Origin of the sequence: Spongiactinospora sp. TRM90649 (genome assembly GCF_029382225.1) — a bacterium.
Classification (GTDB): Bacteria; Actinomycetota; Actinomycetes; order Streptosporangiales; family Streptosporangiaceae; genus Spongiactinospora.
The window spans coordinates 56290-104254 of the sequence record NZ_JARLTC010000038.1 but is presented as its reverse complement, the minus strand read 5'-3'; the positions used below and the strand labels follow the sequence as shown (position 1 = coordinate 104254).

39 protein-coding genes and 1 pseudogene (1 of these 40 cut by a window edge) are annotated in these 47965 nt (G+C 72.2%); 25 read left to right on the top strand and 15 right to left on the bottom strand.

Annotated elements, in window-relative coordinates; genetic code table 11:
- Nucleotides 1-668, bottom strand: a pseudogene (locus P3X83_RS35690) (hypothetical protein); the annotation flags it as partial.
- Nucleotides 669-851: 183 nt separating this feature from the next.
- Nucleotides 852-1535 (bottom strand): YbhB/YbcL family Raf kinase inhibitor-like protein, encoded by a 684-nt coding sequence (locus tag P3X83_RS35685; protein WP_277309766.1) that lies wholly within the window; start codon nucleotides 1533-1535, stop codon nucleotides 852-854.
- Nucleotides 1536-1539: 4 nt separating this feature from the next.
- Here P3X83_RS35685 and P3X83_RS35680 point away from each other — a divergent pair, with 4 nt between their 5' ends.
- Entirely contained in the window at nucleotides 1540-4782 is a 3243-nt protein-coding gene (locus P3X83_RS35680) for a BTAD domain-containing putative transcriptional regulator (protein WP_277309765.1), read from the top strand.
- 7 nt (nucleotides 4783-4789) lie between these two features.
- Here P3X83_RS35680 and P3X83_RS35675 read toward each other — a convergent pair whose 3' ends face one another.
- Both P3X83_RS35675 and P3X83_RS35670 read right to left on the bottom strand, forming a co-directional pair.
- Complete coding sequence (locus P3X83_RS35675) at nucleotides 4790-5587, bottom strand: ABC transporter permease (protein WP_277309774.1); 798 nt, start codon at nucleotides 5585-5587, stop codon at nucleotides 4790-4792.
- Between the two features lie 62 nt (nucleotides 5588-5649).
- On the bottom strand, nucleotides 5650-6618 hold the full coding sequence (locus tag P3X83_RS35670; RefSeq protein WP_277309764.1) for an ATP-binding cassette domain-containing protein: 969 nt from the start codon (nucleotides 6616-6618) through the stop codon (nucleotides 5650-5652).
- 189 nt (nucleotides 6619-6807) lie between these two features.
- Here P3X83_RS35670 and P3X83_RS35665 point away from each other — a divergent pair, with 189 nt between their 5' ends.
- Together P3X83_RS35665 and P3X83_RS35660 are read left to right on the top strand one after the other, a co-directional pair.
- A complete protein-coding gene (locus P3X83_RS35665; protein ID WP_277309763.1) occupies nucleotides 6808-7323 on the top strand; it encodes a PH domain-containing protein in 516 nt (171 codons plus the stop codon).
- Nucleotides 7320-8966 (top strand): PH domain-containing protein, encoded by a 1647-nt coding sequence (locus P3X83_RS35660; RefSeq protein WP_277309762.1) that lies wholly within the window; start codon nucleotides 7320-7322, stop codon nucleotides 8964-8966. The genes P3X83_RS35665 and P3X83_RS35660 overlap by 4 nt, the downstream gene beginning before the upstream one ends.
- Before the next feature lie 23 nt (nucleotides 8967-8989).
- On the opposite strand, the gene sepH is transcribed toward P3X83_RS35660, so the two are convergent.
- The 3 genes from sepH to P3X83_RS35645 all read right to left on the bottom strand — a co-directional run bounded on the left by sepH (nucleotide 8990) and on the right by P3X83_RS35645 (nucleotide 14116).
- The gene (gene sepH / locus P3X83_RS35655) at nucleotides 8990-11062 is read right to left on the bottom strand and encodes a septation protein SepH (RefSeq protein WP_277309761.1); all 2073 of its coding nucleotides are present in this window, start codon (nucleotides 11060-11062) and stop codon (nucleotides 8990-8992) included.
- 507 nt (nucleotides 11063-11569) lie between these two features.
- Nucleotides 11570-12889 carry a D-arabinono-1,4-lactone oxidase gene (locus P3X83_RS35650; protein WP_346742777.1) on the bottom strand — a complete coding sequence of 440 codons (1320 nt, stop codon included), beginning with the start codon at nucleotides 12887-12889 and terminating at the stop codon, nucleotides 11570-11572.
- Between the two features lie 33 nt (nucleotides 12890-12922).
- Nucleotides 12923-14116, bottom strand: a complete 1194-nt coding sequence (locus tag P3X83_RS35645) for an MFS transporter (protein WP_277309760.1) — start codon at nucleotides 14114-14116, stop codon at nucleotides 12923-12925.
- A 169-nt stretch (nucleotides 14117-14285) separates the two neighbouring features.
- Between P3X83_RS35645 and P3X83_RS35640 the strand changes: the two genes are divergently transcribed.
- Nucleotides 14286-15530, top strand: a complete 1245-nt coding sequence (locus P3X83_RS35640) for a lytic transglycosylase domain-containing protein (protein WP_277309759.1) — start codon at nucleotides 14286-14288, stop codon at nucleotides 15528-15530.
- 1 nt (nucleotide 15531) lies between these two features.
- Here the strand turns inward: P3X83_RS35640 and P3X83_RS35635 are convergent, their stop codons facing one another.
- Nucleotides 15532-16512 carry a ferrochelatase gene (locus P3X83_RS35635; RefSeq protein WP_277309757.1) on the bottom strand — a complete coding sequence of 327 codons (981 nt, stop codon included), beginning with the start codon at nucleotides 16510-16512 and terminating at the stop codon, nucleotides 15532-15534.
- A 74-nt stretch (nucleotides 16513-16586) separates the two neighbouring features.
- Here P3X83_RS35635 and P3X83_RS35630 point away from each other — a divergent pair, with 74 nt between their 5' ends.
- A complete protein-coding gene (locus P3X83_RS35630; RefSeq protein WP_277309756.1) occupies nucleotides 16587-18605 on the top strand; it encodes a S9 family peptidase in 2019 nt (672 codons plus the stop codon).
- 11 nt (nucleotides 18606-18616) lie between these two features.
- Nucleotides 18617-19423, top strand: a complete 807-nt coding sequence (locus P3X83_RS35625; protein ID WP_277309772.1) for an inositol monophosphatase family protein — start codon at nucleotides 18617-18619, stop codon at nucleotides 19421-19423.
- Between the two features lie 83 nt (nucleotides 19424-19506).
- Here the strand turns inward: P3X83_RS35625 and P3X83_RS35620 are convergent, their stop codons facing one another.
- Nucleotides 19507-19671 carry a hypothetical protein gene (locus tag P3X83_RS35620; protein ID WP_277309755.1) on the bottom strand — a complete coding sequence of 55 codons (165 nt, stop codon included), beginning with the start codon at nucleotides 19669-19671 and terminating at the stop codon, nucleotides 19507-19509.
- 266 nt (nucleotides 19672-19937) lie between these two features.
- Between P3X83_RS35620 and P3X83_RS35615 the strand changes: the two genes are divergently transcribed.
- From P3X83_RS35615 to P3X83_RS35595, 5 genes are all read left to right on the top strand, one after another.
- On the top strand, nucleotides 19938-20591 hold the full coding sequence (locus P3X83_RS35615) for a response regulator transcription factor (RefSeq protein ID WP_277309754.1): 654 nt from the start codon (nucleotides 19938-19940) through the stop codon (nucleotides 20589-20591).
- Nucleotides 20588-22048 carry a HAMP domain-containing sensor histidine kinase gene (locus P3X83_RS35610; protein WP_277309753.1) on the top strand — a complete coding sequence of 487 codons (1461 nt, stop codon included), beginning with the start codon at nucleotides 20588-20590 and terminating at the stop codon, nucleotides 22046-22048. Before P3X83_RS35615 ends, P3X83_RS35610 begins: the two co-directional genes overlap by 4 nt.
- Before the next feature lie 346 nt (nucleotides 22049-22394).
- Nucleotides 22395-22694 carry a DUF4193 domain-containing protein gene (locus tag P3X83_RS35605; protein ID WP_277309771.1) on the top strand — a complete coding sequence of 100 codons (300 nt, stop codon included), beginning with the start codon at nucleotides 22395-22397 and terminating at the stop codon, nucleotides 22692-22694.
- A 34-nt stretch (nucleotides 22695-22728) separates the two neighbouring features.
- The gene (locus P3X83_RS35600; RefSeq protein WP_277309752.1) at nucleotides 22729-23712 is read left to right on the top strand and encodes a hypothetical protein; all 984 of its coding nucleotides are present in this window, start codon (nucleotides 22729-22731) and stop codon (nucleotides 23710-23712) included.
- 178 nt (nucleotides 23713-23890) lie between these two features.
- Entirely contained in the window at nucleotides 23891-25267 is a 1377-nt protein-coding gene (locus tag P3X83_RS35595; RefSeq protein ID WP_277309751.1) for a trehalose-6-phosphate synthase, read from the top strand.
- A gap of 154 nt (nucleotides 25268-25421) precedes the next feature.
- Here the strand turns inward: P3X83_RS35595 and P3X83_RS35590 are convergent, their stop codons facing one another.
- On the bottom strand, nucleotides 25422-25736 hold the full coding sequence (locus P3X83_RS35590; RefSeq protein WP_277309750.1) for a DUF4235 domain-containing protein: 315 nt from the start codon (nucleotides 25734-25736) through the stop codon (nucleotides 25422-25424).
- A gap of 73 nt (nucleotides 25737-25809) precedes the next feature.
- Here P3X83_RS35590 and valS point away from each other — a divergent pair, with 73 nt between their 5' ends.
- The 6 genes from valS (at nucleotide 25810) to P3X83_RS35560 (ending at nucleotide 32478) form a co-directional block, all read left to right on the top strand.
- Nucleotides 25810-28338, top strand: a complete 2529-nt coding sequence (valS, locus tag P3X83_RS35585; RefSeq protein WP_277309749.1) for a valine--tRNA ligase — start codon at nucleotides 25810-25812, stop codon at nucleotides 28336-28338.
- A gap of 426 nt (nucleotides 28339-28764) precedes the next feature.
- A complete protein-coding gene (locus P3X83_RS35580; RefSeq protein ID WP_277309748.1) occupies nucleotides 28765-30015 on the top strand; it encodes an AI-2E family transporter in 1251 nt (416 codons plus the stop codon).
- Nucleotides 30016-30146: 131 nt separating this feature from the next.
- Nucleotides 30147-30581, top strand: a complete 435-nt coding sequence (dut, locus tag P3X83_RS35575; RefSeq protein ID WP_277309747.1) for a dUTP diphosphatase — start codon at nucleotides 30147-30149, stop codon at nucleotides 30579-30581.
- Nucleotides 30582-30607: 26 nt separating this feature from the next.
- Complete coding sequence (locus P3X83_RS35570) at nucleotides 30608-31285, top strand: DUF3710 domain-containing protein (protein WP_277309746.1); 678 nt, start codon at nucleotides 30608-30610, stop codon at nucleotides 31283-31285.
- 77 nt (nucleotides 31286-31362) lie between these two features.
- Nucleotides 31363-31755, top strand: coding sequence for an OB-fold nucleic acid binding domain-containing protein (locus P3X83_RS35565; RefSeq protein WP_277309745.1), 393 nt, complete (start codon nucleotides 31363-31365; stop codon nucleotides 31753-31755).
- A gap of 21 nt (nucleotides 31756-31776) precedes the next feature.
- Nucleotides 31777-32478 carry a DUF3159 domain-containing protein gene (locus P3X83_RS35560; protein ID WP_277309770.1) on the top strand — a complete coding sequence of 234 codons (702 nt, stop codon included), beginning with the start codon at nucleotides 31777-31779 and terminating at the stop codon, nucleotides 32476-32478.
- Between the two features lie 25 nt (nucleotides 32479-32503).
- On the opposite strand, the gene P3X83_RS35555 is transcribed toward P3X83_RS35560, so the two are convergent.
- Entirely contained in the window at nucleotides 32504-33163 is a 660-nt protein-coding gene (locus P3X83_RS35555) for a TrkA family potassium uptake protein (protein WP_277309744.1), read from the bottom strand.
- Nucleotides 33163-33828 (bottom strand): TrkA family potassium uptake protein, encoded by a 666-nt coding sequence (locus P3X83_RS35550; RefSeq protein WP_277309743.1) that lies wholly within the window; start codon nucleotides 33826-33828, stop codon nucleotides 33163-33165. The genes P3X83_RS35555 and P3X83_RS35550 overlap by 1 nt, the downstream gene beginning before the upstream one ends.
- A 135-nt stretch (nucleotides 33829-33963) precedes the next feature.
- Here P3X83_RS35550 and P3X83_RS35545 point away from each other — a divergent pair, with 135 nt between their 5' ends.
- Nucleotides 33964-36000 carry an APC family permease gene (locus tag P3X83_RS35545; RefSeq protein ID WP_277309742.1) on the top strand — a complete coding sequence of 679 codons (2037 nt, stop codon included), beginning with the start codon at nucleotides 33964-33966 and terminating at the stop codon, nucleotides 35998-36000.
- A complete protein-coding gene (locus tag P3X83_RS35540; RefSeq protein ID WP_277309741.1) occupies nucleotides 35997-37259 on the top strand; it encodes a class I SAM-dependent RNA methyltransferase in 1263 nt (420 codons plus the stop codon). The genes P3X83_RS35545 and P3X83_RS35540 overlap by 4 nt, the downstream gene beginning before the upstream one ends.
- Here the strand turns inward: P3X83_RS35540 and P3X83_RS35535 are convergent.
- Nucleotides 37228-38268, bottom strand: coding sequence for a hypothetical protein (locus tag P3X83_RS35535; RefSeq protein ID WP_277309740.1), 1041 nt, complete (start codon nucleotides 38266-38268; stop codon nucleotides 37228-37230). The genes P3X83_RS35540 and P3X83_RS35535 overlap by 32 nt on opposite strands.
- 149 nt (nucleotides 38269-38417) lie before the next feature.
- Here P3X83_RS35535 and P3X83_RS35530 point away from each other — a divergent pair, with 149 nt between their 5' ends.
- The 4 genes from P3X83_RS35530 to P3X83_RS35515 all read left to right on the top strand — a co-directional run bounded on the left by P3X83_RS35530 (nucleotide 38418) and on the right by P3X83_RS35515 (nucleotide 44930).
- Nucleotides 38418-39338, top strand: coding sequence for an LLM class F420-dependent oxidoreductase (locus tag P3X83_RS35530; protein WP_277309739.1), 921 nt, complete (start codon nucleotides 38418-38420; stop codon nucleotides 39336-39338).
- A gap of 128 nt (nucleotides 39339-39466) precedes the next feature.
- Nucleotides 39467-40906, top strand: coding sequence for a 3' terminal RNA ribose 2'-O-methyltransferase Hen1 (locus tag P3X83_RS35525; protein ID WP_277309738.1), 1440 nt, complete (start codon nucleotides 39467-39469; stop codon nucleotides 40904-40906).
- The gene (locus tag P3X83_RS35520) at nucleotides 40903-43440 is read left to right on the top strand and encodes a polynucleotide kinase-phosphatase (protein ID WP_277309737.1); all 2538 of its coding nucleotides are present in this window, start codon (nucleotides 40903-40905) and stop codon (nucleotides 43438-43440) included. Before P3X83_RS35525 ends, P3X83_RS35520 begins: the two co-directional genes overlap by 4 nt.
- Nucleotides 43441-43523: 83 nt before the next feature.
- Nucleotides 43524-44930, top strand: coding sequence for a sugar porter family MFS transporter (locus P3X83_RS35515; protein WP_277309736.1), 1407 nt, complete (start codon nucleotides 43524-43526; stop codon nucleotides 44928-44930).
- On the opposite strand, the gene P3X83_RS35510 is transcribed toward P3X83_RS35515, so the two are convergent.
- Both P3X83_RS35510 and P3X83_RS35505 read right to left on the bottom strand, forming a co-directional pair.
- On the bottom strand, nucleotides 44843-45442 hold the full coding sequence (locus tag P3X83_RS35510; protein WP_277309735.1) for a DUF1707 domain-containing protein: 600 nt from the start codon (nucleotides 45440-45442) through the stop codon (nucleotides 44843-44845). The two genes, P3X83_RS35515 and P3X83_RS35510, sit on opposite strands and share 88 nt — an antisense overlap.
- Nucleotides 45443-45447: 5 nt before the next feature.
- Nucleotides 45448-46176 (bottom strand): PadR family transcriptional regulator, encoded by a 729-nt coding sequence (locus P3X83_RS35505; protein ID WP_277309734.1) that lies wholly within the window; start codon nucleotides 46174-46176, stop codon nucleotides 45448-45450.
- 349 nt (nucleotides 46177-46525) lie between these two features.
- Between P3X83_RS35505 and P3X83_RS35500 the strand changes: the two genes are divergently transcribed.
- Nucleotides 46526-47254 (top strand): metal-dependent hydrolase, encoded by a 729-nt coding sequence (locus tag P3X83_RS35500; protein ID WP_277309733.1) that lies wholly within the window; start codon nucleotides 46526-46528, stop codon nucleotides 47252-47254.
- Between the two features lie 169 nt (nucleotides 47255-47423).
- Nucleotides 47424-47965 carry the 5' portion of an aconitate hydratase AcnA gene (acnA, locus tag P3X83_RS35495; protein ID WP_277309732.1) on the top strand. 2197 nt of this gene lie beyond the right edge of the window, so 542 of the gene's 2739 nt are visible here — the first part of the coding sequence; its start codon is at nucleotides 47424-47426; its stop codon lies off the right edge, out of view.

Genomic DNA, 47965 nt, shown 5'->3' with positions numbered 1-47965 from the left:
GTACGGCGGGGCGGCCCGCCCGCGGGACGCGCGGGGCCGCGGCCGGGGGGCTGGTCGCCGCGTCCGCCCTCGGGGGCGCGGCCCGGACCCTGTCCCTCCGGCGGGGTGAACATCACGGTCTTCTGCTCTGCGGCGGGAGCGGGACGGCTCGGAGGCTCGACCAGGTCGGCGAGGCCGCCGCCGGTGCGCGACGCGGGCGGAGTGCGCCTGGTCGGCTCGTCGGCCCCGGGCCCCTCCTCGCGCGGCGCGGGAGCGCCTTCCTGGGAGAGGTCATCGCGCGGGGCGCCGCGCCTGGCCGCGATGGACCCGCCGAAACCGCCCTCGTCGTCGCGGACCTTGGACCAGTAGTCCTCGTCGTAGTCGTCGGCTCCGCCGAACTCGTCGACGCCGCGGCGGCCACGCGTGCCCGGCTGCCTCGGGGGGCGCTGGCGCTTCTCCTCGGGCTCGTCGATCGGGCTGAAGTCGGGCGTGAAGTAGTCGACCCTCGGTTCGCGGGTGGCGAAGTCGTCGGAGGACAGCTCGGGGCAGCTCTCCGCCTCATCGGCCATCTTCTTGCGCCGGTCCGCGGGCAGCGCGCTCTCCCGGCGGTTCATCGACCGCATGCCCAGTGCCACGACGACGAGCACGAGGAGCACGACGGCGACCAGGCTTGCTATGACCGCGATCATTGCACCACCCTCAAGGCCATGGCCTGCCTGCGGCGCCGGTGAGATCGCGCGGCCATAGACGCGATCTGCCTGACTTGATCACCAACGCTCGGCGAACGGATCTGATTGTGTCGGACCACTATGAGCGTTGTCACACCCTAAGTGAAGAATCGGTAACCATTACTACCTCCGGTGCTCGGCGGGTCACTCGATGTGGACGGCAGTCAGCCGACCACGAGCGATGGTCCGCTCCGCGATGCGTTGCAGCGCATCGGAGAGAGGGGCGTTCTCCTTGATCTCGACCTTGCGGTCGAGGGCGTAGACGGTGAAACGATAGTTGCCATCGGCGCGGCATGGGGGAGAGTAGCCAACCTTGCCGTTGGCCAGACGCAACTGACCCATTCCGGCGGGCAGGCTTTGCGCGATGTTGTCACCCAGCTCGGTGGTGCGCGGGTCGATGTTGTACAGGACCCAGTGCATCTCCCCGTCGAAGCCCGCGCCGTTGTTGTCCACGACCACGGCGACCGACTTGGTCTGCGGAGTGGGAACGCCCGACCACCGCAGCGGCGGGCTGCCCAGTGTTCCCTTGCAGGAGTATCCGGCGGGCAGCGGGGCACCTTCTTTGATACGCGAGCTGGACACGCTGATGGAATCGAGAGGTGCGCCTCCGCCGAGAATCCCGCAGCCCGAGGTGACGACGGCGAGCGCCGCGACAAGCACCGCCGACGCGGTGGCGCGGCGCGCGATCGTTGACGACCTCCGCTGCCCCATGCCCGATGATGCTACGCGGATCTCATAGGTGTCCTGACCGGATCGCGCGGTTCCGTGGTCACGCAGGGCACCGTAATCCGCCACAATCGTGGACATGGAGGGGGTGAGCTTGGACACACGTATGAGCTTCGCCGTCCTCGGTACGCTGGAGGTTCGCCTCGACGGCCGCCCGGTGGAGGTGGGCGGCCAGCGGTTGCGCACCCTTCTCGGACTTCTTCTCCTCGATCCGGGCAGAACCATCGGCCTCGACGCCCTCATCGACGGCGTCTGGGGCGATCGCCCTCCGGCGGGGGTCGGCAACGCGCTGCAGGCCCTGGTGTCCCGGCTGCGTTCCGCGCTGGGAGCCGGGGCCGGTCTGGTGACGGGCGACGGCTCCGGTTACCGCCTGGCCGTCGAGCCCGGCCGGGTCGACGCCCACCGGTTCGCCCGTCTGGCCGCCGAAGGGAGCGACGCGCTCGCCGCGGGGGCGTCCGCCGACGCCGCGCGGATCCTGCGCTCCGCGCTCGGCCTGTGGCGCGGCCCCGCCTACGCCGACCTCGCGGGCAACGACCTGGCCACCGCCGAGATCACCCGGCTGGAGGCGCTGCGCCTGACCGCCACGGAAGACCGGCTGGAGGCCGACCTGCGGCTCGGACGGCACGCCGAGGTCCTGGCCGAGACGCCCGCGCTGATCGCCGCCCACCCCCTGCGCGAACGGATGCACGGCCAGCGGATGCGCGCCCTGTACGGCCAGGGCCGCCAGGTCGAGGCCCTCGCCGCATACGAGGAGGCGCGCGCCGGGTTCGCCGACCGCCTCGGCGCCGATCCGTCGCCCGCGCTGTCCGGCCTGCACACCGCGATGCTGCGCGGCGAGTGGCGGGAGCCGCGGGAACAGGAGCCCGCCGCCGACGAACCGGCCCCCGCCGCCGCTCCCGGCGAGCGCCGGGGCAACCTGCGCGCCGCGCTGACCAGCTTCGTCGGGCGCGAGGCGGAGGTCGCCAAGACCGGCGGACTGCTCGCCGAACACCGGCTGGTCACCCTGATCGGCCCCGGCGGCGCGGGCAAGACCCGCCTGGCGATCGAGACGGCCAGGGCGGTGGGGGAGCGGATTCCCGGCGGCACGTGGCTGGCCGAGCTGGCGCCGGTCGCCGACCCGCGAGAGGTCCCGCAGGCCGTGCTCACCGCGCTCGGCGTCCGCGACCCCTTGTCCTCCACCGCGCACGGGGTGCGCCGCCCCGCCGACGACGCGGAGACCGACGCCACCGCGCGGCTCGTGCGGGCCGTCGGGAGACGCGAACTGCTGATCGTCCTGGACAACTGCGAGCACCTGATCGACGCGGCGGCGCGGCTGGCGGACCGGCTGGTGGCCGAGTGCCCCGGCCTGCGCGTGCTGGCGACCAGCCGCGAGCCGCTCGGCATCATCGGGGAGGCGCTCTGGCCGGTGGGGTCGCTGGCCCTGCCGTCGCGTGAGGGGTCCGCCGAGGAGATCCTGCGCGCGCCGGCCGTCCGGCTGTTCACCGACCGGGCGGCCACCGCGCGCCCCGGCTTCGACCCCGCCGCCGACACCGGTTCGATCGCGCGGATCTGCCGCGACCTGGACGGCCTGCCGCTGGCCATCGAGCTGGCCGCCGCCCGCCTGCGCTCGCTGTCCGCCGCCCAGATCGCCGACCGGCTCTCCGACCGGTTCCGGCTGCTGACCGGCGGCAGCCGTACCGCGCTGCCCCGCCACCAGACCCTCCGCGCCGTGGTCTCCTGGAGCTGGGACCTGCTCGACGACGCCGAGCGCACGCTCGCCGCGCGGCTTTCCGTCTTCGCCGGCGGCACCACCCTGGCGGGCACCGAGAGCGTATGCGCCGGGGGCGGGCTGGAGCGCGCCGACGTGTTCGACGTGCTGGCCAGGCTCGTGGACAAGTCGCTGGTGCTCGCCGAGGCCGACCGTTACCGGATGCTGGAGACCGTCCGCGCCTACGCCGCGGAACGGCTGGCCGAGTCAGGAGAGGAGCGGCGCGTCCGCCTGGCGCACGCCCGTTTCCACGCCGAGCTGGCGGAGGCGGCGGAGCCGGGGCTGCGCGGCCACGACCAGCTCAAACGGATCAGCGAGCTGACCGCCGACCAGGACAACCTGTCCACGGCCGTGCGGTGGGCCACCGAGGAGGGCGAGCGGGCGCTGGCGCTGCGGCTGGTCGGCGCGCTCGGCTGGTACTGGTGGCTGGTCGGGCACCGGCTGGAGGGGGCGCACCGGGCCCACGCCGCGCTGGCCATCCCCGGCGGCGAGACCGACGTCGATCCGCGCGCCCTGGCCCACGCCCACGCGGCGTTCGGCATCAACGCCGCCGACGTGGGCATGCGCTGGGAGGAGGCCAGGGTCTCGCTGGAGACCGCGATCAGGATCGGCACCGATTCCCTGCCGAGCCCGCTGCCGCCGATGATCGCCGTGCTCGACACGATCCTGGCGCTGTTCATCAGGAAGTCGATGCCGCAGGCCCTGGAAGTGGCCGCGCGGCTGTCCGGGCACCCCGACCCGTGGGTGGTCGGGGTCGGCCAGTTGTTCCGCGGCATGCTGCTGATCAACGGGGGCCGCGTCGCCGAGGGGCAGGCCAGGGTCGAGGAGGCGCTGTGGCGGTTCCGCGAGATCGGCGAGCGGTGGGGGATCGGCAACGCCATGGCGGTGCTGTCCGAACTGGGGATCATGCGCGGCGACGCCGCCCGCTCGGTGCGGGAGATGCGCGACGCGATCTCCGTGATGGACCAGATCGGCGCCGGTGACGACACCGTCTACCTGCGCTCCCGCCTGGCCATCGGGCTCAACATGATCGGCGACCGGGCCGGGGCGGGCACCGTCCTCGACGAGACCTGGGCCATCGTCCTCCGCTCCGGCGACACCGTCGGCCAGGGAGGCGTGCACAGCGTGCGCGGCGACTTCGCCCGCGAGGACGGCGACCTGGAGGCGGCCCGGCGGCACTACTCCACGGGCATGAACATGCTGGGCGAGGAGGCCCCGCCCCAGCTCAAGGCGCTGATCACCAGCTCGCTCGCGCTGCTCGCCGAGGCCGAGCACGACCTGCCGCGCTCGCGCCGCCTGCACCATTCCGCGCTGGCCATCGCGCTGGGCTGCCAGGACGGGCCGGTCCTTGGCGGCGTGCTGATCGGGACGGCGGGCCTGGCCCTCGCCGAGGACGACCCAGCCCGCGCCGCGACGCTCCTCGGCGCGGCGGCGAGCATCCGCGGCTTCGACGAGGTGGCCGACTTCGACCACGTGCGGATCACCGCGAACGCGAAGGCCGCGCTCGGCCCGGGAGAGTTCTCCCGGTGCTACGAGCGCGGCCGTTGGATGCAGGTGGACGAGGCCGCCGATTTCGCCCGTGGCACGGGCGGGCGGGACTGATCGCCCGTCACGCGTGGTTGCGGAAGACGCGGATGGCCAGCGGGGCGAAGATCACCACGAAGCCGAGCGCCCAGAGCAGCGAGATCATCGTGGCCTGCCCGGCCTCGCCGCCGATCAGCATCGCGCGGATGGCGTTGGCCAGGTGGGTGACCGGGTTGACGTCGGACCAGGCCTCCAGCCAGCCGGGGAAGGTCTGCGAAGGCACCAGGGCGCTGCTGGTGAAGGTCAGCGGCATCATCGTGGAGAAGGCGATCATCTGCACCTTCTCCGGGTTGGACGCCTTCAGCCCGATCAGCACCGCCATCCAGGACATCGCCAGGGCCACCACCACGAGCAGCGCCAGTGCCGCCAGGAGCCCGGCCGCGCTCGTCGTCACCCGGAAGCCGAGCACCATGCCGAAGCCGACCAGCAGCGCGAACGCCCAGACCTGCTTGAAGGTGTCGGCGATGATCCGGCCGGCCAGCGGCGCGCTGCGGGCGATGGGCAGGCTGCGCAGCCGGTCGAAGACGCCCTTGGTGATGTCGGTGTTCAGGCCGATCGCCGTGGACAGGGTGTAGAACAGCGCGTTCTGCACCAGCAGGCCGGGCAGCGCGAACTGCAGGTAGTCGCCGGTCGAGCCGGAGATCGCGCCGCCGAACACGTAGGTGAACAGCAGCAGGAACATGATCGGCTGGATGCTGAGGTCGAGCAGCTCCCAGGGGTTGTGCTTGACCTGCACCAGGCTGCGCCAGGCCAGGGTCATGGTCTGCCTCACCGTGGCGGCCGGCCCGACCCGCTTGCTCACGGCGGGCATCGCGGTGCTCATGGTGGTCACGCCTTGCTCCGTTTCTGTTCGGGACTTCGCCGGTGTGCGCTCGTCGGTGGTGGTCATACCAGCGCCCCTTCCTTGTCTTCCTGGGAGTCGTCCTCGGCGCGGTGGCCGGTGAGGGCCAGGAAGACCTCGTCGAGGCTCGACTTGCGCAGCGACAGCTCGGAGGCCACCACGCCCAGGTCGTCGAGGCGGCGCACGATGGCGGGTACCACCGCCGGGTCGTGGACCGCGCCCACGACCTTCTCGCCGCTCACCTCGGGGGCCGTCTCGACCATGTCGGTCACCACCTGGACCACCAGGTCGAGGTGGTCGGGCCGCAGCGGCCGGACCTCGAGCACCTGCGCCCCCGTGCGGGACTTCAGCTCGTCGGAGCTGCCCGAGGCGATCACCTTGCCGTGGTCGAAGACCACGATGTCGTCGGCGAGCTGGTCGGCCTCCTCCAGGTACTGGGTGGTCAGCAGCACCGTCACGCCGTCGGACATCAGACCGCGCACGACGTCCCAGAGGTCGTTGCGGCTGCGCGGGTCGAGCCCGGTGGTGGGCTCGTCGAGGAACAGCACCTGCGGCCGGCCCACGAGGCTGGCGGCCAGGTCGAGCCGCCGCCGCATGCCGCCGGAGAAGGTCTTCGCGGCCCGCCCGCCCGCGTCGGACAGCGAGAAGCGTTCGAGCAGCTCGTCGGCCCGCTGCTTGGAGTCGGCCCTGGACAGGCCGAGCAGCCGGCCGATCATCAGCAGGTTCTCGAAACCGGTCAGCATCTCGTCGACCGCGGCGTACTGCCCGGTCAGGCCGATCAGCGAGCGCACCTGATGGGCCTCGCGCAGCACGTCGAAGCCGTTGACCCTGGCGGTGCCCGAATCGGGCCGCAGCAGCGTGGCGAGCACCCTGACCGCGGTGGTCTTGCCCGCACCGTTGGGGCCAAGCACTCCGAGCAGACGGCCCTGCGGCACCACCAGATCGACGCCGTCGAGGGCCTTCGTCTGCCCGAAGTGCTTCACCAGCCCCTCGGCCTCAATCGCGTATCCCATATGAGTTCTCCTTCATAGTTCGCCTCCGCTACTTTGCCGCAGGGCACTGACATTTCCCTGAGCCCGTGCGACGCAGGGTGTCGGTCGCTGAGATCCCGCTGAGATCCCGCTGACGGCTTAGGCTGACAGGGTGACCGTGCGAAGAATGTCGCCCCCCGCGCCGCCGTCCCGGCCCGCCGGGGAGGCGCGGTGAGCGTCTCGCTCCGCGACCCGGTCAACCGCGTCTCCAGGAAAGCCGTCACGCTGTGGCTGCTGGAGGCGCTGTTCGGGTTCGCCCTGCTGCTAGGCGGCTCGGTGCTCGCGGCGATCTGGCTCGACGGCGCCGACTGGCCCTGGGTCCCCGGCTGGCTGGCCTCCGACTCCTGGCTGCTGCCGGCGGCGGTGATCGTGGTCATGGGGCCGTTCGTCGTCATCGAGCCGTTCTGGCGCTACGCCGTGCACCGCTGGGAGTTGTCCGGCGACGTCGTCTACGCGCGCTCGGGCTGGATCAGCAGGCAGTGGGTGTTCGTCCCGGTCAGCCGCATCCAGACCGTCGACAAGGCCCAGGGCTGGTTCGAGCGGCTGCTCGGCCTGGCCACCGTGGAGATCCGCACCGCCTCCCACGCGGGCTCCTCCACCATCAAGGGGCTCGACTACCCGGTCGCCGCCCGCCTGTCCGAGGAGCTCGCGCACCGCGCCGAGGCGCTCAGAGACGACGCCACATGACCGCCCACCCGCCGCCCGACCGGCCTGCCGGTCCGGAGGGGTTCGCGGTGCCCCCGCCGGGCGGCGGCCCGCCGTTCGAGCGCGCCGTCGCGGCGCCCGCGCGGCTCAGCCCGAGGGTGCTGCTGATCGACCCGGTCCGCGTGCTGCCCTCGCTGTTCGTGCCGCTCGCCGGCGTGCTGTTCGTCGGCGGCTTCTCCCCGGCGTCGTTCGGCTGGGCGGCGTTCGGCGTGGCCGCGTCCATCGTCTACTCGGTCGTGCGCTGGGCCACCTTCACCTACCAGGTCGTCGGCGACCGGCTGGAGCTGACCAGGGCGCTGGTCAGCCGGTCCGTGCGCACGATCCCGCTGGAACGGGTCAGAGGCGTGGACATCAGCACGCCGCCGCTGCACCGGCTGCTCGGCCTGGCGGTGCTGCGCATCGACACCGGGGCCCGGGGCGGCGGCGAGAAGCAGGAGGGCGAGCTCAACGGGGTGACGGTCGGCGAGGCCGAACGCCTCAAGGGGCTGCTGCTGCGCCGCGCCAGGCCCGCGCGCGGGCAGACGCCCGCCGACGCCCCCGCCGGGGCGGAGCACGCGGAGGCCGGAGGCCCGGCCGTACCGGCGGTGGACGACGAGCGGGCGGCCGTATCCGAGACGGACGGCGAGCGCGCCGAACCCGAGATCGTCTACGCCCGCGTCCCCCGCCGCTGGCTGCTGTACGGCCCGCTCTCCGGCGCCTACCTGCTCACCCCGTTCGCGCTGGTCGCCGGGGCGATCGGGCTCGCCTTCCAGTGGGGCGAGCAGTTCGGCTTCGGGCAGCGCGCCGCCTGGGACTTCGGCACCTGGCTGTGGGACCACCCCTACCTGCTGATCGCCGTCGCCGTGCTGCTCGTGCTGGCCATGCCGGTCGCGGGCGCGGCCATGTACGCCGTGTTCAACTGGGACTTCACGCTCCGCTCGCGCGACGGCTACCTGGTCGCGGAACGCGGGCTGATCAACCGCCGCAGCGTGTCGCTCGAACGGCGCAGGATCCGCGGGTTCGAGATCGTCGAGGCCCTGACCGAGCGCGCCGCCCGCGTCGCGCGGGTCTGGGCGATCGTCACCGGCCTCGGCGACTCCGAGACCAGGGGCCAGCTCCTGCCCGCCTCCCCGCTGAGCGAGGCGCGGGCGGTGACCACCGCCGCGATCGGCACGGTGGGCACGCCGCTGCGGCCCCACCCGCCCGCCGCCCGCCGTCGAAGGTTGTTCCGCGCGGTGGCTCCGTGGCTCCTGGTAACGGCTGTGGCGGTCGTGGCGGCCCTGCTGACCGGGTCCGGGCAGTGGTGGGCGGCGGCGCTCCCCGCGCTGCTGCTCGCCCTTCTGGGCGTGCCGCTGGGCATCGACCGCTACCGGTCGCTCGGGCACACCTACGACGGCATCTGGCTGTCGGTCCGCTCGGGGTCGCTGCGCCGCCGGCAGGCCGTGATCGAACGGCGTGCGGTGGTCGGGTGGACCCTGCGCCAGACGTGGTTCCAGCGGCGGGCGCGGGTGCTCACCGTGATCGCCGGGGTCGGCGCGGGCGTCGGCGGGTACGCGGCCCTCGACGTCGCCGAGGACACGGGCCCGGCCTTCGCGGCCGAGGTCACGCCCGAGTGGCTGGCGCCGTTCGTCACGTCCCAGAAGTGACCTCGGAGTGAACCCCGGCCCCGTCAGTCCTGCTTGCGCGCGCCGAACATGATCTCGTCCCACGACGGCACGGAGGCGCGGCGGCTCCTGGAGCTCTTCCTGGCCGGGCGCGCGGGAGCGGGCTTCGGCGCGGGTGGAGCGGGCGGCGGCGCCGCGGGCTGCGGCGGAGCCTCGGCCGCCTTCTCCACCGGCTCGGGCTCCGGCTCGGCCTCGGGCTCGGCCTCGGGTTCCGGCTCCGGTTCGGCCTTGGGCTCCTGCTTCGCCGCGGGCTTCGACTCCGCCTTCGGCTCGGGCTTCGGCTCAGGCCTTGGTTCTGGCTTGGCCTCGGCGACCGGCTCCGGCTCGGCCTCGGCCTTCCGCTCGGCCTTGGAAGCGGCCTCCGCCTGCGGCTTCGCCTCGCCCTTGGATTCGGCCTTCGGCTCAGGCTTCGCCTCGGGCTCGGCCTTGGACTCGCCCTTAGCTTCGGGCTTCGAGACGGCCTCGGGCTTCGAGACGGCCTCGGGCTTCGAGACGGCCTCGGGCTTCGAGACGGCCTCGGGCTCGGCCTCTGCCCGGGGCTCCGCCTGCGGCGCGGCTGCCGCCGCGACCTCGGGCGCGGGCCGCATGGTCTCCGGCTCGGCCGGGACCGGCTTCCCGGCCGGGACCTCAGGGGCGGACGGCACGCCGCCGGCCGTCCCGGTCGCGGGCTCCCCGCCCCGAACGGCCTCAGCGGCCTGGGCCCCCTGCTCGCGCGCCACCGGCTCAGAGGACGCTGCCGCCCCGGGCGTGGACTCCCGCGCGACGGGCTCTTCACGCGCGGCCTCCGGCACCACCCGGGCCTGGGCCGCGGCTTGCGCGGTCGAGTGTGCCTGGGGCGCGGTGGCGTGGGTCGCCGTTTCCTGGGCGTCGCCGCTCTGTGGGGCGGCGGGCTCTGCGTGCGGGCGCTCCTGCGTCGTGGGGACGTGGGGTGCCGCTTCCCGGGTGCCGCCGCCGTGGGGCGTGGCCTGCGGTGCTGCGGGCGCGCGGTCGTAGGGCCCGGCGACGTGGGTGGGCGTCTCCCAGGTGTCGGTGCCCTGCGGGGCGGTGGGCTCGGCGGGCGCGCGGTCGTGGGGCGCGGGGTCCCGGTCCAGGGCCCACGGCATGCGGGGCTCGGGGTCGGGGCGGGACGGGGGCGGGGTGGACGGGAGGTAGGCCGCCGGGGGAGCGGAGCGGCGCTCCTCCTCCTGCCGGCCATCGGCCGGGTGACGCTGCGGCTCGGGCCGCTGTGTGAAGTACCCGGGCTCGGACCGGGACGCGGTGAAGTCCGGCTCGGCGCGCGGCAGGGCCGGGGGCGCGGTGCGGGGCAGCGCGGGCGCGTCGGGGCGCGGCGCGTTGTCCGGCGGCGGTGGCGGCTCGTGGCGGACCACGGAGGGGAACATCGGCGCCGGGGACGGCGGCTCGGGCGCGAGCGGCGGCACCGGCTGCAGCTTGGCGACGCGCGGCACGAACGGGGTGACCGTGGTATCGGGGACGGCGTCGGCGACGTCGGCCCCCGGCTCGACGTAGTCGGCGGCGGACAGCCGCAGCGCCTCGTCGTCGTGCGGGGAGATGTGCCGGCGGCGCGGGTCGAACAGCCACTCGGCGTGGCGCGTGTGACCGTTCCAGACGAAGCCGAGCTTGACCCGCCACAGGCCGTCGTCGCGCTTGGCGGAGTCCCAGTCGATCTCGTCGGCGGGCACGCCGCGCCGGGTCAGCCGCTCGGCGACCAGCTCACCGAGCGTTGGGCCGGGAGCGGACTCGCCGGGGATTCGCACGGCGACGCGCTGCGCCTGCTGGGCCATGTACTCGCGTTCCTGCAGGACCGGTCCTTCGAACCAGCGGACGCGCTCGACCGGGATCCCCGCGGTGGCGGCGATCTCCTCGGCGGTCTCTCCTGCGCGGATGCGCGCCTGGATCTCCTTGGGGCGCAACGGACTCTCCACTTCGATCTCGTACTGACCGAGACGGGAGAAGTTTCCGCGAACCGCCGCGCGGAGCCGGTCGTCAACGGGAAGCGTGAACCGCGTACCTCGCCCGGCCGTCGCCAGCACGAGATAGGTGCCGTCCTCACTCACCGCGACGAGCCGGAGCTCCTGCATGCGAGTCCCTTCGTCGTCGAGCTCAATCTTCCCCCGGACCCTTGAGTCTCTCGCGTGTGCCGGTTGCCTGCCAGCACCGTACCCGGCATGTCCGAACATCGCCTTGCTGGAGGGGGCTCGATCCGATGTGACGCCCGTCACATTTGCCGATTCCATCGGCTTACATCCCGCCGGTGCTCGGGGGCAGCTCCGACGCCCACGAAGGATTCTTCCCGATGGCGCGGCGACGTGCGGCGAACTTGGCCGAAGAACCCCCGCGAGGGTGTGCGCACGGGGGTGTGAGCCGGGGCCAGTGGGGCGTGGCTGGACGGGGGAGGGCGGCTGCGGAGCCGGTGGCCGTGGCCGGAGCCGTGCGGCGGGAGAGTACCATCTCCGGGATCTCCATCGGATTAGGGATTCGGCGGCGGGAAGGCGGTCCTGAATGTGCCTCGCCCGCGGGTGTCGAGGGCGACGCAACACGCGGACGCGTCCTTCCCGGGGGGTGCTCTTTACCGAATCCGGGAGCGTTCAGCCCAGCACGGCGTCCAGATAGTCGTTGGCGAACACGCGGGACGGGTCGAGACGGTCACGCAGTGCGACGAAATCCGCGAAGCGGGGATATATCCCGGCGAGGTAGGCGGCGTCGCGTGTATGAAGTTTGCCCCAGTGCGGGCGTCCGCCGAGCCTGACCATGATCTCCTCCACGCCCGCGAAGTACGCGGAGTGCGGGGTCGTCCGGTACACGTGGCAGGCGATGTACGCCGACGGCCTGCCGTACGCGGTGGACAGCCACGCGTCGCTCGGCGGGGTGACGCGCACCTCGACCGGGAAGCCGATCTTCCAGTCCATCCGGTCGATCAGGTCCCGCAGTTCGCGCAGGGCCTGGCCCAGGCGCTCGCGCGGGATGGCGTACTCCATCTCCAGGAAGCGAACGTCGCGGCGGGTGATGAAGATCCGGTGTGAGGAGTCCACGCACGCGGACTCCGACAGCAGCCGCGCCGTCAGTCCGTTGACGGCCGGGATGGCCTGGGGGAACCGGGCGCCGAACGCGCACACCGCGCCGAACAGGGTGTTCTCCACCAGGCGGGTGTCCACCCAGTACCGCAGCGGGCCTGGCGGGTCGGCGGGGCCCTTGGAACGGTTGTGGAACTTGGTCAGGCAGATGTCGGTGTGCGGCAGCCAGTAGAAGTCCAGGTGCTCGTTGCCCGAGGTCAGCTCGTCCAGCGTGTCCAGGATCCGGCTCAGCCGCAGCGGCCTGCGCACCTGGTGCAGCAGGAACGCGGGCTCTGCCCGGAGGGTGACGGCGGTGAGCACGCCGAGCGCGCCCAGCCCGACCCTGGCGGCGTCGAACAGGTCCTGTTCTGCGATGCCGTCGAGGTCGGCGGTGCCGCCGTCGGCGACGGTCGCTATCCGCCCGTCGGCCAGCACCAGTTCCAGGGCGATCACCTGGTCGGCGATGCCCCCGGCGTCCCTGCCGGTGCCGTGGGTGCCGGTCTGGATGGCCCCGGCGACCGTCTGGGCGTCGATGTCGCCCAGGTTGGCGAGGGCCAGGCCGAGACGGTCGAGTTCGGCGTTGAGGTCGCGCAGGCGCGTACCGGCGGCCACGGTGATCCATCCGTCGCCGGCCGCGCGGACGCCGGTAAGGGCGTCGGGGCGCAGCAGCACGCCGTCCGTCAGGGCCACCCCGGTGAAGGAGTGGCCGCTGCCCACCATGCGTACGCGCCTTCCGGAGCGGGCCGCCCGCCGTACGGCGTGCGCCACCTCCTCGGCGCTCGACGGCGCGCCGACCTCTGCGGGCCTGTTCACCTGGTTGCCCGCCCAATTACGAAACTCTGACCGTGCTCTCACGAAGGCGAACATACTCACCCGCGTTCCCGCCCGTCATGCCGTGCTCGGAGCCTCCGAGGCGCGCAGCAGCCCGGACCCGGCCAGGCCGATCAGCACCGCGAGCAGTGCGGATCCGAGCGAGATCGCGTACGCGTCGGAGGCCCCGAACGCGTCGGTCATGCGTCCCCCGGCCCAGGCCCCGAGCGCCACGCCGAAGCCGACCGAGGTGGAGAGCCAGGCCATGCCCTCGGTGAGCAGGTGCGGCGGCGCCAGCCGTTCGATCATGCTGTAGCCGGTGATGAGGGTCGGGGAGATGGCCATTCCGGCGACGAACAGCGCCAGGGCCATCAGCGGCAGGTTGCCGATCAGCACGATCGGCGTGAGGCCGACGGCGAAGAACAGGAGGGCGCGGACGAACCGGCCGCGCAGCGTGAGCTTCCAGGACCGCGCGCCGTACCAGAGGCCCGACACCATGCTGCCTGCGGAGAAGGCGGCGAGCAGCCCCCCGGACATGCCCTTGGAGCCGTGTTCCTCGGCGAAGCCGACGGTGATGATGTCCACCGATCCGAAGACCGCGCCCATCGCGAGGAAGACGCCGCAGAGCAGGGCGATGCCGGGGACCGTGACCGGGCTGCGGGAGTGCCTCCCGGCGGGCCGGACGGGTGGTTCGGTGCCGCGCTGGGCGGCGAAGAACAGGGTTCCCAGGAGGGTGGACGCCAGGGCCACGATCAGCCCGGCGTACGGGTTGATCAGGGTGGCCAGGGCCGTGACCAGGGCGGGCCCGGCCACGAAGATCACCTCGTCGGCCACGGACTCGAATGAGAACGCGATGTGCAGCTTTGGCGATCCGCCGAGCAGGTGGGTCCAGCGCGCCCGGACCATGGAGCCGAGCGACACGGCGGTGAGGCCGGTCACCGTTCCGGTGACGTAGAGGGTCCAGTGCGGGGCGCCGGAGCGGACGCAGAGCATCAGCGCGATGAGGGCGGCGGCGTGGGTCAGCACCAGCGGGACCAGGATCCTGCCCTGCCCGAACCGGTCGGCCAGGCGGCCGGTCAGCGGCGCGGCGACGGCCAGCGCGACCGAGACGGTCCCTGCCACCGCGCCCGCCATCGTGTACGAGCCGGTGAAGGCGGAGATCAGCAGGATGATGCCCAGCCCGAGCATGGACATCGGGGCCCGCCCGAAGAACCCGCTGACGACGAAGCCCTTGACTCCGGGCATCGCGAACAACCCTCGGTACGCCCCCACCGAAACTCTCTCCCCTCCGCACGCCCATGGCGTGGTCTGGACACTCTTCCCCCGGCACGGTGGGGAGACATGTGTGCCCGTCTGGACAATGACGCGGTGATGTGAGGTGAATCAAGTGAATTTTCGCATTTGACGCTGGCCGAACGGCCGATGGGATAGCGTTTACGGGATGCCCCGCAGCCCCAGTGCCGCCGCCATGCCCGCCGTCCTGGCGGGGCTGACGGCGGCGATCGTGCTCACGATCCTGGCCGGGGCGCTCTACCTGATGCGCACGCCCGCCTCCGGGGCGCCCGTCACCCCGCGCCCGGTGGGCCGCGGCGACCTCGCCTCCGGCCGTACCCTCACCGGCCTGGAACGGCTCGTGCCGACGACCGCCCCCCACGCCCCGCCCGCGTCGCCCCCGGCGTCCGCCACCACCGCTCCGGCGATCGGAGGGCCGGGCGTCACGCTCACCCCGCCGCGCGTCTTCGCGGTCAGCCAGGCGTCGGTGCCGCGCGCGACGATGCACAAGATCTCCGGGCTGAAGCACGTGCAGAAGGCGGCGGCCGTGGACGCCGGGACGGTGAAGGTCGCGGGTTCCGGGCTCAGCCTGCTGGCCGTCCAGCCCGCCGAGTTCCGCGCCTGGACCCCCAAGCAGGTCGCCGACCAGCCGGGCGTGTGGGAGGCCCTGGTCAGGGGCGAGTTCGTCGCGGACAGCAAGGCCGTACAGCGGCTCGGGCTCGTCCTGGGCGCCGAGTACCAGGTGGACAACGGGCCCAGGCTCCGGGTCGCGGCCTCCGCCCCGCTCGGGCTGCCGGGAGTCGACGGGATCGTCGGCGTCGAGACCGGACGCAGGCTCGGGCTCCTGCCGGGGGTCGCGGTCCTGGTCCACGGCGACGAGAAGAACGCGGCCACGATGGGCTCCGCCGTGCGCCGGGCCCTCGGCTCGGGGGCCCAGGTCGTCACGGTGGGCGACGGCCGGAGCGTGACCGCGGGCAAGAAGAAGAACGCGCCCCGGGCCGAGCCGCGGGCCCCCCGCCGCGTGGTGGTGGGCAGGCCGGGCAGCTACCTGGAGCTGTACCGCGTGTCGGCCCAGGTGTGCCCGGGCCTGTCATGGACCGTGCTGGCCGCCATCGGCCAGGTGGAGAGCTCCCACGGCCGCAACAACGGCCCCTCGTCGGCGGGCGCGCTCGGGCCGATGCAGTTCATGCCCGCGACCTGGAAGGCCTACGGCGTGGACGGCGACGGCGACGGCAAGGCCGACATCTGGAGTCCCTACGACGCCGTGCCCTCGGCCGCGAACTACCTGTGCGCGAACGGCGCGAACCAGGGCGGCAAGAAGCTGGAGAAGGCCATCTGGTTCTACAACCACTCCTGGGACTACGTCAGGAAGGTGATGGGCGTCGCCGCCGGCTACGCCCGCCAGTACTCCTGACCTACTCCGGCGGGGCCGCCGGGCGCACCGGCCTCGGGCAGCATCCCGCCGCGCATCCGGTGGGCTCCGGCTCGGCCATCAGCTCGCCCACCATCCGCACGAACCGGGAATGGACGCCGGCCGTCGCCGCCCGGGTGAGGTGCATGCCCAGCTCCTTGGCCCGGTCCGCGGCCTCGACGTCGAGGTCGTAGACGACCTCCATGTGGTCGGAGACGAACCCGATCGGCACCAGCACCGCGGCCTCCACGCCCGCGCCGGAGAGATCGGTCAGGTGGTCGCAGACGTCGGGTTCCAGCCACGGGACCTGCGGCGGCCCGCTGCGGCTCTGCCACACCAGGTCCCACTCCCCGGCACGGCCGACGGCCTCCGCCACGAGCCCGGCGGTGGCGCGCAGTTGCGCCTCGTACTCCCCGCCCGACGGCCCGGCCGTCCGCGCCATCGACACCGGGACGCTGTGCGCGGTGAACACGAGCCTGGCCGTCTCGCGGTGGCCCGGTGGCAGGTCGTCCAGCGCGCGGCGGGTGTGGTCGGTCATCGCGGAGATGAACCCGGGGTGGTCGTGGTAGTGGCGGAGCTTCACGATCTCCGGCGCGCCCTCGACGGCCGCCACGGCGGCGGCGATGTCGTCGAGGTACTGCCGGCAGCTCGAATAGCCGGCGTAGGCGGCGGTGACGAACGCGGCGGCCCTGCGCACGCCGTCGGCCGCCATCTGCCGCACCGTGTCGGTGAGGAACGGGTGCCAGTTGCGGTTTCCCCAGTACACCGGCACGTCGAGGGTCGGCCGCAGCGCGGCGACCAGGTCGCGGCACTGCCCGTTGATCGGGCTCACCCCGCCGAACCGCTGGTAATGCGCCTCCACCTCCAGAAGCCGCGCACGGGGCACACCGCGTCCCCTGACCACGTTCTCCAGAAAGGGCATGACGTCGCCGGGCTGCTCAGGCCCGCCGAACGACACCACCACCAGCGCGTCGTAATTCCCCATGGCACCATCCAACCCGATCCCCGGCTCGCTCTGACATGCGGCGCCGGGCACGTGTCCAACGGTAGGTTCGGGACGTGACGGACTTCAGGGATGTGTTCAAGGACATTCGGGACTACGTGCAGGTTCCTCGTTTCGCCGGCCTGCGGCTGTCGCCCGACGGGACACGACTGGCCGGTGTAGTGCAGGCGCTCAACCCTGACGGCCGGTCCTACGGGACCGCGTTGTGGGACATCCCGCTCACCCCTGAAGGGGAGCCCAGGCGTCTGACCAGGTCCGCGAAGGGGGAGGCGGGCGCCGAGTTCACCGGCGCGGGAGACCTCCTGTTCGTCTCCCCGCGCCCCGACCCCACGGTCAAGGAGGGCGATGACACCGAGGCGTCCGCGCTGTGGCTGCTGCCCGCCGGGGGCGGCGAGGCCCGCCGGATCGCCGCCCGCGCCGGCTCCGTCGGAGCGGTCAGGGCGGGCGGTGGCACCGTCGTCTTCGCGGCCGACGTGCTGCCCGGCCCCGAGGCGGGCGACGCCGAACGGCGCAGGGCGCGCAAGGAGGCCGGGGTCAGCGGCGTGCTCTACGACTCGCACCCGGTGCGCTTCTGGGACCACGATCTCGGGCCCGGCGAGCAGCGGCTGTTCGCCGCGGCCCTGGGCGGCGAGACCCTCGCGGAGATCAGGGATCTGACGCCCGAGCCCGGCCGCGCACTGGACGACGGCGCGTTCGCCGTCACCCCCGACGGCACCGCCGTCGTGACCACCTGGGCCCTGCCCAGGCCCGGCGGCGAGCGCCGCGTGGACCTGGTGGCGATCCCGGTGGACGGCGGCGAGCGGCGCGTCCTGGCCTCCGCCGAGGGCTACGACTTCATCGGGCCGGTCGAGGTCTCTCCCGACGGCCGCCACGTCGCCTGCGTACGCGAGACGCACGACCGCGTCGGCCGCGACGGCCGCGACCACCGCGTCCCGATGTCCATCCTGTGGGTGGTGGACCTGGCCACCGGAGAGGGCGCCGCGCCGGGCGGGGAGCTCTGGCCCGCGGCCATCGCCTGGGCGCCCGACTCGCGCGCGATCTACCTGGCGGCCGACCACGGAGGACGCAGGCCCGTCTTCCGGGTACCGCTCGACGGCGGCGAGGTCGAGCGGGTGACCGCCTCCGACTCCTCCTACCAGCAGATCTGCCCGGCCCCCGACGGGCGCGCTCTCTACGCGGTGCGCAGCGGGGTGGCCGAGGCCCCGGTGCCGGTCCGGCTCTTCCTCGCCGACGGGCGCGAGGAGGTCCTGCCCAGCCCGGCCCCGGCCCTCCGCCTGCCCGGCACCCTCACGGAGGTGACCGCCACCGCCGACGACGGCGCGCCGGTGCGCGGCTGGCTGGTCCTGCCCGAGGGCGCGTCCGCCGCCAACCCGGCGCCGCTGCTGCTGTGGATCCACGGCGGGCCGCTGGCGAGCTGGAACGACTGGTCCTGGCGGTGGAACCCGTGGATCATGGCCGAGCACGGCTACGCCGTGCTGCTGCCCGACCCCTGCCTGTCCACCGGGTACGGCGAGGCGATGATCCGCAGGGGCTGGCGCGATTGGGGCCCGCGCACCCAGGCCGACCTGCTGGCCGTCACCGACGCCGCGCTGGAGCGGCCCGACCTCGACGCGGCCCGCACGGCCGTGATGGGCGGCTCGTTCGGCGGCTACATGGCCAACTGGATCGCCGGTCACACTCGCAGGTTCAAGGCCATCGTGACCCACGCGGCGCTGTGGCACCTGGAGCAGTTCCTGGGCACCACCGACGCCCCGCACTACTGGCGGCGCGAGCTGGGCACGCCGGGCGGCGAGACGCTGCGGCGGCTCTCCCCGCACCTGTCCCTGGAGCAGATCACCACGCCCATGCTGGTGATCCACGGCGACCGCGACTACCGGGTGCCGGTCGGCGAGGCCCTGCGCCTGTGGTGGGACCTGCAGCGGTCCTCCGTCGAGTCGAAGTTCCTGTACTTCCCCGATGAGAACCACTGGGTGCTCAAACCGGGCAACATCGTCGCCTGGTACGAGACCGTCCTGGCCTTCCTCGCCCAGCACGTGCTCGGCGAGGACTGGCGCGCGCCGGAATCCCTGTCGTGAGCGCCGCGGAGATGGGCGCGACCCCGGCCGAGCTGACCGCGCTCGCCGTGGAGATCGCCACCGAGGCGGGGGAGATGCTGCTGGCCAAGCGTCCCGCCCGTCCGGAGGTCCTGGAGACCAAGTCGAGCCCGACCGACGTGGTGACCGCGCTCGACCGGGCCGCGGAGGAGCTGATCCGCGGCCGGATCCGCCGGGCCAGGCCGGGCGACGCCGTCCTCGGCGAGGAGGGCGGGGTCACCGAGGGCGGCGCGGTGCGCTGGATCGTGGACCCCATCGACGGCACGGTCAACTTCCTGTACGGCCTGCCCGACTGGGCGGTGAGCCTGGCCGTCGAGGTGGACGGCCGGGTCGTGGCCGGGGTGGTCAACGTCGTGCCGCGCGGCGAGGTGTTCACCGCGTCGCTGGGCGGCGGCGCGTGGCTGGCCGGTGAGCGGCTGCGCTGCAACGAGGGGGTGCCGCTGTCCCGGGCGCTGGTGGCGACCGGGTTCGGCTACCGGCCGGGCAGGCGCGCCGTGCAGGGCGAGGTGCTGGCGAAGGTGCTGCCGGAGGTCCGTGACATCCGGCGGGCCGGATCGGCGGCGGCCGACCTGTGCGCGGTCGCGGCCGGGCGCGTGGACGCGTATTACGAACGCGGCCCGCAGTACTGGGACTACGCGGCGGGCGGGCTCGTGGCGTCCGAGGCGGGGGCGCGTCTGGGCGGCCTGCGCGGCGGCCCGCCCAGCCCGGAGATGACGGTGTGCGCCGCGCCGGGGCTGTTCGAGGAGCTGAGCGGGCTGCTGGTCACGCTCGACCCGGAACGCGACCGATCCGGGGACTGATCCGGGGAGTCTGCGAGAGGGGCCGGTCCGGTGCGGACCGGCCCTCTCACCGGCCCTTCATCATGGGCGGGGCCGGTAAACCGTCAGCGCTTGAGTGTGACGCCGTTGTCCACGGCGATGCGGCGCAGATCCTCGATCTCGGCGGTGAGGGTGTCGGCGAGGAAGTCGTCGCCTTCGGACCTGGCCTCCTGAAGCCCTCTGTAGGCCTGGTCGAGCCGGCCTTCGATGGTGGTCGTGAACTCGCCCATGTCTCACCTTCTTTCTCGGGGGCGGAGAGGGACGGTGCCACCCCGGCTAGGCCTCACCAGGGGTGTGGCACACGCTGTACCCAACCCGGTATGTGCCTCAAACCACCATTCGCACATCTCTCGGGTGTGCTTCCTGTCACCGGCCTCTCCTATGGTGGGACCAGCGCTTACCGTGCGCTTACCGCCGCTGTGGTGACAATGAGACACCGTCCCGGGAGAGTCAGGGGCCGCACCGGGCGGATCTTCTGTGGAGGTGCCGAGAACCCATGCGAGTGCTTGTGGTCGAGGACGAGCGGGTGCTCGCCGACGCGATCGCAACCGGCCTTCGCCGCGAGGCGATGGCCGTGGACGTGGCCTATGACGGGGGCGGGGCGCTGGAGCGCACCGGTTACATCGACTACGACGTGATCGTGCTCGACCGCGACCTCCCTGTGGTGCACGGAGACGAGGTGTGCAGGCGGCTGGTGGCCGGGCGCACCGCCTCGCGGATCCTGATGCTGACCGCCTCGGGCGAGGTCGACGACAAGGTCGAGGGGCTGGGCCTGGGCGCCGACGACTACCTGGCCAAGCCGTTCGTGTTCGTCGAGCTGGTCGCGCGCGTCCGCGCGCTGGGCCGCCGCTCGGCTCCCGCCCTGCCGCCGGTGCTCGAACGCGAAGGCGTGCGCCTCGACCCGGCCAAGCGGCTGGTCACCCGTGACGGCAGGGAGATCGCGCTGACCAAGAAGGAGTTCGCGGTCCTTGAGGAGCTGATGCGCGCCGAGGGCGCGGTCGTCAGCCAGGAGGACCTGCTGGACAAGGCGTGGGACGAGAACATCGACCCGTTCACCAACGTGGTGCGGGTGACGATGATGACTCTGCGCAAGAAGCTCGGCGATCCGCAGGTGATCGAGACCGTGCCAGGGGTCGGGTACAAGCTGTGAGCGAGGCACGGGGGCCGTCGGCGCCGGGGCCGGAGGGGGCGCAGCAGCACAAGCAGGGCACGGGCTCTCGTCCGTCCTTCACCGCGCCGACCGGCTCGCCGGGCCCGACGCATCCCATGATCAGCCCGCATCCGGGACGCCGGGGCGAGGCCGACGGCTTCGGCCCGGCCGAGGACCTCGACCAGGGCCGCCGCCGTGACCGGCCGCCGCCCCCGCCGACCGGGCCGCCCGCGTGGGACGGCCCGCCGCCGGTCGCCGCCCAGCCGCTCGACCGCGGCCTGTGGGAGTCGATGCGCGACTTCCCCTCCAGGCTCGGCATCCGCTGGCGGCTCACCCTCACCTACGGCGCGCTGTTCTTCGCCGCGGGCGCGCTGCTGCTGTTCGTGATGTACACGATCGTGGGCGCGTCCATCGACAGCACCTGGCCGACCGTGCCGTTCAACTTCGAGGGCATCCACCCGGAACAGGCGCAGTTCCTGATGCAGTGGTGGGATCAGCAGCGCGACCTGACGAAGGTCGCGGCCCGCGCGCAGGTGCTGGACCGCTCGCTGCTCGCCCTGCTCGGGGTGGGGATCTTCGCGCTGATCCTCGGCTACTTCGTCGCCGACCGGGCGCTGCGCCCGGTGGCGCAGATGACCTCCACCGCGCGCAAGCTCTCGGAGAGCACGCTGGCCCACCAGCGGATCGACCTCAAGGGCGCCGACGACGAGCTGAAGGAGCTGGCCGACACCTTCGACGCCATGCTCACCCGGCTCAACGTGGCGTTCCACACCCAGCGGCGGTTCGTGGCCAACGCCTCGCACGAGCTGCGCACGCCGCTCACCATCAACCGGACGGTGCTGGAGATCGCGCTGGCCGACCCGGAGGCGTCGGCCGACCTCAAGGCGCTCGGCCGCACCCTCCTGGAGGTCAACGCCAGGAACGAGCGGCTCATCGAGGGCCTGCTGCTGCTGGCGCGCAGCGAGCGGGAGCTGAGCGTGCGGCAGCCGGTCGACGTCAAGGACGTCGCGGAGACGGCGCTTGAGCAGCTCGCGCCGGTCGCCCAGGAGGCGGGTGTGACCGTCACCACCGACCTGCTGAGCGCGGAGACGACCGGCGACCCCGTCCTGCTGGAGCGCTGTGTGGCCAATCTCGTGGAGAACGCGGTCAAGTACAACGTGCCCGAATCGGGAAAGATCTGGGTCCGTACGGGAATGGCGAACGATGTCCTGATTGTTCAGGTGGCCAATACGGGCCCGCACGTTCCCGCGTACGAGGTCTCCGGTCTGTTCGAGCCGTTCCGGCGGCTCAACGCCGATCGGGTCGATTCGGCCAAGGGGGCCGGGCTGGGCCTGTCCATCGTGCGCGCGGTCGTGCAGGCGCACGGCGGCAATGTGACGGCGGTGCCGCGTGACGGGGGCGGACTGGTGGTGACGCTGCGGCTGCAGAAGGCGGTAGCGGCGATCAGGAAGAGCTGAGATTCCCCGTGTCACAGGGGCCGGAGGGCCGTGTGGGAGGCGGGAGTGACCAACTGGAGGGCGTATCCGGCGGTTCATCCGGCGGGGGGCGTCTCGTTCACGCCGCACATGTGGTTGGATGTGCCGTCGAACACGGTGCTGCATGGCGTCAATGCTGTGGTTTCCGCCATATTTGGCTAACTACTCCCATTGGCGACGGCTCACACGCGTGCAGGGAGGTTCAGTGGCCGTGCCCGCGGGGTACCGATGCACAAATCTCTTCGGACCTTTCGGGCACAAGATGGGGCTCCCAGACGTTATACGCGCGCGACGGTGCGCAGACAGATAGATGAGGGGGATGGAGAAGATGGCTACCGACTACGACAGCCCACGCAAGACAGACGACGACCTGAACGAGGACAGCCTTCAGGAACTGCAGGCTCGCCGTACGGACAAGTCCTCGGGCAGCATCGACATCGACGAGACCGATCTGGCCGAGTCGCTTGAGCTGCCCGGCGCCGACCTGTCCAACGAGGAGCTCTCGCTCCGGGTGATTCCTCGCCAGGCCGACGAGTTCACGTGCTCGCGGTGCTTCCTGGTGCATCACCGCAGTCAGCTCGCCTCGGAGAAGGGCGGGGAGCAGATCTGCCGGGAGTGCGCCGCCTGATCGACCCGACGGATCTTGAGGGAGGCGCCGCAGAGTGGCGAGCACAGCGGATCGACCGTCGCGCGACGACGACACCGGCGAGCCCGGCCGGACGCCAGACGCACCCGTGACCACGACCGGGGCGTCCAAGGCGGCCGAGCCGGGCCCGGCGGACCGGCCCGCCGACGACCCCGCGGCGGCACCCGGTTCCCGGCACGACGCCGGCGAGCCGAGCGGCGGTGCGGGCGCCGAGCCGGGTGACGAGGTCGCGGTCCTGGTCGGCCGGCTGACCGAGCCCGGCGAGCTGGACCGCGCCGAGCGCCGGCGGCTGATGGGCAGGCTCACCTCGGCCCTGGTGACGGCGGGGAGGAAGGCCAAGGAGTCCGGAGCGGGCCGTGGCAGGTGGCTCGCGGACATCTATATGGCCACCGCTCCCCGCGTGCCCGTCCGTGATCTGCGAACCCTCCAGGAACACCACTACGGTCTGTCCGGCGAGGCCCTCGCCGACGACCTGGTGCGTACGGCGGCCAAGGCCACGACCGCCGTCGGCGCCGTCGGCGGCGCGCTGGCGACGGCGCAGTTCGCCGCTCCGCCGCTGCTCCTTTCCGCCCCCGCCCAGCTCGTCGCCGAGACCCTGGTGGTCGCGGCCATCGAGACCAAGCTCATCGCCGAACTGCACGAGGTGTACGGCGTGCAGGTGCCCGGCAACGGCGGGCAGCGCGCGCTCGCCTTCGCGGTCGCCTGGTCGAAGCAGCGCGGCGTGGACCCCCTCGCGCCGGGCTCGGTGACCATCGCCCTCGGCGCCGCCGCCAAGACCGCCTTGCGCAATCGCCTGATGCGCACGCTCGGACGCCATCTCACCACCCTGGGCCCCTTCCTGACCGGCGCCGTCGCCGGAGCGGCACTGAACCGCACCGCCACCAGGCGCCTGGCCGGGGCCGTGCGCGCGGACCTCCGTCGCCAGATCGCGCCGCCCGAGCCGCCAGAGGGCGCCTCCGAGCTTCCCGCTCAGGGCCCCCGTTCCATCACCCCCGGCTGAAAGCGCGAAGTAAAGCGCACTCCAGGACCCTCCCTGCGCGAAGGCATGTTCCCCCATCTGATTAGGATGGAGTGGAAGCTGGGTTTTATGCTGTTCTTGCGCATTCGTCCGGTAGCCGAGCGAAAGCGTCCCGTGTCCCTTTCGTAAGGTGGTCATTCAGCCGACCATTGGAGGAAGCGTGCAGGGCCGCAGCTCCTTTCTCATCGTCGCCAACCGGCTTCCCGTCGATCGCGACGGGAAGTCACAGTGGCGCCGCAGTCCCGGTGGACTGGTGACCGCAATCGCCCCAGTCATGCAGCGGCGCGACGGCGCCTGGCTCGGCTGGCACGGCGCGCCCGACGAGAGGCTCGACCCCTTCGACCACGACGGCATGCACCTCATCCCGGTGCCGCTCTCCGCCTCCGACATCGAGCTCTACTACGAGGGGTTCTCCAACGCCACGCTGTGGCCGCTCTACCACGACGTCGTCGCCCCGCCCGTGTACTCGCGGGTGCTGTGGGACGCCTACCGCGCGGTCAACGAGCGGTTCGCGCAGGCCGCGGCCGACGCCGCGGCGGAGAACGCCGTGGTCTGGGTGCAGGACTACCAGCTCCAGCTCGTGCCGGCGATGCTCCGGAGACTGCGGCCCGACCTGCGGATCGGCTTCTTCCTGCACATCCCGTTCCCGCCGTCGGAACTGTTCACGCAGTTGCCCTGGCGCAGGGAGATCCTGGACGGCCTGCTCGGCGCCGACCTGGTCGGCTTCCAGCGGCCCGGCGGCGCGTCCAACTTCATCCGCCTGTGCCGCCGCCAGCTCGGCCTGCAGCACCAGAAGCACGAGATCTACCGGGACGGCCGGGTCATCCGCGCCGAGGCGTTCCCCATCTCCGTGGACTTCGGCGAACTGGACACCCTGGTCCGCGAGCCGCACGTGGTGGCCAGGGCCAAGGAGATCCGCACCGAACTGGGCGACCCCGAGCACGTGCTGCTCGGCGTGGACCGCCTGGACTACACCAAGGGCATCGGCCAGCGGCTCAAGGCGTTCGGCGAACTGCTCGCCGACGGCGCGGTCAACGCCGGCGACGCCGTCTTCGTGCAGATCGCCACGCCCAGCAGGGAGCGGGTGGAGGAGTACCGGCGGCTGCGCAACGGCATTGAGCTGCAGGTCGGCAGGATCAACGGCGAGCAGGGGCTGATCGGGCACCAGCCGGTGCAGTACCTGCACCAGTCGTACCAGCGCAACGAGCTGGCCGCCCTGTACCTGGCCGCCGACGTCATGGTGGTCACCCCGCTGCGCGACGGGATGAACCTGGTGGCGAAGGAGTACATCGCCTGCCGTCACGACCTGCGCGGCGCGCTCGTGCTCAGTGAGTTCGCCGGCGCGGCCGACGAGCTGCGGCAGGCGTTCCTGGTCAACCCCTACGACGTGGACGGCCTCAAACGCGCCATGCTCGCCGGCATGCGCGCGACCCCGCACGAACTGGCCAGGCGGATGCGCTCCCTGCGCAGGCGAGTGGCCACCTACAACGTGGACCGCTGGGCGGGGGAGTTCCTGAACGCCCTGGAGACCCCCTGAGACCGGCCGGAGCGTGCGAGCCTTCCCGTGCCCCCGCCGGGCCCGGGAAGGCCGCCACGGCGGACCTGGAACCGCTCCAGGCGCCGCGCCGGGGAAACCCCCGCGCGACGGCTCACGCCTTCAGTGCCGCGCCGGGAAAGCCCGGCGCGACGGCTCACGCCTTCGGGGTCGCCACCTGGGCGATCGCCTTGGCCTCGGCCCTGGCGCCGGACCACGCCTTGTAGCGCTTGGCCGCAGCGCGCGTCGCCACGATCCTGGCCACCTCCATGCCGACCGCGGTGACCACCGCGTAGCCGATCGCCTCGGCGATGCCGATCTCCAGCGAGTCGGGGTCGGCCGGGGGCTTCTTGCCCGTGGCCTTCTGCCAGCCGAACTCGATGGCCTTGCGGGTGGCGAACCCCACGCCGAGGGCGACCAGCCCTCCGATGGCGCGCCACGCCAGATCCGGCTTCTCCGCCTTGTCCGCCATAACGCCTCCCCCTTCCAGGTATGCGAAAAACCCTAGCCCGTTCGGACAGGTGACCGGGCTACCATAAGGACGCATGACCGAACAGCGATCGCGCCATGCCGCCGTGCCCGAGAAACCCACTCTCGGCGGGCTCGAAGCGGTATTGGTAGCGCGCTGGGAGGCCGAGGGCACCTACCGATTCGACCGCGCCAGGCCGCGTGAGGACATCTTCTCGATCGACACTCCGCCGCCGACCGTCTCCGGCTCGCTGCACATCGGCCACGTGCTGTCATATACCCACACCGACCTCATCGCCCGGTTCCAGCGGATGCGCGGCAAGACCGTGTTCTACCCCATCGGCTGGGACGACAACGGCCTGCCCACCGAGCGCCGGGTGCAGAACCACTTCGGCGTGCGGTGCGACCCGGCGATGCCGTACGACCCCGACTTCGAGCCGCCGTCGAAGCCGGGCGGGCGGCAGGTGCCGATCTCGCGCCGCAACTTCGTGGAGCTGTGCCACCGGCTCACCGAGGTCGACGAGCGGGCGTTCGAGGAGATGTGGCGGCGCGTCGGCCTGTCGGTCGACTGGTCGCTGCTCTACACCACCATCGGCGACCACTCCCAGGCCGTGTCCCAGCGCGCCTTCCTGCGCAACCTGCGGCGGGGCGAGGCGTACCTGGCCGAGGCCCCCACCCTGTGGGACGTCACCTACCGCACCGCCGTCGCCCAGGCCGAGCTGGAAGACCGGGAGTGGCCCGGCGCCTACCACCGGATCTCCTTCCACCGGCCGGGCGGCGAGCGGGTGTGGATCGAGACCACCCGCCCCGAGCTGATCCCCGCCTGCGTGGCGCTGGTCGCCCACCCCGACGACGAGCGCTACCGGCCCCTGTTCGGCACGTCGGTCTCCACGCCGGTGTTCGGCGTGGAGGTTCCGGTCCTCGCCCACCATCTGGCCGAGCCCGACAAGGGGTCGGGCATCGCGATGATCTGCACCTTCGGCGACATCACCGACGTCACCTGGTGGCGCGAGCTGGGCCTGGCGACCCGCCCGGTGATCGGCTGGGACGGCCGGCTGCTGCCCGAGCCGCCCGAGGGCGTCCCGGCGGGGCCGTACTCCGAGCTGGCCGGGCATACGGTCGCCGAGGCCAAGGAGCGCGCCGTCGCCATGCTCCGCGAGAGCGGCGACCTCGAAGGGGAGCCCCGGGCGATCAGCCGTCCCGTGAAGTTCTACGAGCGCGGCGAGAAGCCCCTGGAGATCGTCACCACCCGCCAGTGGTACATCCGCAACGGCGGGCGCGATCCCGAGCTGCGCCGTGCGCTCCTCGGCCGCGGGGCCGAGCTGAACTGGCACCCCGCGCGGATGCGCGTGCGCTACGACAACTGGGTCGAAGGGCTCGCGGGCGACTGGCTGATCTCCAGGCAGCGCTTCTTCGGCGTGCCGATCCCGGTTTGGTACCCGCTCGACGACACGGGGCAGCCGGTGCACGACCGGCCGATCCTGCCCGAAGAGGGCACGCTGCCCATCGACCCCTCCGACGACGTCCCGCCGGGTTACACGGAAGACCAGCGCGGCAAGGCGGGCGGGTTCACCGGCGACCCCGACGTCATGGACACCTGGGCGACCTCCTCGCTGACCCCCGAGATCGCGGCCCGCTGGGGCGTCGACGACGCGCTCTACCACCAGGTCACCCCGATGGACCTCCGCGCCCAGGCGCACGAGATCATCCGGACCTGGCTGTTCAGCACGGTGGTGCGGGCCGAGCTGGAGCACCGGCGCCTGCCGTGGTCCTCGGCGGCGATCTCCGGCTGGGTGCTCGACCCCGACCGCAAGAAGATGTCCAAGTCCAAGGGCAATGTCGTCACCCCGCTCGCGCTGATCGAGAAGCACGGCTCCGACGCGGTGCGGTACTGGGCGGCGGGCGGACGGCTCGGCGTCGACACCACGTTCGAGGTCGGGCAGCTCAAGATCGGCCGGCGACTGGCGATCAAGATCCTCAACGCCTCGAAGTTCGTGCTCGGCCTCGGTGAGACCGACCCGGCCGACGAGGTGACCGAGGCGCTCGACCTCTCCATGCTGGCGCGGCTGGGCCACCTCGTGGACGAGGCCACCACGGCCTTCGAGGGCTACGAGCACACCCGTGCCCTGGAGGCCGTCGAGCGGTTCTTCTGGGCGTTCTGCGACGACTACCTGGAACTCGTGAAGAGCAGGGCCTACGGCGCCGACGCCGGGGCCCGTTCGGCGCGCGTGGCACTGCGCCGGGCGCTCGATGTGCAGTTGCGGTTGTTCGCGCCGTTCATGCCGTTCGTCACCGAGGAAGTCTGGTCCTGGTGGCGCGTGGGCTCCGTGCACCGCGCCCCCTGGCCCGTCCCCGCCGATGCCGGCTCCGGGGGAGACCCCGAGATCCTGACGGCGGTCGCCGAGGTCCTCGGCCGGATCCGCAAGGCCAAGTCCGAGGCCAAGCTGTCCATGCGCGCCGAGGTCGCCCGCCTCACGGTCGCCGGCCCGTCCGCCACCCGCATCCGCCCCGCCCAGGACGACCTGTGCGAGGCCGGCCACGTCGAGGAGTTCGTCCTGGCTCCCTCCGCCGACTCGTCCGTCGAGGTCGTCCTCGCCGACTCGTGACCTGCCCTACCCGGGCGTACCTTGATCCCGATTTGGCGTCGGGATGGTTGTACGCCCGGTACGAGGCTCGTGCGATTGAAAGAGAGGTACCGAAAGCCCCCTCGCTCGTGCTCTGCTGCAGGTGAAGCCGCCGGCGAACGGGGTGCCGGTCGTGGAGGAGACCCCGCGGTGATCACACAGGACGGAACACCCTGTCCGGGAGCGTGGTCAACCTGGACCGGCCGGCGGGAGCATGGTGGAACAGGGCACCACGGTGCACGTCACCTTCGGCGACTACCAGGTCGTTCCGCAGGACGGGGCGGGCAAACCGATCCGCCGGATCGGCCGCCGGACCGGGTAGCCGGGTGAGGAAGGTCTCCCCCAGTTGGTAGCAGACTGGGGGGAAACAGGCGCGCGTTCCGCTTGCTGACGTGACAGGGTGTTAGCGTGATCTCCGACCCGCGCCGCCCAATGCAGCTCGTTCCGCCGGCGCTGGCCAGGATGGCCGCGTGGAGCGTGTGTCTCATCCTGCTCGGCGTGGTGCTGTACTACTTCGCGCAGGTGGTCGTCACGTTGCGGTTCGTGGCGCTGCCGGTGGCGATCGCGCTGCTGCTGGCCGCCCTGCTGTTCCCGATCACCAAGCGGCTGCGCAGGGCCGGGCTGCGGCCCATCTGGGCCACCTGGCTGACCATGCTGCTGGCGTTCGCGGTGCTCGTCGGCACCGGGTGGATCGTCGGGGTGCGGGCCACCGAGGAGTTCCCCGGACTGGTCACCCAGTTGGAGAAGACCGTCCAGAGTGTGCAGGATTGGCTGATCAACGGGCCGCTGCAACTCCAGCAGGCGCAGATCGAGGCGTACGTCACGCAGATCACCACCCTGCTCAACACGCAGCAGGCCCTGATCACCAACACCGTCGTGACCGGCGCGACGGTCGCGGTGGAGGTGCTCGCCTCCATCGTGCTGCTGCTGTTCGTGACGTTCTTCCTGCTCAAGGACGGCGAGCGGATCTGGTCGTGGGTCCTGCGCGCCTTCGGCCGGGTCTCGCCCCGCGTCGACCGGGCGGGCAGGGCGGCCTGGGAGACCCTGTCGCAGTACGTCCAGGGCACCGTGGCGGTGGCCGCCGTGCACGGCTTCATCATGGGCATCGTGCTGGCGGGCATGGGGGTGCCGCTGTGGGCGCCGCTCGCGGTGCTCATCTTCTTCGCCAGCTTCATCCCGATCGTCGGCATCTTCTTCGCGGGCGGCCTGGCCACGCTGGTCACGCTGGGCGCGCGCGGGCCGATCCTGGCTCTCGTCTTCGTCGGGATCCTGGTCGTCGAACAGCAACTGGAGAACCACGTCCTGCAGCCGCTGATCGTGGGCCGGGCGGTCAACTTCCACCCGCTGGCGGTCATCCTGGTGCTGGCGGTCGGCGGCGTGCTCGCGGGGATCACCGGCGCGGCAGTGGCCGTCCCCATCGCCGCGGTGATCTACCGCGCACTGCCTGAACTGCGGCGCGCCCAGCCGAAGGAGCCACCCGAAGAGTCGTACGTCCGGAAGGGAGGCACCGGGCCGCCGCTCGCGGACCGGCCCCGGCAGGCGCCGACGGAGGCGGAACCGCCCCGTGACGAGACGCCCGCGCCGGCCGCCGCGCCCGGCGGGCAGGGCGCCCCGGCCGGTCGCGACGCCGACGCGAGACACGGCGAGACCACGGAGTAGGGCCGAGGCGGTCCCCGGTGGCGGTAATGTTCCGCACCGTGACCCGTTCCATGCCGGCGACCGTCGCGCACGCCCTCCCACCGGCGTTCGCGGCCCGTCCGGCGCGTTCCTCGCCTCGGGAGAGATGACCGGTGGTCCAGGTGCTCATCAAGCGGCTCGACGACGGCCTGCCGGCCCCCTCCTATGCGCACCCCGGTGACGCGGGTGCCGACCTGTACTCGGTGCGCGACATCGAGCTGCTGCCCGGTGAGCGGACGATCGTCGGCACCGGCGTGGCGATCGCGCTGCCCGACGGCTACGCCGCGTTCGTGCACCCCCGGTCCGGGCTGGCCGCCAGGCACGGTGTCACCATGGTCAACGGTCCCGGCACCATCGACGCCGGATACCGTGGCGAGATCCAGGTGAACCTGATCAACACCGACTCCAAGGAGCCGGTCCGGCTGCGGCGCGGCGACCGTATCGCCCAGTTGGTGATTCAGCGTGTCGAGCGGGCAGCCTTCCATGAGGTCGTGCGGCTGCCCGAATCGGCGCGCGGCACCGGCGGGTTCGGGTCGACGGGCCGCTGAGAAACGTTGCGAGGAGCGTGAGGGAAGTGTTCCGACGTCGCCGCCGTCAAGCGGACCCGGAGACGGGCGCCGCGGTGGAGCGGGAGGCGCCCGCCCCCGGCAGGGAGTCAGGGCCGTGGGACGCGGACGAGCCGTACCCCGACCACCAGCGCATCGACCTGGGCGGGCTGCGCCTGCCGGTGCGCGAGGGGTTCGAGATCCGGCTGATCGTCCCGGCCGAGCAGATCGTCGGCGCGGCCGTGCTGGTGGACGACAGCGCGCTGCAGGTCCACGCGCTGGCCGCGCCGCGCTCGGCGGGCCTGTGGGACGAGGTCCGCGCCGAGCTGGCCGAGAGCGTCAAGAGCGCGGGCGGCACCACCGAGGAGCGCGAGGGGGCCTTCGGCGTCGAGCTGATCGGCCGGGTGCCGGTCGAGGGCCAGGGCACCCAGACCGTGCGCTACCTCGGCGTGGACGGCCCGCGCTGGCTGCTGCACGCCGTCCTCAGCGGCCAGGCGGCCACCGACGCGGAGGCGGCGGCCACGCTGGAGGAGGTCGTGCGCGACATCGTCGTGGTACGCGGTGACGGCCCGATGGCGCCCAAGGACACCATCGAGCTGCGGCTGCCGCCGGAGACCCGCCAGGCCATGGAGGACGCCCAGGACGGCGACGGCGGGCCCGATCTCGATCCGTTCCGCCGCGGCCCCGAGATCACCGAGACGCGCTGACCACGCGCCGGTTCCGGACGCGCCGGCACCCGCATACCATCGCATAGGCTGGCTCATCATGGTGAGAGGAAGAGGCCGTGAGTGCGGCAGAACCCCATAAACCCAGTCGACTTCGCGGGTTCTTCAGACGTCTGACGACCAGTCAGACCGAGCTGGAGGCGGAGGAGCTTCAGGAAGACCTCGATCGGCACGGCGCGACCCCCATCGCCAGGTGTGGCGGGCGGCGCAGGTTCTGCGTAGCGGGTACGCTACGGACGGTGACCCTGCGCCCGCGCGGCGGAGCCCCCGCGCTGGAGGCCGAGCTCTACGACGGTTCCGACGTGATCGACCTGGTCTGGCTGGGCCGGCGGAAGATCGCCGGGATCGAGCCGGGCCGCATGTTGCGTGCCGAGGGGCTGGTCAGCCTGCAGGACGGCCGCAAGGTGATGTTCAACCCGAGGTACGAGCTTCGCCCCGCGGGCGGCGCCTGACAAGGAGTGGTGAGCGACACGATGAGTACGGCCGAGGCGACCTCAGGCGGCACTGCGTACGCCACGGTGGAGGCCGTGATCCGGGCGCAGCTCACCAAGGCCCTGGGCGGCAGGCGCGGCATCGTCGAGGCGGCGCTTCCCACCATCGCCTTCACCGTGGGCTGGATCTTCACCGAAGACCTCCGCACGTCGCTCATCGTCAGCATCGGCCTGGCGGTCGTGCTGCTCGCGGTGCGCCTGATCCAGCGGTCCACGCCGCAGTTCGTGATCAACAGCCTGATCGGGATCGCCATCGGCGCGTTCTTCGCCAGCCGCACCGGCGAGGCCAAGGACGTCTATCTGCCGGGCATCCTGTACAACGGCGGCTACGCGGCGGTCATGCTGCTGTCGGTGGTGACCCGGTGGCCGCTGGTCGGATTCATGATCGGCTCGGTCACCGGCGACCCGACCGGCTGGCGCAAGGACCCGGGCATCGTCCGGCTGTGCTCCAAGCTGACCTGGCTGCTGATGATCCCCTGCCTGATCAGGGTGGTCGTGCAGCTCCCCATCTACCTCATCTGGGGCAACAGCGGGGTGGCCGCGATGGGGGTCGCCAAGATCGCGCTCGGCTGGCCGCTCCAGGTGGCGGCGCTGGCCGCCATGGTGTGGGTCCTCGCCAGGGGGCGCACGCCGATCCAGGCCGTGCCGGGCGCCGCGTCCACCGACGATGTGAAGCCCTCCTGACCCCGTAGGGGCCCCGGAGGGCCCGTTAGTGCGGCGCCAGCAACTGGGCGAGCTCCCGTTCGACCTCCTGTGAGGCCACGAACAGCAGCTCGTCGCCCGCCTCCAGCGGGTCGTCGGCGCTCGGCACCAGCACCCGGCCCTCGCGCAGGATGGCCACCAGCGCCGAGTCGGCCGGCCACGGCACCGACCCGGAGCGCTGCCCGACCACCGGAGCGTCCTCCGGCAGGGTCAGCTCGACCAGGTTGGCCTGCCCCTGGCGGAAGGTCATCAGCCGGACCAGGTCGCCGACGCTGACCGCCTCCTCGACCAGGGCCGACAGCAGGCGCGGCGTGGACACCGCGACGTCGACGCCCCAGGACTCGTTGAACAGCCACTCGTTCTTCGGGTGGTTGATCCGGGCGACCACGCGCGGCACGCCGTACTCGGTCTTGGCGAGCAGCGAGACGACCAGGTTGACCTTGTCGTCGCCGCTGGCCGCGATCACCACGTGGCAGTTGTTCAGGCCCGCCTCGTCCAGCGAGGAGATCTCGCAGGCGTCGGCGAGCAGCCACTCGGCGCGGGGCACACTGTCGATCTTGATGGCCTTGGGGTCGCTGTCCACGAGGAGCACCTCGTGGCCGTTCTCCAGCAGCTCCGCCGCGATGGAACGGCCGACGGCACCGGCGCCCGCGATCGCCACGCGCATCAGTGATCCCCCTCCGGTGCGCCGGAGAGCACCTTGTTGATCCGGTCCATGTCGTTCGCCGCCGCCATGACGTGCAGTATGTCGCCCTCCTGCACCACCGTGTCGCCCTTGGGCAACAGCGCCTCGCCCATCCGGTTGACGAACGCCACCCGGGTGCCCGCGGCGACTTCCAGGTCGGCCACGCGCGTGCCGATCCAACCGGCGTTGCAGGCGACCTCGGCCAGCACCACGGTGCCGGTGGGGTCGCGCCACAGCGGCTCGGCGCCCTCGGGCAGGATGCGCCGCAGGATCTGGTCGGCGGTCCATCGGACGGTGGCCACCGTCGGGATGCCCAGCCGCTGGTACACCTCGGCGCGGCGCGGGTCGTAGATGCGGGCGACGACGTTCTCCACGCCGAAGGTCTCGCGCGCCACGCGGGCCGAGATGATGTTGGAGTTGTCGCCGCTGCTGACCGCGACGTAGGCACCGGCCGTACCGATGCCCGCCTCTTCCAGCACGTCGCGGTCGAAGCCGATCCCGGTGACCCGCCGGCCGCGGAAGCCCGCGCGCAGACGGCGGAACGCCTGGGGGTCCCGATCGACGATGGCGATGGAATGGCCGTTGTCCTCGAGGATGTGCGCCAGGGTGGAACCGACCCGGCCACAGCCCATGATCACAATATGCATTCTCCCCCGCCGGTATCCGTTTCAGGCGGTCCGAATAGCTGCCAGTAGTAAGTATGGCGCGTATTGGGAGCGGCGCGGCAGTGTCCCCGGAGACGTGCGTCATCCGGCCGACTACGATCGGCAGGCGTGTCGAAAATGACCGATGCCGTAAAGCGCCTCCTGGTGGGCAGGGCGCTGCGCAGCACCCAGTTGCATGAGCAACTGCTGCCCAAGCGCATCGCGCTGCCGGTTTTCGCGAGCGACCCGCTCTCGTCCGTGGCCTACGCCCCGCTGGAGATCCTCGTCGCCCTGTCGGTCGGCGGGGTGGCGGCCTACCTGTTCTCGCCGTGGATCGCCGTGGCGATCGTGGTGCTGATGTTCACCGTGGTGGCCTCGTACCGGCAGACGGTCCACGCCTACCCGAGCGGCGGCGGCGACTACGAGGTCGCCATGACCAACCTGGGACCGAACGCGGGCCTGACCGTGGCCAGCGCGCTGCTGGTCGACTACGTGCTCACCGTCGCGGTTTCGGTCTCCTCCGGAGTGGACAACATCGGCTCGGCCATCCCGTTCGTGGCCGAGCACAAGGTGGCGATCGCGATCGTCATGGTGGTCCTGCTGACGCTGATGAACCTGCGCGGGATCCGGGAGTCCGGCGGCTTCTTCGCCATTCCCACCTACGCCTTCGTCATCGGCGTACTCGGGATGATCGCCTGGGGGCTGCTCCAGATCGGCGTGCTGGGCGAGACCCTGCGCGCGCCGAGCGCGGGCTTCGAGGTGATCCCTGAGAACGAGGGCGAGCTCGCCGGGCTGGCGCTGGCCTTCATGCTGCTGCGCGCGTTCTCCAACGGCTGCGCCGCGCTCACCGGGGTCGAGGCGATCAGCAACGGCGTGCCCGCGTTCCGCAAGCCGAAGAGCCGGAACGCCGCCACCACGCTGCTGATGATGGGCCTCATCGCGGTGTCGATGTTCGTCGGCGTGGTCACGCTGGCGCTGGCGTCGGGGGTCAAGGCCGCCGAGGTGCCTTCGAAGAACCTGCTGATCAACGGCCAGCCGGCGGGGCCGGGCTACACCAACGAGCCGATCCTGCCCCAGGTGGCCTCCGCCGTCTTCGGCCACGACACGATCGGGTTCGTCTACATCAGCGCGATCACCGCGCTGATCCTCTTCCTGGCGGCCAACACCGCCTTCAACGGCTTCCCAGTGCTCGGCTCCATCCTGGCCCAGGACCGCTTCCTGCCGCGCCAGCTCCACACCAGGGGCGACCGGCTGGCCTTCTCCAACGGCATCATCCTGCTCGCGGCGTTCGCCTGCCTGCTGATCTTCGCCTTCAACGCCAACCCGAGCGCCCTGGTCCACCTCTACATCGTGGGGGTGTTCGTCTCCTTCACGCTGAGCCAGATCGGCATGGTGATCCACTGGACCCGCCTGCTGCGGACGGAGACCGAGCCGGCCGCGCGGCGGCGCATGCAGCGCTCCCGGATGATCAACGGGTTCGGCGCGATCCTCACCGGGCTGGTGCTGATCGTGGTCCTGATCACCAAGTTCATGCTGGGCGCCTGGATCGTGGTGCTCGCCATGCCGGTGCTCTTCGTGATCATGAGGAGCATCCGGACGCACTACGACCACATCACCCAGGAACTCGCGCTGCCGGCCGACGCCGAGGACGGCGAGCAGACCCTGCCCGCGCGCAACCACGCCATCGTGCTGATCTCCAAGATCCACAAGCCGACCCTGCGGGCCATCGCCTACGCGCGCGCCACCCGGCCGAGCACGCTGGAGGCGGTCACCGTCGGGGTGGACAACCGCGAGTCGCAGGCGCTGCTGGAGGAATGGGAGCGGCTGGGCCTGCCGGTGCCGCTGAAGATCCTCGACTCGCCGTACCGGGAGATCACCCGGCCGATCCTGGAATACGTCAAGGCGCTGCGCCGCCGCTCGCCCCGCGACGTGGTGACCGTCTACATTCCGGAGTACGTGGTCGGCCACTGGTGGGAACATGTCCTGCACAACCAGAGCGCGCTGCGCCTGAAGGGACGCCTGCTGTTCATGCCGGGTGTCATGGTCACCAGCGTGCCCTGGCAACTGCACTCCTCGCTCCGGCTCAAGGGCAGACCGGAGCCGTTCGCCCCAGGAGCGGTGCGCCGCCCATGGGAAGAACCCCGCCGCGACGAGCACATCGGAACGAACTCATGACACTGCTGGAGATGACCGTCGACCGCGTCGCCAACGGCGGCTGGTGCGTGGGCCGCCACGAGGGCCGGGTGGTCTTCGTGCGGCACGCGCTCCCCGGCGAGCGCGTGCGCGCCGAGGTCACCGAGGAGACCGCGAGGTTCCTGCGGGCCGACGCCGTCGAGATCCTCGACCCCTCGCCCGACCGGGTGACCCCGCCCTGCCCGTACGCCGGGCCGGGCCGCTGTGGCGGCTGCGACTGGCAGCACGCCGCCCTGCCCGCCCAGCGCGCGCTCAAGGCCGCCGTGGTGGCCGAGCAGCTCGCCCGCCTGGCCGGGATCGAACGCGAGGTCGTGGTGGAGGAGGTGCCCGGCGCTCCCGAGGGGCTCGGCTGGCGCACCAGGGTCCGCTTCGCCGTCCGGCCGGACGGCGTGGCCGGGCTGCGCAGGCATCGCTCCCACGACATCGAGCCGGTCGACGCCTGCCTGATCGCGCACCCGGACGCCGAGGCGGCCGGGGTGGAGACGAAGTCCTGGCGGGGCGCCTCCTACGTCGAGGTGATCGCCTCCTCCGAGGGCGACCGCGCCGTGGTGGTGACTCCGAAGGGGCGCAGGGGCGTCGCAGTGCCGGATCTCGACGCGCCCGCGGCGGTGCTCGTCGACGAGGGGCGGGGCCGCACCGAGGCCGTCAGGGGGAAGGGCACGCTCCGCGAACGGGTCGGCGAGCGCTCGTTCGAGGTGACCGGCAGCGGGTTCTGGCAGGTGCACCCGGGGGCGGCGGAGACCCTGCTCGGGGTGGTGCTCGGCTTCGCCGATCCGCGTCCCGGCGAGCGCGCCGTCGATCTGTACTGCGGCGCGGGGCTGTTCACCGCGGGCCTGGCCGACGCGGTCGGGCACGAGGGCGCCGTGGTGGGGGTCGAGTCGGAGACCCCCGCCGTCCGCGACGCCCGGCGCAACCTGAGCGGGCTGCCCCAGGCGCGGATCGAGCGCGGCCGGGTGGAGCGGGTCCTGGAGCGTCTCGCCGAGCAGGGCGCGGACCTCGTGGTCGCCGACCCGCCGCGCGCCGGGCTCGGCCGCGAGGTGGTCGCCGGGATCGTCGCGCTCGCCCCCGGCCGGATCGTCTACGTCTCGTGCGACCCGGCCACCATGGCCAGGGACATCGCGCTGTTCGCCGGACACGGTCACACCCTTGAGTCGCTGCGCGCCTTCGACGCCTTCCCGATGACCCACCACGTGGAGTGCGTGGCGCTGCTCACCGCGTCGGGCGGGCCAGGGCGCGGGTGACGCCCGGCCCCGGGCGCGCGCCGCGGAACGACAGCCAGGCCAGGTTCCTGCGCTCGGCGTAGCCCGCCAGCGTGCGGGCGTCGGCGGCGCTGAGGTCGGCGGTGCGGCTCAGCGTCGTGGTCAGCGCGATGTGTCCCCAGCCGTCGTCTCCGGCGGGCAGGGCCAGGGCCTCGACGATCTGGGCGCGGGCCTGGCGGATCGCCGAGGCCAGCTCCCGCAGGTGCCGCCCGTCGGCGGACGGCCGCAGCGGCGCGAGCAGGTTCACCGTGTCCACGGCGTCGCCGGTGGCGGCGAGCAGCCGCCGGTCGGCCGTCGACAGCCCGCCCGGGGAGAGCGGCAGGGAGAAGCTGACGGTGAGCGTACGGCCCCGCTCGGCGGCCTCGCGGCGCAGCTCGCCCAGGACGTCCGCCCGGTACGCGGCGACGCGCGGGTCGTCGGGCCCGGCGATCTCGAAGTCGAGGTGCGTGGCGTCGAGGGCGTCGATCACCCGCCGGTAGGCGGCGATGAGGCCGGCGCGGTCGGCGCACGCCGCCGCCAGTTCGCGCCCGGAGTGCCCGCCGAACGCCGGGGCGGCGTGGCCGCCCGCCGCGCGCAGCGCGCCCAGCCGCCGGGCGACCGGGTCGTCATCCAGGTCGCGCACACCGCCCCAGCGGGGCTGGCACCCGCTCGGGCCGGTCGCGTTGAGATGCCCAAGCAGCACCCAGCGGGCGCCGGAGCGGCGCGTGGCCGCGACCGGGTCGAACTTGGGCCGTGTCGCGGTGCGGGCGAACAGCAGCAGGCCGGAGGGACCCGGCCGGGGCGGCTGCACGACCAGCCTGCGGGTGTGCTCCATGCCGGTCAGCTCGGTGGCCGCGTTGATCGCGACCGCGCCGCGCACCGCCTGGGCGGCCCCGGCCACCGGGACCGGGCCGGGCAGCAGCCACAGCGCGGCGCCGGTCGCGCCGAAGAGCAGCAGGAACGCCACCGTGACCACCGAGCGCGGGGGAGTGCCCGGCAGCCGCTCGCTCATCCCCGCCTCCTAGTGTCCGGCCGGAGCGGCGATCGCCCCGCGTGCCGGTCTGACTACCCAGAGTGTCAAGAACGAAGGTTAGCAAGTACTCGTACCTGTACGGGGGTCGCTCCACGGTTACGGTCCGATCTGCCCGGATAATTAGCCCCATGAAGTTGAGGATCTTCACCGAGCCGCAGCAGGGCGCGACCTATGACGACCAGCTCCAGGTCGCCAAGGCCGCTGAGCGGCTGGGGTTCGACGCGTTCTTTCGTTCCGACCACTACCTGAACATGGGCGGTGACCCCCTGCCCGGGCCCACCGACTCGTGGGTCACCCTCGGCGGCCTCGCCAGGGAGACCTCCACGATCCGGCTCGGCACCCTGGTCAGCTCGGCGACGTTCCGGCTGCCGGGCGTCCTGGCGATCAGCGCGGCCCAGGTGGACGAGATGAGCGGCGGCCGGATCGAGCTCGGCCTCGGCACCGGATGGTACGAGGAGGAGCACACGGCGTACGGCATCCCGTTCCCGCCGCTCGGCGAGCGTTTCGAGAAGCTGGAAGAGCAACTGGAGATCATCACCGGCCTGTGGCAGACGCCGCAGGGCAAGACCTTCTCCTTCGACGGCTCGCACTACCACGTGGCCGACTCGCCCGCGCTGCCCAAGCCGGTGCAGAGCCCCAGGCCGCCGATCATCATCGGCGGCACCGGGGCGCGGCGGACGCCGAGGCTGGCCGCGGCCTTCGCGGACGAGTTCAACGTGCCGTTCCGCGCGCTGGACGAGACCAAGGCGGCCTACGACAACGTGCGCGCGGCCTGCGAGGCCGCCGGGCGCGCGCCGATCGTCCTGTCGGCCGCCCAGGTGGTGTGCTGCGGCAGGGACGAGGCCGAGGTCGTGCGCAGGGCCGCCGCGATCGGGCGCGAGCCCGAGGAACTGCGCGCCAACGGCCTGACGGGCACGCCGGAGGAACTGGTCGAGAAGATCGGCGCCTACGCCGGGGCCGGGGCCACGCGGATGTACCTCCAGGTTCTCGACCTGGCCGACCTGGACCATCTGGAGTTGCTGGCGGCGGAGGTCATGCCGCACGTGTGAGGCCCGCCGGGGCCGGTGCGGCATGCCGTACCGGCCCTGGAGGCTTCCGCCCCGCGTCCGGCCGGAAGGCCGCTGCGGGCGGGCATATCCGGTCGCATGCGACATTTCAGTGCGCCAGACTGTCGGGCGTGCTGCTGACGATTGCCACGACGGCCCCGCCCGCCACCGATCTGGGTTACCTGCTGCACAAGCATCCAGACCGGGTGCAGACCTTCGCGCGGTCCTTCGGCGAGGCGACGGTCTTCTACCCCGAGGCGGGCGACGACCGGTGCACCGCCGCGCTGCTCCTGGACGTGGACCCGGTGCACCTGGCGCGCACCCGGGGCCGGTCCTCGCCCGACTTCTCGCTCGGGCAGTACGTCAACGACCGGCCGTACGCGGCCTCGTCGCTGCTGGCCGTCGCCCTGGCCGACGTCTTCCGCACCGCGCGGGCCGGGCGCTGCGACATGAGGCCGCAGGCCGCGGCCGGAACCCTCCCGCTGGAGATCGGCCTGCCCGCGCTGCCCTGCCGGGGCGGCCCGGAACTCGCCCACCGGCTGTTCGAGCCGCTCGGCTGGCGGGTGGAGGCGTCCCCCGTCCCGCTGGACCCCGGCTTCCCCGAGTGGGGCGACTCCCGCTACGTGCGGCTCACGCTGCGCGGCGACGTACGCCTCGCCGACGCCCTGAACCACCTGTACGTGCTGCTGCCCGTCCTGGACGACGCCAAGCACTACTGGATCGCCGCCGACGAGGTGGACAAGCTCATCCGCGCCGGGGAGGGCTGGCTGGCCGCCCACCCCGCGCGCGGCCTGATCACCCGCCGCTACCTGGGCCGCCGCCGCGCGCTGGAACGCACCGCGTTCGCCCGGCTGGCCGAGCTCGGCGACGACGTGGAGGAGACGCTGGACCCTCCCGTCGAGGAGGAACCCGAGGCCGCCGAGGCCCCGGAGCCGAAGCGCCCCCTGAACGTGCTGCGCAGGGAGGCGGTGCTGGCCGTCCTGGAGGAGACGGGCGCCCGCACGGTGGCCGACCTCGGCTGCGGGTCGGGGGAGCTGGCCGCCGAGCTGCTGCGCCGTCCGGCGTTCACCAGGATCGCGGCCGTGGACGTCTCCACACGCGCCCTGTCGATGGCCGCGCGCCGGTTGCGCACCGATCGGGCGCCGGACTCCCAGCGAGGCCGTCTGGAGCTGTTCCAGGGCGCGCTGACCTATGCCGACGACCGGTTCACCGGGTTCGACGCCGCGGTGCTCATGGAGGTCGTCGAGCACGTGGACCCGCCCCGGCTGGCCGCCCTTGAGCGAGTGGTGCTCGGCGCAGCCCGTCCGGGGCACGTCATCGTCACCACGCCGAACGCCGAGTACAACGTCCGCTACGAGGGGCTGCGCGGGCACCGGCACCCCGACCACCGGTTCGAGTGGAGCCGGGCCGAGTTCGCCGCGTGGGCCACGGCGGCCGCCGAGCGGTACGGCTACGGCGTCACGTTCAGGCCGGTCGGCGAGGAGGACCCGGAGCTGGGGCCGCCGACCCAGATGGCCGTGTTCGCGCGGGCGGAAGCACGCGCCGTCGCCGGGAAGGGAGCGGGCTCATGACCGAGCGGGCACCGGAGGAACGCGCGGGCACCGAGATCGGCGTGCCCGAACTGTCGCTCATCGTGCTGGTCGGGGTGTCCGGGAGCGGCAAGTCCACGTTCGCCGCCCGGCACTTCGCGCCCACCGAGGTGATCTCCTCCGACTTCTGCCGGGGCCTGGTCGCCGACGACGAGAACGACCAGGCCGCCACCCGCGACGCCTTCGACGTGCTGCGCTACATCGCCGGCACGCGGCTGCGCAGGGGCCTGCTGACCGTGGTGGACGCCACCAGCGTGCAGCGCGAGGACCGGCGGGTGCTCATCGACCTGGCCAGGTCGCACAACGTGCTGGCCGACGCCATCGTGCTGGACGTGCCCGAGCGGGTGGCCGTCGAGCGCAACGCCGCGCGCCCCGAGCGCGACTTCGGCCCGCACGTCGTGGTGCGCCAGCGCAAGGCGCTGCGCGCGTCCATGCGCGGCATCGCCAAGGAGGGGTTCCGCCGGGTCCACGTGCTGAACGGCGTGGAAGAGATCGGCGCGGTCACCGTCTCGCGGGAGAAGGCCTGGAGCGACCGGCGCGAGCTGACCGGCCCGTTCGACGTCATCGGCGACGTCCACGGGTGCCGCGCCGAGCTGGAGACCCTGCTCTCGACGCTGGGCTGGGTCATCGAGCGGGCGGACGGCAGGGCCGTGGGCGCGAGCCACCCCGAGGGCCGCACCGCCGTCTTCGTCGGCGATCTCGTGGACCGCGGGCCGGACACCCCGGGCGTCCTCCGGCTGGTCATGGGCATGGTGGCGGCCGGGACCGCGCTGTGCGTGGCCGGGAACCACGAGCAGAAGCTGGCCGCCGCGCTCGCCGGGCGCAAGGTCACCGTCGCGCACGGCCTGGAGCGGTCGCTCGCGCAACTGGAGGCGGAGCCGCCGGAGTACACCGCGCTGGTCAAGTCCTTCACCGAGGGCCTGATCAGTCACTACCGGCTCGACGGCGGGCGCCTGGTGGTCGCGCACGCGGGCCTGAAGGAGGAGTACCACGGGCGGGCCTCGGGCCGCGTCCGCTCCTTCGCGCTGTACGGCGACACCACGGGCGAGACCGACGAGTACGGCCTGCCGGTGCGTTACCCCTGGGCCGAGGAGTATCGGGGCCGCGCCATGGTCGTCTACGGCCACACGCCGATCCCGGAGGCCGTCTGGGTGAACAACACCATCTGCCTGGACACCGGCTGCGTCTTCGGCGGCAGCCTGACCGCGCTGCGCTACCCCTCCCGCGAGCTGGTCTCCGTACCCGCCGAGCAGGTCTGGTACGAACCGGTGCGCCCGCTCGGGCGCGGGGCCGCACGCGACCCCGGCGTGCTGGCCATCGGCGACGTCACCGGCCGGCGGTACGTGGACTGCCGCGACGGCGGGCGCGTCAAGATCTTCGAGGAGAACTCCGCCGCCGCGCTGGAGATCATGAGCAGGTTCGCGGTCGATCCGCGCTGGCTGGTCTACCTGCCGCCGACCATGGCCCCGCCGGAGACCTCCGCGCTCGACGGATACCTGGAGCATCCGGCCGAGGCGTTCGAGGAGTTCCGGGCCGCCGGGGTCACCGAGGTCGTGTGCGAGGAGAAGCACATGGGCTCGCGGGCCGTGGCGGTGGTGGCCCGCACGCCCGAGGCGGCGGCGGCGCGGTTCGGCGTGGACGACGGAGCCCGCGGGGTCGTCTACACCCGCACCGGACGCCCGTTCTTCACCGATCCGGCGCTGGCCGGCGAGCTGGTGACCCGGCTGCGCGCGGACCTGACGCCGCTGTTCGACACGCTGGACACCGACTGGCTGGTCCTGGACTGCGAGCTGCTGCCGTGGTCGGCCAAGGCGGGCGGGCTGATCCGTGAGCAGTACGCGTCGGTCGGCGCGGCGGCCCGCGCCGCGCTGCCGGAGGTCGTCGCCGCGCTGGAGGCGGCGGCCGGGCGCGGCCTGGATGTGAGCGGGTCGCTCGGTCGCGCCCGGCGCCGTCAGAGCAACGCTGCCCGATTCCGCGACGCGTATGCCCGGTACTGCCGTCCGGTGGACGGGCTCACCGGCGTCCGGCTCGCGCCGTTCCAGATCCTGGCCTGCGAGGGACGCGTCACCGCCGTGGCCGAGCCGCACGCCTGGCACCTGGCCATGCTGTCCCGCGCCGAGTCGGACCTCATCGCGCCGACCGGGAACGTGGTGGTGGACCTGGCCTCCCAGGAGTCCCGCGAGGCGGCGACGGCGTGGTGGGAGGAGCTGACCGCGTCGGGCGGCGAGGGGATGGTCGTCAAGCCCGCCGGTCACCAGCGGGGCCGGATCCAGCCGGGCGTCAAGGTGCGCGGGCGGGAGTACCTGCGGATCGTCTACGGCCCCGACTACACCGAGGGCCTGGACCGGCTGCGGGGGCGCGTGCTCGGCAGGAAGCGCTCGCTGGCGCTGCGCGAGTACGCGCTCGGCCTGGAGTCGCTGCACCGGCTGGTGGACGGCGAGCCGCTGTGGCGCGTCCACGAGCCGGTGTTCGCGGTGCTCGCGCTGGAGTCGGAGCCGGTCGACCCTAGATTGTGACTGAATGTGCGCACGGAGGCGCACTGGGTAGGTACTCCAGGTCACCGTCCGAATAGGTGGACGATCTCGGGGTAAGGGTTGGCATGGCGAGACCTACGGCGAGCACCCACCAGGAGCATCTCGGCCACGTCGTGTTCATCGCGGCCGCCGCCGCCATCGGCGGGTTCCTGTTCGGCTACGACAGCGCGGTGATCAACGGTGCCGTCACCGGCATCCAGAAGCACTTCGAGGTGGGGCCGGTCGAGACCGGCTCGACGGTGGCCGCGGCGCTGCTCGGCTCGGCGGTGGGCGCGTGGTTCGCGGGCCGGATCGCCGACCGGCTGGGCCGCACCCGCACCATGCAGATCGCCGCGCTGGTCTTCGCGGTCAGCTCGATCGGGCAGGCGCTGCCGTTCGCGATCTGGGACCTCGCCATCTGGCGCGTGTTCGCGGGCGTGGCGATCGGGATGGCGTCGGTGACCGGACCTGCCTACATCGCCGAGGTCGCGCCGCCCGCCTACCGGGGCAGGCTGGGGTCCTTCCAGCAGCTCGCGATCGTGCTGGGCATCGCCACCTCGCAGCTGGTGAACTACGTCATCGCCCAGCTCGCGGGCGGGAACGTGAACAACTATCTCGGGCCCATCCAGGCGTGGCAGTGGATGCTCGGCGCGTGCCTGGTGCCCGCGCTGCTCTTCCTGCTCTTCGCGACGATCATTCCGGAGTCGCCGAGGTTCCTGGTGGCGGCGGGCCGTACCCGCGAGGCGCGGCGGGTGCTGCGCGAGGTCGAGGGCGGCGACGTGGACGCCGAGGCCCGGATCGCCGAGATCGACTCGGTGCTGAAGTCGGAGCGCCGGCCCACGCTGCGCGATCTGCGCGGACCGGCCTTCGGGCTGCTCGGCGTCGTCTGGGTCGGCATCCTGCTGTCGATGTTCCAGCAGTTCGTCGGCATCAACGTGATCTTCTACTACTCGGCGTCGCTGTGGCAGTCGGTCGGCATCGAGCAGACGCAGTCGCTGCTGATCAGCTTCTCCACTTCGATCATCAACATCGTCGGCACGTTCATCGCGATCGCGCTGGTCGACCGGGCGGGGCGCAAGCCGCTGCTGCTGACCGGCTCGGCCGGCATGGCGGTGGCGCTCGGCACGGCGGCCTGGGCTTTCAGCGCCGCCGTGCACAAAGGCGAGCAGGTCACCCTGCCGGAGACGCAGGGCATGGTGGCGCTGATCGCGGCGCACGTCTTCGTGCTGTTCTTCGCGATGTCGTGGGGTGTCGTGGTCTGGGTGCTGCTGGGGGAGATGTTCCCCAACCGCATCCGCGCGACCGCGCTCTCGGTGGCCGCGGCGGCGCAGTGGATCGCCAACTGGCTGATCACCGTGACGTTCCCGAGCCTGTCGGAGTGGAACCTGGCAGGGGCCTACGTGGGCTACGCCACGTTCGCGGTGCTGTCGTTCCTGTTCGTGCTGTTCTTCGTGCGGGAGACCAAGGGCCGCAGGCTCGAAGAGATGGGCTGAGCCGCACGGCCCCGGTTCACCGGCGGGAACGGCGCCACTGGTCGCGATGGTGCCGCCAGTGGTGCCGGTGATGGTGTGAGCGTCCGGCCCCGACCAGGAAGAACAGTGCGAACGCGCCGATGGCGACGGGCCACACCGGGGGTCATGATGACCACCATGGCGGCCAGGATCACGATCGGGATGATCGGCGGGAAACCGTGGCGGTGGTGACGCATGTTCGGCGCGAGCGGCGGAAGCGGCGGAACGGGCGGCATCGGCGGGATGGGAGGGCGGAACCGGCGGGGATCGAACATCGGTCCCGCCGACGGGTCGTGCTCCGCGACGGCATGCGCCGGGGGCAGGTCTTCGGACAGCCTGGCGAGGTCGCCGCGGGTCTTCGCGCCGAGCGCGAGCCCGAGGCGCTCGTCCAGTTCCTCGCTGGTCAGGCGGCCCTGGGCGAAGTGCTCGCGCAGGGCCGACATCGTTTCGTCACGCTCGGCGTCGCCGACGCGCAGGTCGTCGCGAGACGTCATGCCGGTCACTCCTCCGAGGGGTCACCTTCTGCCAGGATCCGGTACAACTTGCGCCGGGTCTCGATAAGAGTCTGCCTCGCTTCGCGGATCTGCGCCTCACTGCCGGTCTGCAGAATCTGCATCATCGCGAACGCCGACTGGCGCGCGGTGTCCATCAGCTCCCAGGTGCCGGAGTCGACGTCGGGCACCATCTCCTCCCACGGCGCGCGGACCTCGTCGGGGTGCTCGGTGACGTAGGCCCGCCCCTCCTCGGTGAGTTGGAAGGTCTTTCGGCCCTCGCTCTCCTCGGCGCGGACCAGGCCCTCGTCGGCGAGCTGCTGCAGCGCCGGGTAGACCGCTCCGGGGCTGGGACGCCAGCCGCCCTGGCTGCGCTCGCCGATCTCCTGGATGATCTGGTAGCCGTTGCGCGGCTCCTCGGCCAGCAGGGCGAGGATCGCCGCCCGAACGTCGCCGCGCTTGGCCTTGCGCGCCCGGCCGAAGTGCCGCCCGCCGGGCTGGAACCCGGGGCCGAAAAGGCCCCGGCCGAAGTCGAACGGGAACGGGCCGCCGCGATGGCCGCCGCGCGCCCGGTGCTCGTGCGGGCCGCCTCCGCGCGGACCGCCGGGGCCGCCGCCCTGCTGCCATGCCGCCGCCATCAGGCGCATGGCCGACCTGGCGGTTCGCCGGACCTGCCGGCCCATCTCACAGGGATCGGACTGGGCCCATTGCCCGCCCATCGCGTGTGTGGAACTCATCATTTCCTCCTCGATTTGGAGATCGGTCTTCGATCACTCTCGATGCTTCTACGATATATCGCTAAGAAGTTAACCGCAAGGAGACGTAACGCGTGAGCCAGATCACTGGATTAATCGGCAGGGTCAGGGAACAAAGCCCGGCGACGTACGCGTTGTCAGGGCATAGACGGGATCGTTCCCACCTCGGAAGGGCTGGGGGGTGCTTTCGAGGCAAGGGACGATCCCGTCTGTCGCTTTTCTGGAGGTCCTTCTCCTTCCGGAGGGCTGGGGTGCGACACGCCGATTCAGGGGCCTCGCGTCCGCGTCATGGGCGGCACTTTGCCGTAGGCTGGTCAGCCGTGATCTTGACATGATGGGGCACACGCACGCCCTCACCGGGGCGGTCGCGTGGCTGGCGGTCGCTCCGGGCCTTGCCGCGCTGCCCTACCTCGCCGAATCGTCCCGGTTCGTGGACACCGGGATCATGGCCGCCGCGCTGACGCCCTCCGAACTGATCGCGGGCGCGCTGATCTGCGCGGGGGCCGCGATGCTGCCCGACCTCGACCATCCGAGCGCCACCATCGCGCAGACCTTCGGCCCGGTCACCTGGGCGCTGAGCAAGGCGGTGGCCTGGATCAGCGGCGGGCACCGGGGGGCCACGCACTCGCTGCTCTTCGCGGTGGGCGTCGGCTTCGGCGCCCATCTGCTCGCCAACAACTACCCGATCGGCCGCGACGTCCTGGTCGTGCTGATGATCGGGCTCGCGCTGCGGGCGATCGGCATCGGCATCCCCGGCAAGAAGGCCGCCTCCGCGATGGTCAACGTCGGCCTCACCGTCGGCCTGTACGCGGTGTTCCGCTCGCTCGGTGTGCAGTACGCCTGGCTGGGGCTGGCGATCGGGTTCGGCAGCCTGATCCACGTGGTGGGCGACTGCTGCACGGAGAAGGGCTGTCCGGTGCTGTGGCCGTTGCGCCAGCGGTGGGTCCTGCCGTACAAGATCGGGATCAAGACGGGCCGGGCGTTCGAGCAGAAGTTCCTGGCCCCGGTGCTGTCCGTGGCGATCGTGGGGCTGCTCTACTGGCGGCTGGCGCCTCTGTAACTTGATGTCGAGATATCATTGGAGATATCTTGACATCGAGACATCTGGTGGAATCCCAGCCGGTTAGGCGTACCTAACCGACCTGCGTGCCCGGCGTGTGCGGGAGGATTCCATTGAGGGCGGCTTGCGGCCGCCGGCAGACCAACGGCAATGGAGGAGGCGACCCATCGTGTCCGCGAACAGCTTCGGCAGCCGTGACACGCTCCGCGTAGGTGAGGCGGCCTACGAGATCTACCGGCTGGACGCTGTCGAGGGATCGGCGCGCCTTCCCTACAGCCTGAAGATCCTGCTGGAGAACCTGCTCCGCACGGAGGACGGCGCGAACATCACCGCCGACCACATCAGGGCGCTCGGCGGGTGGGACCCGTCGGCCGCGCCGAGCGTGGAGATCCAGTTCACCCCGGCCCGCGTGATCATGCAGGACTTCACCGGAGTGCCCTGCGTGGTCGACCTGGCCACCATGCGCGAGGCCGTGCGAGACCTCGGCGGCGACCCGTCGAAGATCAACCCGCTGGCCCCCGCCGAGCTGGTCATCGACCACTCGGTGATCGTCGACTTCTTCGGCGCGCCGGACTCCTTCCGCCGCAACGTCGAGCGGGAGTACGAGCGCAACCGCGAGCGCTACCAGTTCCTGCGCTGGGGGCAGACCGCCTTCGACGAGTTCAAGGTGGTGCCGCCCGGCACCGGCATCGTCCACCAGGTCAACATCGA

What these genes read in the sequence shown, in the direction of transcription:
- P3X83_RS35620 (WP_277309755.1), bottom strand. Translation starts at nt 19,671, where the DNA reads ATGGGCGAGTTCACGACCACCATCGAAGGCCGGCTCGACCAGGCCTAC.
- P3X83_RS35550 (WP_277309743.1), bottom strand. Translation starts at nt 33,828, where the DNA reads ATGCATATTGTGATCATGGGCTGTGGCCGGGTCGGTTCCACCCTGGCG.
- P3X83_RS35660 (WP_277309762.1), top strand. Translation starts at nt 7,320, where the DNA reads ATGACCGCCCACCCGCCGCCCGACCGGCCTGCCGGTCCGGAGGGGTTC.
- sepH (WP_277309761.1), bottom strand. Translation starts at nt 11,062, where the DNA reads ATGCAGGAGCTCCGGCTCGTCGCGGTGAGTGAGGACGGCACCTATCTC.
- P3X83_RS35675 (WP_277309774.1), bottom strand. Translation starts at nt 5,587, where the DNA reads ATGAGCACCGCGATGCCCGCCGTGAGCAAGCGGGTCGGGCCGGCCGCC.
- P3X83_RS35520 (WP_277309737.1), top strand. Translation starts at nt 40,903, where the DNA reads ATGACCGAGCGGGCACCGGAGGAACGCGCGGGCACCGAGATCGGCGTG.
- P3X83_RS35535 (WP_277309740.1), bottom strand. Translation starts at nt 38,268, where the DNA reads ATGAGCGAGCGGCTGCCGGGCACTCCCCCGCGCTCGGTGGTCACGGTG.
- P3X83_RS35510 (WP_277309735.1), bottom strand. Translation starts at nt 45,442, where the DNA reads ATGACGTCTCGCGACGACCTGCGCGTCGGCGACGCCGAGCGTGACGAA.
- P3X83_RS35680 (WP_277309765.1), top strand. Translation starts at nt 1,540, where the DNA reads ATGAGCTTCGCCGTCCTCGGTACGCTGGAGGTTCGCCTCGACGGCCGC.
- P3X83_RS35615 (WP_277309754.1), top strand. Translation starts at nt 19,938, where the DNA reads ATGCGAGTGCTTGTGGTCGAGGACGAGCGGGTGCTCGCCGACGCGATC.
- P3X83_RS35670 (WP_277309764.1), bottom strand. Translation starts at nt 6,618, where the DNA reads ATGGGATACGCGATTGAGGCCGAGGGGCTGGTGAAGCACTTCGGGCAG.
- P3X83_RS35545 (WP_277309742.1), top strand. Translation starts at nt 33,964, where the DNA reads ATGACCGATGCCGTAAAGCGCCTCCTGGTGGGCAGGGCGCTGCGCAGC.
- P3X83_RS35635 (WP_277309757.1), bottom strand. Translation starts at nt 16,512, where the DNA reads ATGGGGAATTACGACGCGCTGGTGGTGGTGTCGTTCGGCGGGCCTGAG.
- P3X83_RS35590 (WP_277309750.1), bottom strand. Translation starts at nt 25,736, where the DNA reads ATGGCGGACAAGGCGGAGAAGCCGGATCTGGCGTGGCGCGCCATCGGA.
- P3X83_RS35505 (WP_277309734.1), bottom strand. Translation starts at nt 46,176, where the DNA reads ATGAGTTCCACACACGCGATGGGCGGGCAATGGGCCCAGTCCGATCCC.
- P3X83_RS35500 (WP_277309733.1), top strand. Translation starts at nt 46,526, where the DNA reads ATGATGGGGCACACGCACGCCCTCACCGGGGCGGTCGCGTGGCTGGCG.
- P3X83_RS35605 (WP_277309771.1), top strand. Translation starts at nt 22,395, where the DNA reads ATGGCTACCGACTACGACAGCCCACGCAAGACAGACGACGACCTGAAC.
- P3X83_RS35640 (WP_277309759.1), top strand. Translation starts at nt 14,286, where the DNA reads ATGCCCCGCAGCCCCAGTGCCGCCGCCATGCCCGCCGTCCTGGCGGGG.
- P3X83_RS35560 (WP_277309770.1), top strand. Translation starts at nt 31,777, where the DNA reads ATGAGTACGGCCGAGGCGACCTCAGGCGGCACTGCGTACGCCACGGTG.
- P3X83_RS35555 (WP_277309744.1), bottom strand. Translation starts at nt 33,163, where the DNA reads ATGCGCGTGGCGATCGCGGGCGCCGGTGCCGTCGGCCGTTCCATCGCG.
- P3X83_RS35540 (WP_277309741.1), top strand. Translation starts at nt 35,997, where the DNA reads ATGACACTGCTGGAGATGACCGTCGACCGCGTCGCCAACGGCGGCTGG.
- P3X83_RS35530 (WP_277309739.1), top strand. Translation starts at nt 38,418, where the DNA reads ATGAAGTTGAGGATCTTCACCGAGCCGCAGCAGGGCGCGACCTATGAC.
- P3X83_RS35625 (WP_277309772.1), top strand. Translation starts at nt 18,617, where the DNA reads ATGGGCGCGACCCCGGCCGAGCTGACCGCGCTCGCCGTGGAGATCGCC.
- valS (WP_277309749.1), top strand. Translation starts at nt 25,810, where the DNA reads ATGACCGAACAGCGATCGCGCCATGCCGCCGTGCCCGAGAAACCCACT.
- P3X83_RS35515 (WP_277309736.1), top strand. Translation starts at nt 43,524, where the DNA reads ATGGCGAGACCTACGGCGAGCACCCACCAGGAGCATCTCGGCCACGTC.